We start from the raw sequence: 56890 nt of genomic DNA, 5'->3' as shown, positions 1-56890 counted from the left end.
GAGTCGACCGACCACCCCGGCGGCTACCGCGGGGCTCTCGACGAGTTCTACGAGGCGGCGGCGGCGCGGCTAGCCGCCCATCTCGACGCCGGCCGCACCGTCGCGGTGATCTCCGAGGGCGATCCGTTCTTCTACGGCTCCTACCAGCACATGCACAAGCGGCTGGCGCACCGCTACCCGACCGAGGTCGTGCCCGGCGTCACCTCCGTCAGCGCCGCCGCGGCCCGCCTGGGCACCCCGCTCACCGAGGCCGACGAGGTGCTGACGGTCCTCCCCGGCACCCTGCCCGAGGAGGAGCTGACGGCGCGTCTGAGCGCCGCCGACTCCGCGGTCGTGATGAAGCTGGGTCGCACCTTCCCCAGCGTCCGCCGGGCCCTGGAGCGCTCCGGCCGGATGGCGGAGGCCCGCTATGTCGAGCGCGCCACCATGGCCGGGGAGCGCACCGGCGCGCTGGCCGACGTCGACGCCGACACCGTTCCGTACTTCTCCGTCGCGGTCGTGCCGAGCCGCATCGCCTCCTCCGCCGGGGAGCCGGAGCCGGCCGCCGACGAGCGCGGTGAGGTGGTCGTGGTCGGCACCGGGCCGGCCGGTCCGCGCTGGCTCACCCCGGAGTCCCGCGGCGCCCTGGCCGCCGCCGACGACCTCGTCGGCTATACCACGTACCTGGACCGCGTCCCGGTGCGCCCGGGCCAGCGCCGGCACCCCTCGGACAACAAGGTCGAGTCCGAACGCGCCGAGTTCGCCCTGGAGTTGGCGCGCCGCGGCCGCCGGGTCGCCGTGGTCTCCGGCGGTGACCCCGGCATCTTCGCCATGGCCACCGCGGTCCTCGAAGTGGCGTCGGAGGAGCCCTACCGGGCCGTGCCGGTACGCGTCCTGCCGGGCGTCACGGCCGCCAACGCCGCCGCCGCGCGGGCCGGTGCGCCGCTGGGCCACGACTATGCGGTGATCTCGCTCTCCGACCGGCTCAAGCCCTGGGAGGTGATCGCCGAGCGGCTGCGCGCGGCGGCCTCCGCCGACCTGGCGCTGGCGCTCTACAACCCCGGTTCCCGCAGCCGCACCTGGCAGGTCGGCAAGGCCCGGGACGTCCTCCTGGAGCACCGCGCACCGGACACCCCGGTCATGCTCGCCCGCGACATCGGCGGCCCCGAGGAGTCGCTGCGCACCGTCCCGCTCATCGACCTCGATCCCGCCCAGGTCGACATGCGCACGATCCTGCTCGTCGGCTCGTCGCTGACCCGGCGGGTGCGGCGCGACGACGGCACGGAGACGGTCTGGACACCGCGGAGGTACCCGGAACGCTGACCGCTCGCGCGGCGTCAGCCGAGGAGCGCCCGCACCCAGTCCACGGCCGCGCCCGGCTCGTCGGCCACCGGGACGCCCTCGGGGACCGGCGGCCGCTGGACGACCACCACCGGCACCCCGGCCTCCCGCGCGGCGGCCAGCTTGGGGGCGGTCGCCGCGGCGCCGCTGTCCTTGGTCACCAGGACGTCGATGCGGTGGCGGCGCAGCAGTTCCCGTTCGCCGTCGAGGGTGAACGGGCCGCGGTCCAGGACGGTGGTCATCCGGGGCGGGTGCGGGGGCTCGGGGGCGTCCACCGAGCGGACCAGGAACCACAGGTCCGTGAGGTGGGCGAAGTGGGCCAGGCCCATCCGGCCGGTGGTGAGGAAGACCCGGCTGCCGAGGGCGGGCAGGGCCGCGGCGGCCGCGTCGAGCGAGGGGACCGGGTGCCAGACGTCACCGGGTCGTGCGACCCAGCCGGGCCGGCGGAGGGCCAGCAGGGGAACATGGGCGGTGGCGGCGGCCTGGGCCGCGTGGAAACTGATCGTCCCGGCGAAAGGATGGGTGGCGTCGATGAGCGCGTCCACCGCGTGCTCGCGCAGCCAGCGGGCGAGGCCCCCGGGGCCGCCGAACCCGCCGATGCGCACCTCCCCCGCGGGCAGCCGCGGCGCCGCCACCCGGCCGGCCAGCGAGGACGTCACCCGCACCCCGGGCTCCTCGGCCAGGGCCGCGGCCAGCCGGCGGGCCTCCGTGGTGCCGCCGAGGACCAGTACATGGCGGACGGGGTCGTGGACGGGTGACGACGGCATGAGCGGCGGGTTCCTCCGTGGGTGAAGCGCAACCGAAGGGTACGGGAGGGCGGAGCGCCCAGCTCGCGCACACCGGGCTGCGGCACGGGTGGACGACCGGCGCCTGTGCCACGGCGGCCGGCACCGCCGCGTACACGGCGCTGCTGCGCGGGGAGTTCCCGGACCCGGTGACGATCACGCTGCCGAAGGGGCAGACGCCGTCCTTCGCGCTCGCGGTGGAGGAACTGACCACTGCCGGCGCGGGACCGGCCACCGCCATGGCCGGGGTGGTGAAGGACGCCGGCGACGATCCCGACGTGACACACGGGGCGCTGGTCCGGGCCACGGTACGGGCGCTGCCGACCGGGAGCGGAGTGGTGTTCAGGGCGGGGCCCGGCGTGGGCACGGTCACCCGCCCCGGACTGCCGCTGGACGTCGGCGAGCCGGCCATCAACCCCGTCCCGCGGCAGATGATCCGGGAGCATCTGACGCGCGTCGCGCAGGCACACGGGGGCGACGGGGCGACCGCGGACGTCGAGGTCGAGATCTCGGTCGATCACGGCGAGGAGATCGCGCGCAGCACCTGGAATCCGCGCCTCGGCATCCTGGGCGGACTGTCGATCCTGGGGACGACCGGGATCGTGGTGCCGTACTCCTGCTCGGCGTGGATCGACTCGATCCGGCGCGGGGTGGACGTGGCGCGCGCCGCCGGCCGGCGACATGTCGCGGGATGCACGGGCTCGACGTCGGAGAAGGTCGTCGTCGCGCTGCACCACCTGCCCGAGGACGCACTGCTGGACATGGGGGACTTCGCGGGGGCGGTCCTCAAGTACATCCGCCGCCATCCCGTCGACCGGCTGACGATCTGCGGCGGTTTCGCCAAGCTGTCCAAACTGGCGGCCGGACACCTGGACCTGCACTCGGCACGGTCCCAGGTGGACAAGGGCTTCCTGGCCGAGCTGGCCCGGCAGGGCGGCGCCGGCGAGGCGCTGGCACAGGCGGTGGCCGAGGCGAACACCGGCCTCGCCGCGCTCCAGTTGTGCGCGGCGGCCGGCGTTCCGCTCGGCGACCTGGTGGCGGTCACGGCCCGGGATGCCTCGCTGGCCGTGCTCCGAGGAGCTCCGGTCGCGGTCGACGTCATCTGCATCGACCGGGCGGGACTGGTGGTGGGGCGGGCAGAGCCACGGGGGCCGGCGGGCTAGGGCGCTTCTGACGGATCTCCGTGGAGGAAGGAGCGGCGCCTGGTGCGTGCTCTCGCAAGGCGCCGGAAGGTCTTCATAGCGGAGCTACGGGGACATTTCAGCAACGCCGCGAGAGTGCGTGCCAGGCGCCGCGACGCCGCGGAGATCCGTCAGAAGCGCCCTAGGGCCTGTGTCTGTGGTCTGTGGCCTGTCGTCGGGCTCCCGCCTGGCGTTCGGCGCTCTGCACGCCCTTCCGACGGACGACGGGAGTGTGACGACAGGCCCTGGCGCGACCGGCGTCGGATGTTTCACGTGAAACGCGCCCCGCCGAACAGCCGGGATCCGACGCCCTGCCGTGCCACCCGTCGTCACATCCGCGGCAGATACTCGCCGCGGCTCATCCCCTCCTCGCGCCCCATCTCGTCCTGCCGGCCCATGTCGTCCGCGCGCCCCATCTCCTCCGAGCTGTCCGCACGCTGGTAGGACCTCCGGTGATCGGAAAGGCCCTCGCGCTCCATCGCCTCGCGACGTGCCTCCCTGCGAGCGCGCTCCATCCGCTCGCGCAGGCAGCTGTCGTCCCCGCCGGTCAGCGCGCCCAGCGCGCTGCCCAGGGCACAGGCGGCCATCTTGATGGGGCTGTCCTTCGAGCGGCGCGGGTTGTCCCTGCCGCTGGCGTTGGCGACCGTGCTGCCGGTGAGGGTCAGCACGGTCGCGGCGACCACCGCGGTGGCGGCCATTCTGGTACGCATCCTGGCGTGCTCCTTTGCGTCGGCCCCCCATGTGTGTCGCAGCTTCCTTACCGGCCTCCGAGGTCGGAAAAACGGACTTTCACCCCGATGCGGTCATACAATTCAGCCGGACAGGCCCGGTGCACGCCGACCTTGACGGCCCCTCAGGCAGCGCCGTCGCAGGGCGCGTGCGGCCGCTCGCGCTCCGGCGAGTAGAGGTGGCTGTCGCGGAACTGCTCGGCACCCAGCGTGCGGCCGACCATGATCACCGCGGTCCGCACCACGCCCGCGGCCTTCACCTGGCCGGCGATGTCGCCGAGCGTGCCGCGCAGGACGAGTTCATCGGGGCGGGAGGCCATCGCCACGACCGCGGCCGGGCAGTCGGCGCCGTAGTGGGGCAGCAGTTCGTCCACGATCCGGTCCACGTACATCGCGGCGAGGTGCAGCACCAGCAGCGCGCCGCTGCGGCCCAGGGTGGCCAGGTCCTCGCCCTCGGGCATCGGCGTGGCGCGCTGCGCGACACGGGTGAGGACGACGGTCTGGCCGACGGTGGGCACCGTCAGTTCGCGCTTGAGGGCGGCCGCCGCCGCGGCGAACGCGGGCACGCCGGGCACGACCTCGTACGGCACCCCCGCCGCGTCCAGACGGCGCATCTGCTCGGCCACCGCGCTGAAGACGGACGGGTCGCCGGAGTGCAGCCGGGCGACGTCCTGGCCCTCCTCGTGGGCCCGGACCAGCTCCGCCGTGATCGCGTCGAGGTCCAGCTGCGCGGTGTCGACCAGCCGGGCCCCCGGCGGGCACTCGGCGAGCAGTTCCCGCGGCACCAGGCTGCCCGCGTAGAGGCAGACCCCGCAGGCGGCGAGGGTGCGGGCGCCGCGCAGGGTGATCAGGTCGGCGGCGCCGGGGCCCGCGCCGATGAAGTAGACGGTCATGGCTGTCGGTCTCCTGGGAGGGGTTGCGAGGGGTCCTGGGAGCGGGCCGGCGCGGCGGCCTCCTGCGGGCCGGGGCGTGCGGGCTTCACCGCCGACCACTGGGTGACGGGCATGGCCTGCCGCCAGCCCGTGAAGCCGCCGACCGGCACCGCGTGGGCGACCGCGAGCCGCACCAACTCGCCGCCGTGGCACCGGTACCACTCGGTCAGCAGCGCCTCCGACTCCAGCGTCACGGTGTTCGCGACGAGCCGGCCGCCCGGGGGCAGCGCGTCCCAGCAGGCGTCCAGCAGCCCGGGGGCGGTCAGGCCGCCGCCGATGAACACCGCGTCCGGCGTGGGCAGTCCGGCCAGTGCGGCGGGCGCGGCACCGTGCACCACGCGCAGCGCCGGCACGCCGAGCGCCCGCGCGTTGCGGCCGATCCGGGCCGCCCGCACGGCGTCCCGTTCGACGCTGACCGCCCGGCAACTGCGGTGCGCGCGCAGCCATTCGACGGCGATGGAGCCGGAGCCGCCGCCGATGTCCCAGAGGAGTTCGCCGGGCCCGGGAGCCAGCGCGGCCAGCGTGGCGGCCCGGACATGACGCTTGGTCAGCTGACCGTCGTGTTCGTAGGCGTCGTCGGGGAGGCCGGGCACGAGCGGCAGCCGGGGTGCGTCCGGCGCCCGCACGCAGTCCAGCGCGATCACGTTGAGCGGGTCGCCGGCCGGCACGTCCCAGCCCGCCGCGGTGCCCTCGGCGATCCGCTCGCGTACGCCGCCGAGTTGTTCCAGTACCCGCATCCGGCTCGGCCCGAAGCCGCGGTCCCGCAACAGCCCCGCCACCTCGGCGGGCGTCCCGGCGCCGGCCGACAGCACCAGCACCCGCCCCCCGTCGTACAGCGCCCGCACCAGGTTCTCCGCGGGCCGCCCGACCAGAGTGACGACCTCGGTGTCCTCCACGGCCCAGCCCAGCCGGGCGCAGGCGTACGCCACGGAGGACGGATGCGGCACCACCCGCAGCGGCTGCCGCACCGCGGCGTCCGCCGCCATCACCTCGGTCAGCGTCCGCCCGATCCCGTAGAACATCGGGTCCCCGCTGGCCAGCACACAGACCCGCCGCCCGGCGTGCGCGGCGAGGAGCCCGGGCACGGCCGGCCGCAGCGGCGAGGGCCACGGCACCCGTTCGCCCACGCACTCCGCGGGCAGCAGCGCCAGCTGCCGTGCCCCGCCGATCAGCACCTCGGCCGCGCCCAGCTCCCGCCGCGCGGCCGGCGACAGACCGTCCCAGCCGTCGGCTCCGATACCTACGACGGAGAGCGGAAGCGGGGCAGTCACGGCGGGCACCTCGGGGCGCGAAGGGGAAGAAACGGAGGTCGGGAGCGTCCGGGGGACGGGTGCCGAACTCTACTGACCGGCCGTGCGGCCCCGGCTCCCGGGGAGGGCCGCGCACCCCGGCACGTCCCGGTGCACCCCGCCCCGTTCCTCTTTCACGTGAAACCCGTCGTTTCACGTGAAACGACGGGTGGGCGCCCGGCCGGCCGCGCCGGCCCGGTCCGCACGCGCTTTCCACCCGCACCGCTCTGACCAGGCACGATAGCCCGTTGGACGGTAATGACAACGGTCACCGGTGCAGCCTTTGGATCTTTTGCCGAAGTGCGGTTTGCTTCGCTGCGAGGAGCAAGGTGGAGCCGGAAAGGAGCGCGCCCATGACCGAGCACGCCCACAGTGGGCACAGCCATGCGCACAACCACACCCATGCCGTGTCCCCGGACGCCGACCGGCGCTGGCTGCGGGCCGCGCTCATCCTGCTCACCGCCTACATGGCGGTCGAGGTCGTCATCGGTGTCCTGGCCCAGTCGCTGGCGCTGATCTCGGACGCCGCCCATATGCTCACCGACGCGGTCTCGATCGTGCTGGCCCTGGTCGCGATGCGGCTGGCCGCGAAGCCCGCGCGGGGCGGCTACACCTACGGCCTCAAGCGCGCCGAGATCCTCTCCGCACAGGCCAACGGCATCACGCTGCTCGTGCTCTCCGTCTGGCTGGCCTATGAGGCGGTGCAGCGGCTGATCTCCCCGCCCGCGGTCACCGGCGGGCTGGTGGTGATCACCGCGCTGTCCGGTGTCGTGATCAATCTGATCTGCACCTGGTTCCTGTCGAAGGCGAACCGCTCCAGCCTGAACATCGAGGGCGCCTACCAGCACATCCTCACCGATCTGTTCGGCTTCATCGCCACCGCGATCTCCGGTCTCGTCGTGCTGACCACGGGCTTCGAACGGGCCGACGCGATCGCCTCGCTCGTCGTCGTCGCGCTGATGCTGAAGGCAGGTACGGGGCTGGTGCGGGAATCGGGGCGGATCTTCATGGAGGCCGCCCCGGCCGGGATCGACCCGGACGCGCTGGGCGACCACCTCGTCGCCGCCGACCAGGTCGTCGAGGTGCACGACCTGCACATCTGGCAGATCACCTCGGGGCAGCCCGCGCTGTCCGCGCACATCCTGGTCGCGCCGGGCGGCGACTGCCACAAGGTCCGCCGCAACCTCCAGAAGCTGCTGCGCGGCGAGTACGGCATCACCCATGCCACCCTCCAGGTCGACCACCTCGGCGAACAGGACGAGGACGAGTTGCTGACGCTGGGCCCCGGCCCCGGTCCCGAGCAGCCCTCCGGCGGCCACTGCGACGACTCCCACGGCCCCGTGCACCGTCCGGGCCCGCACCGCCACTGACCGCCCACCGCCGGGCCGCCGGTCACCCATTGGCACCGGCCCCGCTCGCGGCCGGCCGCCGTACCGACTTGCCTGGAGCATGGCAGCCATCGCCGCTTTCAGGAGGGACCGGGACGCATGTCAGCGAGTGCACCCGCACGCGCCGACGGCCGGCCGGCGCCGGCGCGCTGCCCGCCCCGGCGAACGCGCCGCGGCCGCTCGCCGGCCGGTGCGGCACTGCTGGTGCTCGGAACGCTACTGCTGCCGCTGAGTCTGGCCGCCGTCTGGGCCCGCACCGAACTCACCGACACCGACCGCTATGTGACCGCCGTCGCCCCGCTCGCCCGGGACCCCGCCGTCCAGAACGCCATCGTCGACGACGTCACCAACGGCGTGATGCCCCATGTCCGGCTCGACGGCCTGCTCAAGGCGGTTCCCCCCGCCGAACGGCCCGCGCTGCGGCGGAAGTTCACCCGCGGCATCCGCGAGTTCGTCGGCAAACAGGTCCGTGAGGTCGTCACCGGCCGGACCTTCCCCACGGTCTGGACGGGGGTGCACCGCACCGCCCACCGGGCCCTGGACGGCACGCTGGCGGCGTCCGGCAACGCCCCCGTCACCCTCGACCTCTCGCCGGTCATCGAGCGGGTCCGGCAGCAGTTGTCCGGTAACGGGCTGGGCCTCGACATCGTCCGCAAGGTGCCGCCCACCGGCGTCTCGATCGTCCTGCTGAAATCCCCCGAGGTGCCCCGGCTCCGGGCCGGCTTCCGGGCCGCGCGCCGTGGAGCGCTGCTGCTGCCGCCCGCCTCCGCGCTCTGCCTCCTGGGCGGCCTGCTGCTGAGCCGGCGCCGGCGGCCGGCGCTGATCCGCACCGCGGCCGGCTGCGCGGTGGCCTGCGCCCTCCTGGCGGCGGCGCTGGCGTTGCTGCGCGGCCGGCTCCTGGACGCGCTGCCCGCCGCGGTGCCCCGTCCGGCCGCCGACGCCTACACGGCCGCCCTGACCGCCCCCTTGCGCGCCGGTATGTGGACGGCGATCGGCACCGCGGCGGCCACCGCCGCCCTCGCCGCGACGGTTCCGCGCGCCGCCGCCAGCCTGCGCCGCCGGACCCCCTCGGGCCGTCGGTACCGCGCCGCCGACGGCCGGCCGCGCCGGTAGCGGACGGAGCGGACCCGGCGGGCGCGCAGACCGGGTCGGCGGCTCCCATGGCAACGGCCCGCCCGGTGGCCGAGGCGGGCCGTGTTCAGATCGCCAGGACGGTCTTCCCCTGCGCCCGCCCGGTGCGGCTGGCCGCCAGGGCCTCCGGGGCCTCCTCCAGCGGGACTTCGAGGCCCACGAGGACGGTGAGACGGCCCGCGTCGAGGTGCCCCGCGAGGATCTCCAGAAGCTGCGGGGAGGGGCGGTTGACGAAGTTGAAGCCGCGCAGATTGTGCTCGGTGAGCACATCGGCATCGGCCGAGCCGATCAACGAGACCGCCACCCCGCCGTCCCGTACGGTCCGGGTCAGCTCGACGAACGCCTTGGCGTCGCTGACCATGTCGATCAGCACGTCCACCCCGTCCGGGTGGGCGGCCAGCACCTGGTCGGCGATCGGGCCCGCGGTGTGATCGACGGTCTCCGCGGCGCCCAGCGTGCGCATCAACTCCGCCTTGGACGGGCGGGCGGTGGCGATCACCTCGGCACCGCGGCCGGCCGCGAGCTGGGTGACGAAGGTGCCGACCCCGCCGGTCGCGCCGACGATCAGCACCCGCCGGCCCTCGCCGATCCGGGTCTCCTCCACCAGGTTGTACGCGGTCATCCCGGCCGTGGGCACAGCAGCGGAGGTCGCATAGGTGACGCTGCGGGCGGCCAGCGCGATGGCGTCCTCCCGGGCCACGGCGAACTCGGCGTACGAACCACCGCCCCGCTCCGGGAGCTGGAACTGGCCGAACACCGGGTCGCCCACGGTGAACCGCCGGATACCGCTGCCGACCGCGACCACCTCGCCCGCCCCGTCCGTGCCCAGAACCAGGGGGAAGGACGCCCGGACGGCATCCCCGAACGCGCCGTCGGCGAGCTTCCAGTCCACGGGGTTGAGCCCGGCGGCGGCCAGCCGCACCAGGACCTCGCCGGGCCCCGGTTCAGGCTGCGGCAGCTCCATGAGCTGCGGGTCCGCACCGAAGGCGTTGACTGCTACGGCTCTCATGTGGCGTTTCCTTCCACCCTTTCGAGGAGGCGGCCGGGTGGATCGTAAGCACGGCGGTCGGGCCCGGCGCGGCAGGACGGGAGGAGGTGCCCCGGAAGCAACTCGTACGGCCCCCGTAGCCGTTCACTTCGCCCACTCGATTGCCCGCATGACGGGACCGGTGCGGGGCCGCGGGATTCAATGGCGCAATGATCCGGTTCGAGTCGGTCACCAAGCGCTACCCCGACGGGACCACCGCCGTCGACGACCTGTCCTTCGAGGTCGACGAGGGCGAGCTGGTCACCCTCGTCGGACCGTCCGGGTGCGGCAAGACGACGACCATGATGATGGTGAACCGGCTCATCGACCCCACCAGCGGCCGGATCCTCGTCGACGGCGCGGATGTCTCCGGCGTCGACCCGGTCCGGCTCCGCCGCCGGATCGGCTATGTCATCCAGCAGACCGGCCTCTTCCCCCACCGCACCGTCCTCGACAACACCGCGACCGTGCCGTTCCTGACCGGCTGGAAGAAGGCCAGGGCACGCGAGCGGGCCGCCGAACTCCTGGACCTGGTCGGCCTGGACCCCGGCGTCTACGGCTCGCGCTATCCCGACCAGTTGTCCGGCGGGCAACGCCAGCGGGTCGGGGTGGCCCGGGCGCTGGCGGCCGATCCGCCGGTGCTGCTGATGGACGAGCCGTTCGGTGCCGTCGACCCGGTCGTCCGGGACCGCCTCCAGACGGAGTTCCTGCGGCTCCAGGCCACCATGCACAAGACGGTGCTGCTGGTCACCCACGACATCGAGGAGGCCATCCGGCTCGGCGACCGGATCGCGGTCTACGGTGCCGGCCGGATCGAGCAGTTCGACACCCCGGCGCGGGTGCTCGGCGCTCCCGCCACCCCCTATGTCGCCGAATTCGTGGGCGCGGACCGGGCGTTGAAGCAACTCTCGGTCACCCCCATCGACCGCGAGGACCTGGAGCGTCCGCCGTTCGCCCGGCTCGCCGAGCCGGCCGCGGACGCGGTGTCCCGCCTGCGGGCCGAGGGCGCGCGCTGGGCGGTGGTACTGGACGCCGACGGGGCGCTGCACGGCTGGGTTGGCACCGAAAGCCTGGCGGGCGCAGGAGGGACCGTCGCCGACCACGCCCGGCGGATGGAGGCGTGGATCCCGGCGGCCGGGACCCTCAAGGCGGCGTTCAGCGAGATGCTCAAGCACGACGCCGGCTGGATCGCGGTCCTGGACGGCCGGCGGTTTCTGGGCGTGCTGACCCCGACGGCCTTGCACGAGGCGCTGCGTCGCACCATCGCGCCGGAGCAGCGGGGCGTGTCGCGGGGGCGGCCGGAGGTGGATTCGGTCCCGACGGAGTGAGGCGGGGCACGGAGCGGGCGTGGTGTTTCACGTGAAACGACGTCGAGGGAACGGTGTTTCACGTGAAACGTCGCTCGGGCGTCGTCAGCTCTTCTTCAACAGACCTTTGGACACAAGGTAGTTGTGGGCCACGTCCGAGGCGAGTCGGCGCCAGCTGTCGACCTGTTCGTTGAGATGGGCCAGGTCTTCGGTGGTCAGAACGCGGTTGAGACGGTCCAGCGCGGCGGCCGGGCGGACGCCGCCGGCCCTGGCGCGGTTGACGACGGGGACGACGTAGTCGGCGTTCTGAAGTTTCCGGTCGTCAGCGAGGACAACCAGTCCGAACTGGTCGAGCGTGGCGTCCGTGCTGGTGGTCAGCACCATCTGGTCCTGGCCGTTCTGGACGGCCTGTTTCGCGGGCGTGGTGCCGACGCCCTTGGGGTCCACGGCGGTGATGTCGATGCCGTACGTCTTCCGCAGCCCCGGTGCGCAGAACGGCCGCTGGACGCACTCGTCGCCCGCCGCCAGCCGCACCGGGAGCCTGGCGCGGCCGAGGTCGCTGAGGGTGCGCAGCCGGTGTTCGGCGGCGTAGAAGGCGCGCACCGCGAAGGCGTTCTGGTCGACGGCCCGGCCCGCCGGCAGCACGCTCAGGCCGCGCGGAGCGGCGAGCCGGCGCAGTGCTGCCATGGTGGTGGTCAGGTCGGGGGAGGCGACCGGGGCGGCCTCGGGGCCGCGCTCCTTGGCGTTGAGCCAGTCCGCGAAGGTGGCCGCGTATTCCGGGACGACGTCGATCTGGCCGGCCTCCAGCGCGGGTTCGTACAGCTCGCGGTTGCCGACGGTGAGCACACGGGTGCGGTAGCCGGCCTGGCGGAGCAGCGCCGCGTACATCTGGGCGAGCAGCTCGCTCTCGGCGAAGCCGGCCGAGCCGATGGCGAGGTCGCGGCGGTCGCCGGGCGAGGCGGTGACCGCGCCGCGGTGCTCCAGCGACGGCCCGCCGGCACAGGAGACGAGGCCGGCCAGCGCGGCCAGGACGGCGAGTGCGCCCGGCGTGCCACGGACCGCGCGCAGCGGAGCCGTGCGGAGCGCCCTCACCGGTGCCGCCCGCGCGCCCGGGCCGGCGCGAACCGCTGCACCAGCTCGAACAGCGCCTCCATCAGCAGTGCGAACACCGCGACCACCACCGCGCCGGCCACCACCTGCGGGGTGCTGGCGAGGTTGAAGCCGGCGGTGATGATGCGGCCGAGTCCGCCCCCGCCCACCAGTGCGGCCAGTGTGGCGGTGGCGACGAGCTGCACGGCGGCGATCCGCACCCCGGTCAGCACCAGCGGCAGGGCGAGCGGCGCCTCCACCCGCCACACCAGCTGCGCCCCGGTCATCCCCATGCCCCGCGCGGCCCGGACCACGTCCTGGTCCACCTCGCGCATGCCGACGTAGGCGTTGGTCAGCAGTGGCGGCACGGCGAACAGCACCAGCGCGATGACCGTCGGCCACTGGCCGTGCCGCCCGATCGGGGTCAGCAGGAGCAGGACGAGGACCGCGAAGGTCGGCACCGCGCGGCCGACGTTGGCCAGGTTGACCGCGAGCGCGCCACCGCGGCCCAGGTGTCCCAGGGTGAGCGCGATCGGCAGGGCGATGAGGGCGCTGAGGACCAGGCAGGCGAAGGTGAGCGTGGCGTGCTGGGCGAGCCGGTGCCAGATGCCGTTCTCGCCGGACCAGTTGGCGGCGGTGGTCAGCCAGGCCCAGACCGCGGTGAGGGTGCTCATGTCCGCCGTCCGGAGGCGGCGAGCGGTCTGCTCCGGCGGGCCCGCCGAGGGCTCCGCCCCGCCCGCCGCCAGGGGGTGAGCAGCCGTTCCACGCCGAGCAGCAGCAGGTCGAACGCGACCGCGATGAGCACGCAGAGCACGGACGCGGTCAGTACCTGCGCCTTGAAGTAGGCGTTCATGCCCGCGTAGATGAGGTTGCCCAGTCCGCCGTACCCGACGATCGCGCCGACGGTGGTCAGGGCGACCGCGGAGACCGTGGCGATGCGCAGGCCGGCCATGGCGGCGGGCACCGCCAGCGGCAGTTCCACGGTCAGCAGTTGCCGCATCGGGCCGTAGCCCATGCCGCGGGCGGCCTCCTTGGCGCCGGCCGGGACGCCGTCCAGTCCGGCGAGGATGTTCCGGACCAGCAGGGTGAGGGAGTAGAGGGCGAGGCCGACCACGACGAGGGTGGCGGAGAGCCCGTAGACCGGCAGCAGCAGCGAGAACATCGCCAGCGACGGAATCGTGTAGACGACGGTGGTGAGGCCGAGCACCGGCCCGCGCGTCCAGCGCCGGCGGCGGGCCAGCAGGGCCAGCGGGAAGGCGATCAGCAGCCCGAGCCCGACTGAGACCACCGTCAGCTGCACGTGCTGGCCGACCGCGTCGAGCAGGATCTGGCGGCGGGTGCTGAGGTAGTCGCCGCAGATCCAGTCGTTGCGGGCCAGGCAGTCGTCCGGCGGGGCGGTCACAGCAGCAGTCCACCGCGGGCGCGGCGGGGTGTCGCGCCGGGTGCACCCGATCGGGCTGTCGCCGCCCCACGGCATACCCACCCCCGTCTATACACACAGTGTGTACGCAATATGTATAGTCTCTGGAGTCCGTTCGTCAGCCGGTCGGCGCGCCGGCCATGAGCTGGTCCGCGTCCGCCTCGCCATGCCCGGAATCCCGGCCGCGGACGCTCCCAGGCGGCACCCCGAGCGAAGGGGTCCGAGGAAGAACCACCGAGAACGCCACAGCAGCCAGCCCCCAGCGACAGGAAAGACCTCAGATGCCGAAGCAGATCTCCGCGGCCCGCCGCTCGTCCCTCGCCGGGCTGCTGACGGCCGCCTCCCTGGCCCTGGCGCTCAGCGGCTGCGCCTCGTACGACGTCACCGCTCCGGCCGACGCGCGGGCCGACGCACCGGCGGCCGCCGTCAAGGCCAAGGACGCCGAGACCAAGGAGGCCAAGGCCGGCAGCGGTGCCGTCGACTGCCGCAAGGCCAAGTGCGTGGCGCTGACCTTCGACGCGGGCCCGAGCGAGAACACCAACCGGCTGCTGGACATCCTCAAGGAGAACAAGGCCCATGCCACGTTCTTCATGCTCGGCAAGAACCACATCGCCGAGCGGCCCGCCGAGGTGAAGCGGATCGACGCCGAGGGCCATGAGCTGGCCAACCACACCTGGTCCCACCAGATCCTCACGGACATCAAGCCGGACGAGGTCAAGCGCGAGCTGTCCCGCGTCCAGGACGAGGTCCGCAGGATCACCGGCAAGACGCCCACCCTGATGCGGCCGCCGCAGGGCCGGACCGACCGCGAGGTCTCCCGGATCAGCAAGGAGCTCGGCCTGGCCCAGGTCCTGTGGAGCGTGACCGCCAAGGACTACCAGACCACCGACTCGGCACTGATCACCAAGCGGGTGCTCGACCAGACCGAGCGCGACGGCATCATCCTGCTGCACGACATCTACAAGGGCACCGTGCCGGCCGTCCCCGGCATCCTCAAGGAGCTCAGGAAGCGCGGATACACGGTCGTCACCGTGTCCCAGCTGCTCTCCCCGGCGAAGCCGGAACCGGGGATGGTCTACCGGCCGTGAGCCGGGCCCGTCGGACGCGGGCGAAGCCGGCCGGCGACAGGAACGGCGTCCCCACCGAGGGGTCGTACGACGAAGGGGGCACCGGATCGATCCGGCGCCCCCTTCCCCGCGCTTCCGCCCCTACGGCGCTCGTCTCACCCCTGAGGGCGCTCGGCCTCCACCCGCTTGTGGGACCGCTCGCCGGCGGGCGCCTGCCCCTTGGACGCGCCCTTCGCCGGCCCCGGCGCCGGCTTGTTCGGCTCGGTGTCCTGCGGGAAGGTCAGCTGCTGGCTCTGCCACTCCAGAGCCGGTACGACCTCCCGCCGCCAGGTCCCGAACTGGTGGCTGCCGCGGGGCAGGATGATCGAGTCGACCCGCATCGGCGACTTCGCCGCGTGGAGGAACTTCATGGTGTCGCCGTAGTCCGACTCGCCCTGGCGGCTGCTGGCCACCAGCGCGGAGACCTGCGGCGCGGGCAGGTTCTCCATCCGCCACAGCAGATCGTGCTCGCGCTGGCGCTGGGCACCGGCCGGACCGGGGCCGAAGAGGCTGCCGGTGGTGAGGTCGTCCTTGATCGAGTAGTCGCCGGAGAGCGAGACCGCCGAGGTGTACGCGTTCGGGTTGCGCATCGCCAGCTGGAGCGCGCAGGTGCCGCCGGACGAGTATCCGAACGCGCCCCAGGCGCTGGGGTCATGGCCCACCCGGTAGGCCGACTTCATGGCGTCCGGCAGGTCCTTGGTGAAGAACGTCTCGGCCTGCGGGCCGCCCGGCACGTCCACGCACTCGGTGTCGCGCGGCGGCGCGATCGTCGGCCGCACCATCACGAGCACGGTCGGCTGCATCGTGCCCTGCGAGATCAACCGGCCCGCGTTCTGCGGGATCTGGAGATGCTGTGCGAGGTTCATGATGCCGCCCGGGTAGCCGCTGATGACGACCATGACGGGGAACCGCTGCCGGTGGAACTGCTGCTGGAAGTACTGCGGCGGCAGATACACGAAGCCCGGGTTGATGGCCCGGGTACGGCGGCCGATGATCCGTACGGATTCGACCTTGCCCACCTTGTCGGCCGGGCCCTTCGGCAGTCCGGTCACCCGGTCGAGCCCCTGGGGGCCGGCGGGCTGGATCAGTCCGCCCTTGATGTTGCCGACCGTGGCGTACTGCCCGTCACCCTGGCTCACCGAGGCCGGGGCCTGGTCGTTGTTGCCCAGCAACTCGTCCCAGTTGCCGTAGAACTCGAAGTTCGCGTTCACGGCGAGCGCCAGCGCGGACACGATCGACACCTGGGTGACCATGATGGCCACCAGCCTCCCCAGCACGTGGCGCCACCCGTTGCGCGCCAGCCGGGGCCAGAGCCAGACCGTCGCGGCGACGCAGACCACCGCCAGCACGATCACCGTGATTTCGAGCGACTGACTGGTCAGCCCCATGCGCCCACATCTCCCGTCACCCTCGAAAGGGTTCTTGCCTTCTCACCGGCCGCCCCCCGAGGCACAACGGGCGGCTCAGGACAATGGTCACCGGAGAAGACGGGCACATCCGTGAATCGGATACCTGCGCGACGTGCTTCTTACCGAGCTCTTGCCTGTTCGTTTCCTGCACGTGATGTGCAGGGGAGGGCCGGGAGATCCGTAACAACCGACGGAACCACGCGGGTGTTTCACGTGAAACGAAGCGCCGATGAACAACTGGCGACAAGACGCCCTCGTCAGCTCGGGGGCTGCCCCCAGCGCACTGCCGCCACCTGCGCGCCGATCCGAACTTGCCACTGTGTCTCACCAGTTGACACAGAAGCGACCCCGGACCGCATCCCCGCAGCGACATCCCCGACAATTTCGCAATCGGCCACTTCGGTCACCCCATACGCAACTTCCCCACCCTGTATGGGGTCAAGATCCGCCACACAAACGGTCGCGCCGCCCTCTTTGTCGGCGATCAATCGGGCTTTTCCGTAAAGGCCGCGTGCACTATTTCCGCCGGCCGGCCGCCCCTTTCCGGTCCGGCGACGCGCCACCCGAAACCAGATCCCCGCCCAACACCCCCGTATGGCCCACCATGCGAGGCGCGGGTTCCCACGATCAAGCCGGTGCCGACCGCTACTCTTACGTATCCGTCCTGGTCAGGGACATGTCCGCGCTTCACGGACATTCGCCGCACCCACCACACGCAAGAGAGGTCAGCCGATGGGCATTCGGAGTCTGCTGCGCAACGCTTTCGGTCGCTCCAAGGCGGCCCGGAAGAGCGCCGACAAGCCGGAATCGGCAACCATCCCGGAGGCTCGCGAGGAAGCCACCCCGGCACCGGCCACCGCGGCCCCCGAAGCCGAGGTCCCGGCCGCCCGCACGGCACCCGTCGAGCCCGCCGAGCCGACACCCGCGCCGGCTCCGGCCACGGCCTCGGTGCCCGCACAGGGCGGCCCGGTTGAGCGCTCACCGGAGCCCGCGGCGAAGGAGGAGGCGCCCGCAGGGGTCGAGACCCCGGTACGGGACGAGCCCGCGCCCGCCCCCAAGGCGACGGGCCCGACGACCGACGCCGACATGGCTCGTCCCGAGGACGCCGCCGAGAGCGCCGGCACGAAGCCCGCCGACGAGGGCGCGGAGACCACCAAGGACCAGGGCGCGGGGGCCCACGAGGACACGCGCAAGGAAGAGAAGGACGAGCCGGCCGCCTCCCAGGGACTCGCCGACCGGCCCGCGGCCAAGGACGAGACCGCGGCGGAGCCCGACGCCGAGGCCCCCGCCGGCACCCAACCGGCCACCTCCTCCAGCGCCGCCGACCTCGTCAGCCAGGCATTCGACAACCCGGCCTCCGACACGGCTCCGGTCGCCGAGGCCACGGAGACGGCCGAGGCGCCCGCTCCCCCCGCGACCAACCCGGTCGCAGCCGCGGCCCCGGCCCTCCTCCCCCTCTACGAGGCCGCACGGGCCACGCTGGAGAAGCACCAGCTGACCGAGCAGCGCGCCACCGTCTACCTCGTTCTCGACCGCTCCGGCTCGATGCGCAACTACTACAAGGACGGCACGGTCCAGCACCTCGCCGAGCAGGCCCTGGCCCTCTCCGCGCACCTCGACGACAAGGCCACCGTCCCGGTCGTGTTCTTCTCCACCGATGTGGACGGCACCGCCGACCTGGACCTCGCCCACCACGAGGGCCGCATCGAGGAGCTGCACTCCAGCCTCGGTCACATGGGCCGCACCAACTACCACTGGGCCATCGAAGCCGTCGTCAAGCACTACAAGGAGTCGGGCTCCGCCCACCCCGCCTTCGTCATCTTCCAGACCGACGGCGCTCCGACATCCAAGCCGGCCGCCGAGCGGGCCCTGTGCGAGGCGGCCGGCCTGCCGATCTTCTGGCAGTTCATCGGCTTCGGTGACCCCGAGGCCAAGGGCTTCGACTTCCTCCGCAAGCTCGACAACCTGACCGTCCCCGAGAAGCGCGCCGTCGACAACGCCGGCTTCTTCCACGCCGGCCGCGACCCCCGTGGCCTCTCCCACGACGAGCTCTACCAGCAGTTGATGGTCGAGTTCCCCGAGTGGCTCGCCGAGGCCCGCGCCGCCAAGGTCCTCAAGGACAGCTGAGCCACCTCGCCTCTCCCCCCTCCAGGCCGCGGCCGGACCGATCGGGTCCGGCCGCGGCCTGCTTCCCGCACGCCTTCCCGCAGTGACGGTTTCACGTGAAACAGGGCGGAAGCGCAGGCCAGGCGCAGGGTGAGGGACGAGCAGGGGCAGGGCGTGTTTCACGTGAAACGAGCGGGGCGAGCCGCCGCTCGCAGGCCGTCCCGGGGCCCGAAAATACTCGGGTGGGGTGACCCACCCCGTCCAGTACGATATTGACGTTGCGTAAAGCAAATCATCACTCACCGTAGCGACTTGGGAGCAGCCGGCAATGGCTCGACACCTCATCACCAGCGCCCTTCCGTACATCAACGGGATCAAGCACCTGGGCAACATGGTGGGGTCCATGCTCCCGGCCGATGTGTACGCCCGGTACCTGCGGCAGCGCGGTCACGACGTCCTCTACATCTGCGCGACCGACGAGCACGGCACGCCCGCCGAGCTGGCGGCGAAGGACGCGGGACAGTCGGTCGCCACGTTCTGCGCCGAGCAGCACGACAAGCAGAAGGCGATCTACGACGGCTTCGGTTTGCAGTTCGACCACTTCGGCCGGAGCTCGTCGCGGGAGAACGTCGAGCTGACCCAGCACTTCGCGCGCAAGCTGCACGAGAACGGCTTCATCGAAGAGCGCGCCGTCCGCCAGGTCTACTCCAACGCCGACGGCCGCTTCCTGCCCGACCGCTACATCGTCGGCACCTGCCCGCACTGCGGCTACGACAAGGCCCGCGGCGACCAGTGCGAGAACTGCACCCGCGTCCTGGACCCGACGGACCTGATCGACGCCCGCTCGGCGATCAGCGGCAGTGGTGATCTGGAGGTGCGCGAGACCAAGCACCTCTTCCTGCTCCAGGCGAAGCTCCAGCACGAGGTCGAGGGCTGGCTGGAGGGCAACGGCAGCAAGGAGTGGCCGACCCTGGCGTCGTCCATCGCGCACAAGTGGCTGACCGAGGGCCTCCAGGACCGGGCGATCACCCGCGACCTGGACTGGGGCGTACCGGTGCCGGCCGATGTGTGGCCGGAGCTGGCCGCCGAGGGCAAGGTCTTCTATGTGTGGTTCGACGCCCCGATCGAGTACATCGGCTCGACGAAGGAGTGGGCGGACCAGGCGCCGGAGGAGCGCGACTGGAAGTCCTGGTGGTACGAGGCCGATGACGTCCGCTACACGGAGTTCATGGCCAAGGACAACGTCCCGTTCCACAGCGTGATGTTCCCGGCGACCCAGCTGGGCACCCGCGAGCCGTGGAAGAAGGTCGACTTCCTCAAGGCGTTCAACTGGCTCAACTACTACGGCGGGAAGTTCTCCACGTCGCAGCGGCGCGGCATCTTCACCGATGCGGCGCTGGAGCTGCTGCCGGCCGACTACTGGCGCTACTTCCTGATGGCGCACGCCCCGGAGTCCGACGACACCTCCTTCACCTGGGAGCTGTTCTCGTCCTCGGTCAACAAGGACCTGGCCGACACTCTCGGCAACTTCGTCAACCGTGTGCTCTCGTTCTCGCGGAAGCGGTTCGGCGACGAGGTGCCGGCCGGCGCCGAGGCCGGGGCCGCCGAGCAGAAGCTGGGCGAGGAGATCGCCGGGCTGCTCGCGGAGTACGAGGGCCACATGGAGGCACTGCAGTTCCGCAAGGCGGCGGCCTCGCTGCGCGCCCTGTGGAGCGCGGGCAACTCCTACCTGGAGGAGAAGGCCCCCTGGCTGGAGATCAAGACGGACAAGGACGCGGCGGCGCTGACGCTGCGGACCGCGATGAACCTCATCCACCTCTACGCGGTGGTCTCCGAGCCGTTCATCCCGGCGTCGGCGAAGGCCATGCGGGGCGCGTTCGCGCTGGCGGGCGACACCGCCACGTGGGTCTCGCAGGAGGAGGCCAGGGCGCTGGCGTCCGTGCCCGCCGGGACGTCGTTCACGGTGCCGCCGGTGCTCTTCGCCAAGATCACCGAGGACGACCTGGCAGCGTACCGGGAGCGGTTCGGCGGCGACGAGGGCTGAGGCCCACCGCGCACACCTGGAACAGCACGAGGGCGCCCCTGGACCGGCCGGTCCGGGGGCGCCCTCGTCGTGGGGGCTGCTGGGCGGAGTCCCCAAGGCACTGAGGGCCAGGGAGGTGCCGCTCGCGGAACGCGCGAGGGCCCGGGACCGCGACGGCGATCCCGGGCCCCTGTCTGCCGCGCTACTTGGTCGGCTTGTACGGCGTCGGCTTCGCCGGGCCGGTGCGGATGCTCAGGTGCAGCTCCTTCAGGCGGGCCTCGTCGACCTCGGACGGGGCGCCCATCAGCAGGTCCTGGGCGTTGCCGTTGAGCGGGAAGGCGATGGTCTCGCGGATGTTGGGCTCGTCGGCCAGCAGCATCACGATCCGGTCGACGCCCGGGGCGATGCCGCCGTGCGGCGGAGCACCGAACTTGAAGGCGCGGAGCATGCCGCCAAACTCGGCCTCGACGGTCTCCTTGTCGTAACCGGCGATCTCGAACGCCTTGTACATGACGTCCGGCTCGTGGTTGCGGATCGCGCCGGAGGACAGCTCGGTGCCGTTGCAGACGATGTCGTACTGCCAGGCGAGGATGTCCAGCGGGTCCTTGGTCTGCAGCGCCTCCAGGCCGCCCTGCGGCATGGAGAACGGGTTGTGGGAGAACTCGATCTTGCCGGTGTCCGCGTTGCGCTCGAACATCGGGAAGTCGACGATCCAGCAGAAGCGGAACTCGTTCTCGACGAAGTGGCCGGCGCGCTTGGCGGCCTCGACGCGCACCGCGCCCATGATCTTGGAGACCTCGTCGAAGTCGCCGGCGCCGAAGAAGACGGCGTGCCCGGGCTTGAGGTCGAGGGCCGTGACCAGCGCCTTGACGTCGTCGTCGGTGAGGAACTTGGCGATCGGGCCGGCGAGCGCGTTCTCCTCGCCGACGCGGATCCAGGCGAGGCCCTTGGCGCCCTGCGCGACGGCGAACTCGCCCAGCTGGTCGAAGAACTTCCGCGGCTGGTCGGCGGTGTCCGGCACGGCCAGCGCGCGGACGTGCTTGCCGGCGAACGCCTTGAAGCCGGACTGCGCGAAGACGTCGGAGACGTCGACCAGTTCCAGCTCGGCGCGCAGGTCCGGCTTGTCGGAGCCGTACTTGAGCATCGCCTCGCGGAACGGGATGCGCGGGAAGGGGGAGGTGACCGTGCGGCCGTCGCCGAACTCGGTGAAGAGCTCGGTCATCAGCTTCTCGACGGGCCGGAAGACGTCCTCCTGCTCGACGAAGCTCATCTCGATGTCGAGCTGGTAGAACTCGCCCGGCGAGCGGTCCGCGCGGGCGTCCTCGTCGCGGAAGCAGGGCGCGATCTGGAAGTAGCGGTCGAAGCCGGCGATCATCAGCAGCTGCTTGAACTGCTGCGGGGCCTGCGGCAGCGCGTAGAACTTGCCGGCGTGCAGACGGGACGGGACCAGGAAGTCGCGGGCGCCCTCGGGGGAGGTCGCGGACAGGATCGGGGTCGCCATCTCGTTGAAGCCGAGGGCCACCATCTTGTGCCGGATCGCGGAGATCACGGCCGTGCGCAGCATGATGTTGCGGTGCATGCGCTCGCGGCGCAGGTCGAGGAAGCGGTACTCCAGGCGCTTCTCCTCGTTGACCCCGTCCTCGGCGTTGATCGTGAACGGGATCTGCTCGGCGGCGCCGAGCACCTCGACCTCGGTGACCTCGATCTCGATCTCGCCGGTCGGCAGGTCGGGGTTGACGTTGTCCGCGCCACGGGCGCTGACCTTGCCGTCGACGCGGACGACGGTCTCCTTGGTCAGCGAGCCGAGGACCTCGTTGGCCGGCGTGCCGGGACGGGCGACGAGCTGCACGAGGCCGTAGTGGTCGCGCAGATCGATGAAGAGGATGCCGCCCAGGTCACGTCGATTGTGCAGCCAGCCGCTGAGACGGACGTCGGTGTCGACGTCCGCGGCTCGGAGCTCGCCGCAGTTATGGGACCGGTACCGATGCATCGCTCATCCAAGTCGTCGCGAGTCGAGGTGGGGAGCTGACGGGCGGGAAGGGGAGACAACAGGCTCGCGCGCCCGATCGATCGCCTTGTGGATCACCCGAAAGACCACCCCAGGAGTGGCATAACCGCTCCAGGTTACCGCCCGGGCCCGGCGAGCTGGTTGACATATACCCATCAGCGCCCGCCCGGCGTGGAAGCGGGCCCCAGGGCTGCGACGATGGTCACGCCCGGCATGCTGGTCGGGCCACGTCAAACCCGCCTAAAGTGAGCCAATGCGTACCGAGGACCTCCTGGCCGCCGTCGCGACCGGCCTGTGGCGCTGGGACAACGCATCCGGCCGGGTGAGCGTCGACGCCGAAGCGGCCCGGCTGCTGGGCCTTCCCGCCGAGCCGGCCGTCCTCACCGAGGCCGCGGTGCGCTCCCGTTTTCATCCCGTCGACTTCGCCGAGATCAACGGCGTCGTGCAGCTCGCGGTCTCCGAGGGGACGCTCGCCGAGGCCCGGCTGCGCATCGTGGACGAACGCGGGCAGGTGCTGCGCACCGTCCGCTCCCGCTCCCGGCCGCGGATCGTCAACGGCGACTTCGAGCTGGTCGGCACGGTCCAGGAGGTGGCCGCGCCCCAGCCCGGCACCTCGGCGGCACGGACCCCGGTCACCGGCGACTGGCGGCGCTCACGCGAGGCGTTCCTGCTGGACGCGGGACGGGCGCTGGCCGAGGCGCGGTCCACGGCCGAGGTGCTGCGGGTCACGGCCGGGCTCTCCATGCCGGGCTTCATGCCGGACGGACTGGCGGTCTTCGGCATTCAGGGCGACCGGCTCACGGTGATCGGCCACCACGGCCACCTCCCGGACGACGGGCCGCCGTACTCCGAGATGCTGCTGGAGACCGACTACCCGGCCGCCGAGGTGGTGCGCACCGGACGGGCCGTCTACCTGCCCACCCGGGAGGACTACCAGCGGCGCTACCCGGCCACCTGGCCCCTGGCCGCGCGCTTCGCGCGCACGTCCTGGGCGTATCTGCCGCTGGTGAACGCGGGCCGGACGATCGGCGCCTGGATGGCCGGGTTCGCCGAACCGGTCGCCTTCACCCCGGACGAGCGCTCGGTGCTGACCACCGTCGCCCGGATGCTGGCCCAGGCGCTGGCCAGGGCCGGGGTGCAGGAGTCGCAGCACGAGCTGGCCGTGGGGCTCCAGCGGAGCATGATGCCGACGGTGCAGCCGGACATCCCCGGGATGGCGGTCGCGGCCCGCTATGTGCCGACCGGCGGCGGGCTGGAGGTCGGCGGGGACTGGTACGACATGATCCCGCTGCCGTCCGGGCGGATCGCGCTGGTCATCGGCGACGTCCAGGGGCACGACGTACGGGCCGCGGGCCTGATGGGGCAGCTGCGGATCGCGCTGCGCGCCTATGCCTCCGAGGGCCACCACCCCGATGCGGTGCTCTCCCGCGCCTCCCGCTTCCTGGCCGGCATCAACGAGACCGAGTTCCGCGGCGACGGCGAGGACCAGCGCTTCGCGACCTGCCTGTACGTCGAGGTGGACCCGGCCACCGGGCTGCTGGACGTGGCACGGGCCGGCCACCCCGATCCGGCGATCCGGATGGCCGACGGCGCGGTGATCGTCCGGCCCACGTCGGGCGGGCTGCCGCTGGGCATCGACCCGGACAGCGACTACCCCACCACCCGGATCGTGCTGGAGCCCGGCGAGACGATGCTGGTGTGTACCGACGGGCTGATCGAGACCGGCGGGCACGACCTGGAGACCGGCTGGGGACGGCTGCGCGAGGTCTTCGAGACGCACACCGCCGGCACGGCCGAGGGAGCCGGGGAAATCCTGGAGCAGCTGGCCGACGCCCTGGTCCAGGCGGTGCACGGCCCGTCGTCGCACCACACCACCGGCCCGCTGGTGGATCGCCGCGAGGACGACATCGCGCTGCTGCTGCTCTCCCGCGAGAGTGCCGGCCGCGGCGTGGACGCCGGCGACCGGCCGGCACCGCGGCCCGGGCGGCGCACCGTGTTCTCCGTCGCCCAGGCGGAGCCCGAGCGGATCGCCGCGGCCCGCCGCCAGATCCGCGATGTGCTGCACGACTGGCGCGACCCGGACCAGGTGGACTCCGCGGCGCTGCTGGTCTCCGAGATCGTCACCAATGTGCTGACGCACACCGACGGGGACGCGCTGCTGGTGGCCGAGGTCGCCGGTGCGCACGGTTCCCGGCGGCTCCGGGTCGAGGTCGCCGACGGCAGCGACGAACTGCCGCACCGCCGCCGGCCCGGTGAGCTGGCGTCCTCCGGGCGTGGGCTGGTGCTGCTGGAACTGCTGGCCGGGGCGTGGGGCGTGGACCCGCGCGGGGACGGCAAGTCGACGTGGTTCGAGCTCTACGAGGATGCCGGGGCGGCGGGGGAGTCGCCCGGCGCGGCGTCGCCGGGCCCCGAGGAGTCCGTACCCGAGCCGGCCGCGTAGTGCTTGCGCAGTTCGTGCAGGACGCCGGAGACGGCGGCGGTCAGCGGGACGGACAGCAGCATGCCGAGGATCCCGGCGACGCTCGCGCCGGCGGTGATCGCCAGCATGACGACGGCCGGGTGCATCTGCACCGTACGGCTCTGGATCACCGGCTGGAGGACATGGCCCTCCAGCACCTGGACGGCGAGGACCACCCCGAGCGCCCAGAGCGCGATCACCAGGCCCCGGTCCGCGAACGCCACCAGGATCGCCACCGCGCCCGAGATGAACGCGCCGAGGTAGGGGATGTAGGCGCCGACGAAGACCAGCGCGCCCAGGCCGAGCGCCCCGGGGACCTTCAGGACGAGCAGGCCGACGGTGATGAAGACGGCGTCGATCAACGCGATGACGGTGGTGCCGCGCATGAAGCCCTCGATGGACTGGAAGCCGCGGCGGGCCATCCGTTCCAGCTGCGGGGCCGAGTTGCGCGGCGCCCAGTCGTGCAGCGCGCGGACCGCCTTGTCCGAGTCGCGCAGGAAGAAGAACGTCAGCAGCAGGGCCAGCACCGCCGCGGCGATGAACTGCCCCACGATGCTCACCCCGGCCAGCAGCCCGGACGCCGCGGTGCTGCCGAACTTGGCGACCAGCGTCTTGGCGTTGGTGGCGAGATCGCTGAGCGAGTTCCCGGCCACGCCGAAGTGCCGGGTCAGGTCGTGCGCCGCGGTCTTGAGTGAGTTGACGATCTGGTCCCCGGTTTCGACCAGGGCGCTGACCACGACGTAGCCGGCGCCACCGACCACGATCACCAGCAGGGCGCAGGTCAGCCCGGCCGCCAGTGAGCGGTTGAGCCGCATCTTCACCAGCCGCCGGTACACCGGACCGAGCAGCCCGCTGCCGAGCAGCGCCAGCAGGACGGGCGTGACCGCGGCGCTCAACTCGACGCAGAGCCACACCCCGAGAGCCACCACCGCCGCGACCAGCAGCCCTGCCGCGCACCACGCCGCGGCACGGCGGGCCTCGATCGGGAGCAGCGGGGAATGCGGCGGCCGGCCGGTCTCGGCGCCGCTCCGGTCTTGATCCGAGTCGTTTCGCACCCGGACAGTCCACCACGGCAGAGGGGCTGTTGAGGCGTATTGGAGGCCCTCCGCACGGTTCGGGGCTCGGCACCCGCCGCGGCGTTTCACGTGAAACACGGGTGCGGGGGCGGTGTTTCACGTGAAACACCGCCCCCGCGATCCCGCCTTCGGCGGCCGCTCACAGCGCGTCGGCGGGAACCGTTCCCAGTCGGCCGGCCTGGAAGTCCTCGAAGGCTTGGGCCAGTTCGGCGTGGGTGTTCATCACGAACGGGCCGTAGTGCATCATCGGCTCGCGGATCGGCAGCCCGCCCAGCAGCACCACCTCGAAGTTCGGGCTGCGCGACTCCTTGCTCCGGTCGGCCCGGATCGTGAGCGCGTCTCCCTCGCCGAAGACCACCGCCTGCCCCATGTGGAACGGGCGGCCCTCCGCGCCGGCGGTACCGCTTCCGGCCAGGGCGTAGGCAAGGCCGTTGAAGTCAGCGCGCCAGGGCAGCGTCACCTCGGCCCCCGGGTTCACCGTCACATGCATCATCGTGATGGGCGTGTGGGTGATGCCCGGCCCCTGGTGGCCGTCGAGGTCGCCGGCGATCAGCCGCAGCAGCGCACCGCCGTCGGCGGAGGTCAGCAGCTTGACCCTGCCGCCGCCGATGTCCTGGTAGCGCGGCGCCATCATCTTGTCGCTCTTCGGGAGGTTCACCCACAGCTGGAGGCCATGGAAGAGGCCGCCCGACATGACCAGCGACTCCGGCGGCGCCTCGATGTGCAGCAGGCCGGAGCCCGCCGTCATCCACTGGGTGTCGCCGTCGTTGATGACCCCGCCGCCACCGTGGGAGTCACGGTGCACGAACGTGCCGTCGATCAGATACGTCACGGTCTCGAAGCCGCGGTGCGGGTGCCAGGGCGTGCCCTTGGGCTCTCCGGGCGCGTACTCCACCTCGCCCATCTGGTCCATCATGATGAACGGGTCGAGGTACGTGTAGGCGATCCCGGCGAAGGCGCGGCGCACCGGGAAGCCCTCGCCCTCGAAGCCGCTCGGGGCAGTGGTGACGGCCAGTACGGGCCGAGTGCGCGCCCCGGCGGGTGCGGCCACCCTCGGCAGGGTCAGCGGATTCTCCACGGTCACGGCGGGCATGACGGCCTCCTCGGTCGTTCGCGCTTCAATCAAGTTAGTTGAAGTCTGAACAACTGGCAAGGCGTGCGGCATTCCCGTTTCGGCTCCACGGACATTTCCGCAGATCAGCGAGGGAGAAGAAGGGAGCCGGCAAGGAGAAGGGGCGGGCGCGACCCACCCCGAGGTCACCATCGACCGGCGCGGCGCGAGGGCTGCTAGCCGTACATCCGGCGCATCGCGAAGTCGACCATCTGCTCCACGGCCTTGGCGTCGAAGACCATCCGGTGGTCGCCCTCCATGTCGAGGACGAAGCCGTAGCCGGTCGGCAGCAGGTCGAGCACCTCGGCGCCGGTGATCACGAAGTACTTGGACTCCTTGCCCGCGTAGCGGCGCAGCTCCTTGAGCGAGGTGAACATCGGGATCACCGGCTGCTGGGTGTTGTGCAGCGCCAGGAAGCCGGGGTTGTCACCGCGCGGGCAGTAGACCTTGGAGGTCGAGAAGATGCCCTGGAAGTCCTCGGCCGACATCGAGCCGGTCGTGAAGGCCCGCACCGCGTCGGCGAGCGAGGGCGGGGACGGCTCGGGATACAGCGGCTGCTCGCCATAGCCCCCGGGGGCCGGTTGCTGCGGCGGGGGCGGCGCTCCGTACTGCTGCCCGGCACCCGCGTTCTGGTCGTAGCCGTACATGTGCCACAGCGTACTGAGTCGGGCCGGTGCGGGGGACGCTCGTCACAGATCGGCCGTAAGGGGTTGCTTCTTATTACCCGTGGGTAGCATCATCGTAGCTACTTGCTGGTATTGCGTATCGAGGTCCCTTCCTCGCGTCGAGGTCTTCCCTCGTACAGAGGCCCTCCCGAACCCTTACGGAGCCGTACCCATGGGGCACTACAAGTCGAATCTCCGCGACATCGAGTTCAACCTCTTCGAGGTGTTCGGCCGTGACAGCGTGTACGGCACCGGACCGTTCGCGGAGATGGACGTCGACACCGCCAAGAGCGTGCTCTCCGAGATCGCCCGCCTCTCGGAGAACGAGCTGGCCGATTCGTACGCCGACGCCGACCGGAACCCCCCGGTCTTCGACCCGGACACCAACACCGCGCCGGTGCCGGACACCTTCAAGAAGAGCTACCAGGCGTACATGGACGCCGAGTGGTGGCGGCTGGGCATCCCGGAGGAGATCGGCGGCACCACGACGCCGCGTTCCCTGCTGTGGGCCTTCGCCGAGTCGATCCTGGGCTCGAACCCCGCCGTGTGGATGTACGCCTCCGGCCCCGCCTTCGCGGGCGTGCTCTTCGAGGAGGGCACGGAGCAGCAGAAGCACATCGCCAAGGTCGCCACGGAGAAGGGCTGGGGCTCCACCATGGTGCTGACCGAGCCCGACGCCGGCTCGGACGTGGGCGCCGGCCGCACCAAGGCGGTCAAGCAGGAGGACGGCTCCTGGCACATCGAGGGTGTGAAGCGGTTCATCACCTCCGGTGAGCACGACATGGCGGAGAACATCCTCCACTACGTCCTCGCCCGCCCCGAGGGCCACGGCCCCGGCACCAAGGGCCTGTCCCTCTTCCTCGTGCCGAAGTACGAGTTCGACTTCGAGACCGGTGAGCTGGGCGAGCGCAACGGCGTCTACGCCACCAACGTCGAGCACAAGATGGGCCTGAAGGCGTCCAACACCTGCGAGATGACCTTCGGCGACCGCCACCCCGCCAAGGGCTGGCTCATCGGCGAGAAGCACGACGGCATCCGCCAGATGTTCCGGATCATCGAGTTCGCGCGGATGATGGTCGGCACCAAGGCCATAGCCACCCTCTCGACCGGCTACCTCAACGCCCTGGAGTACGCCAAGGAGCGCGTGCAGGGCGCGGACCTGGCGGCGTTCACCGACAAGGCCGCCCCGCGCGTCACCATCACCCACCACCCCGACGTGCGCCGCTCCCTGATGACGCAGAAGGCGTACGCCGAGGGCATGCGCGCCCTGGTGCTCTACACCGCCACCGTCCAGGACGAGATCATCGTCAAGGAGGCCGCGGGCGAGGACGCCTCCGCCGCGCACGCGCTGAACGACCTCCTGCTGCCGATCGTCAAGGGCTACGGCTCGGAGCGGTCCTACGAGCAGCTGGCCCAGTCGCTGCAGACCTTCGGCGGCTCCGGCTACCTCCAGGAGTACCCGATCGAGCAGTACATCCGGGACTCCAAGATCGACACCCTCTACGAGGGCACCACCGCCATCCAGGGCCAGGACTTCTTCTTCCGGAAGATCGTCCGCAACCAGGGCGCCGCGCTGACCGAGCTGGCCGGGACCATCAAGACGTTCCTGGCCGACGGCGAGGGCGGTGCCGAGCTGGAGCAGGCCCGCGGTGAACTGGCCAAGGCCGCCGAGGCGCTGGAGGCGATCGTCGGCGCCATGCTGACCGACCTCGCCGCCACGGAGCAGGACGTCAAGTCCATCTACAAGGTCGGTCTGAACACCACCCGCCTCCTGATGGCCTCCGGTGACGTCGTTGTCGGCTACCTCCTCCTGAAGGGCGCGGCGGTGGCCGCCGCGAAGCTGGCCGACGCGTCGTCGAAGGACAAGCCGTTCTACGAGGGCAAGATCGCCGCCGCGAAGTTCTTCGCGCACAACGTCCTGCCGGGCGTCGCGCTCCAGCGCACGCTGGCCGAGTCCATCGACCAGTCCCTGATGGAGCTCGACGAGGCCGCGTTCTGAGCCTCCGCTGAGTTCTGACGGTCCGGGATCTGTTCCCGGACCGTCACAGCTTTCTCACAAACCTCTCAGAATCACTACTCACACTGAAGGGGCCCGCCTCTCTTCCCCCGGGGGGCGGGCACCGTCGTGCCGGGACGGCCGAGGCGGACGAGCCCGGCGAGGCGCGTGCGGCCGAACGGTACGGGGAATCGCGCGCTCCGGCGGCACCACCGCTCCGCGTTGGGGAAATCGTGGCCGGAAGGCAATGGAGTCGCCCCCCATGGGCACGCGGAAGAGCGGAGTCGGCTCCTTATGCTGAATCCATGACCAACTCCGCCCGCTTCGACCGCGGCCACACCGACGACCTGATGTCCTTCCTCGCCGCCAGCCCGTCGCCGTACCACGCGGTGGCGAACGCGGCGGAGCGGCTGGAGAAGGCCGGCTTCCGGCAGGTGGCGGAGACCGACGCCTGGGACGGCGGGAGCGGCGGACGCTATGTGCTGCGCGGCGGCGCGATCATCGCCTGGTACGTGCCCGAGGGCGCGACCCCCGCGACCCCGTACCGCATCGTCGGGGCACACACCGACTCCCCCAACCTCCGTGTCAAACCGATCCCGGACACCGGTTCCCGCGGCTGGCGGCAGATCGCGGTCGAGATCTACGGCGGGACGCTCCTCAACACCTGGCTCGACCGCGACCTGGGGCTCAGCGGCCGGGTGACGCTGAGCGAGGGCGGCAACCGGCTGGTCAACGTGGACCGGCCGCTGCTGCGGGTGCCGCAGTTGGCCGTGCACCTGGACCGGTCGGTGAACGCCGACGGCCTCAAGCTCGACAAGCAGCGCCATATGACACCGATCTGGGGGCTGGGCGAGGTCGCCGAGGGCGATCTGATCGCGTTCATCGCGGAGGAGATCGGCGTCCCGGCCGCGGAGATCAAGGGCTGGGACCTGATGGTGCACAGCGTGGAACCGCCCGCCTATCTCGGACGTGACCGCGAACTTGTCGCCGGGCCGCGGATGGACAACCTGCTGTCCGTGCACGCCGGTACGGCCGCACTCGCCGCCGCGGCCGCCGTCGGCAGCCGGCTCACCAGCATCCCGGTCCTGGCCGCCTTCGACCACGAGGAGAACGGCAGCCAGTCGGACACCGGCGCGGACGGCCCGCTGCTCGGCACGGTGCTGGAACGTTCGGTCTTCGCCCGCGGCGGCAGCTACGAGGACCGGGCGCGGTCCTTCGCCGGCACCATCTGCCTGTCGTCGGACACCGGGCACGCCGTGCACCCCAACTACAGCGACCGGCACGAACCGGGACACCACCCGATGCCCAACGGCGGGCCGATCCTCAAGGTCAACGTCAACCAGCGGTACGCCACCGACGGCAGCGGCCGGGCGGTGTTCGCCGCGGCCTGCGAACGGGCCGGTGTGCCGTGGCAGTCCTTCGTGTCGCACAACTCGATGCCGTGCGGCACCACGATCGGCCCGATCACCGCCGCCCGGCACGGCATCCAGACCGTGGACATCGGCGTCGCGATCCTGTCCATGCACTCGGCCCGCGAACTGTGCGGCGCCCAGGACCCGTACCTGCTGGCGAACGCCCTGACGGCCTTCCTGGAGAGCTGAGTTGGAATTCTCGCTGCTCGGCCCGATCTCCGTGACGAGCGGTTCCGGGGAGCTGTCGCTCGGGCCCGCCAAACGGCGCAGTGTGCTGGCACTGCTGCTTCTGCAGCCCAACACCACCGTTCCACTGGAGCAGTTGATCGACTCCTTGTGGGAGGACGAACCACCCGAGCACGCCCGCACGGTCGTGCAGGGACATGTCTCGCGGCTGCGCGCCACGCTGGCCGCGGGCGGCGCCGAGGCGTACGGCATCGAGCTGGCCACCCACGGCTCGGCCTATCTGCTGCGGCTTCCGGAGGAGCTGATCGACGCCCACCGGTTCGGCGAGCTGGTCGCGTTGGCCCGCCCGGAGGCCGCACCCGGCGATGCGGTGCCGCTGCTGCGCGAGGCGCTGGGACTGTGGCGCGGGCCCGCGTTGACCGGCACGGTCACCAGCCCGCCCTTCGCGGCCGCCGCACACGCTCTGGAGGAGCGCAGGCTCTCCGCGGTCGAGGCACTGGCCCGGGCCTACGGCGCGCTCGGCGAGCAGGAGCAGGCCGCGGCGCTGCTGTACTCCGCGGCCGTCAACCACCCGCTGCGGGAGGGGCTGATCGCCGCGCTGATGCGGGCGCTGTTCCGGACGGGACGGCAGTCCGACGCGCTGGAGTGGTACCACCGCACCCGGCGGCTGCTCAGCGAGGAGCTGGGCGTCGATCCGGGTGAGCGGCTGCGTGCGGCGTACGAGGAGATCCTGCGGGCCGAGGCCACGGACGGGGGCCGGAAGGCGGCGGAGCCGGCACGCGGCGGCCAGGGCGCTGCGGCCGGCGAGCCCGCGTTTCACGTGAAACATCGCAGCGACGCGCCGTCCACCGAGGGCGGACGGCCGGGCACGGCGGCGGGGGCGGAGCCCGTCCGCGGCAAGACCGGTACGGCGCCGCGGCTGCTGCCCCGGCCGCCCGCCCGCTTCCTGGGGCGCGAGGGCCAACTGAGCGCCCTGACCGAGGCGTTGGCGGACCGTACCACGGGGGAGAGCCCGCTGGCGGTGGTCGCGGGCCCGGCCGGGGTCGGCAAGACCGCCTGCGCCGTGCAGTGGGCGCATCTGCACGCCGGCGCCTTCCCCGACGGGCAGCTCTTCGCCGATCTGCGCGGCTTCGGCGAGGGCGACGAGGCGGCACCGGCCGAGATCCTGCGCGACTTCCTGCAGGCACTCGGGATGCCCCCGGAGCGGGTGCCCACCTCCGCCCAGGCCGCCTCGGCGCTGTTCCGCTCGCTGGTCGCCGACCGGCGGCTGCTGGTCGTGCTGGACAACGCGCGGAGTTCGGCGCAGGTGCGGCCGCTGCTGCCCGGGGGCCCGCACTGCGCCACCGTCGTCACCAGCCGCAGCCGGCTCGACGGGCTGGTGGCCACGGACTGCGCCCGGCCGGTGGGCCTCCAGGCCCTCGGCCACGAGGAGGGCGCGGCGCTGCTCGGGGCCATGCTCGGGTCGGAGCGGGTCGCGGAGGACCCGGCCGCGGCCCGGGAACTGGTCGACCTGTGCGACGGGTTGCCGCTGGCGCTGCGGGCCGCGGCCGCGCAGCTGACCGCCCGGCCACGGTGGCGGCTGGCCAGGCTGGCCTCGGCACTGCGCGACGAGCGGCGGCGGCTGACACTGCTGTCGGCGGAGGACACCGGGATCGCGGCGGCGCTGCGGATGTCCGTCGCCCGGCTGTCCGCGGACGACGCGCGGCTGCTCCGGGCGCTGGCGAACAGTCCCGACGGCCATCTCAACGCCTCGGCGGCCGCGGCGCTCGCCGGGTACGACCAGGAACGCACCCAGGACGCGCTCGAACGGCTCGCGGATATGCACCTGGTGGACGAGGAGGCCACCGATGTCTACACCATCAGCACCCTGACCCAGCTGTTCGCCCGGGACGAGGGCGGGGACGGCGCACGACGGGGGGAGCGCGACGACGGCACGGAGCCCGGTGGCCGGGGCGGGCGCCCGGACGGCGGGGCCGGCTGAGCAGCGCCACCGAACGAGGCGGGCGTTAGGCAGGCGTTAGCCGGACGGCAGCGGCGCTCGGCAGTCTTGTGACGGACCACAGGACAGACCGGCCCGGGCCGACCACCCGGGCCGGACCACGGGGCGCACCTCAGCCTCTGCCGACCGGGGGAGACCGGATATGCCACGCACCGACGCCACCGCAGCCGCCCGTCCCGCCCGCACGGCCCGCCGTCGTACGCTGCGGCTCGCCGCGGCCGGGCTGAGCGTCCTCGCCGCGTTCACCCTCACCGCCTGCGGCCAGGACAACCCGCTCAGGACCAGCGACGCCAAGCCGTTCAATCCGGCTCCGCAGGACTCCGAGGACCCGGCGGCCAACGGTGCGCACGCCGGGCAGGAAGGCAGCGCCTCGGCCGGCGAGGGCGACGGCGGCTCGGCGGGCAAGAGCGGCACCACCGTCACCGAGAGCGCGGCCGGCGGCGCAAAGCACGCTTCCACGGGCGGTGCGGGCCGGTCCGCCGTCGGTGGAGGCCAGGGCTCCGGTGCCCGGCGGACCGCCTGTGACGCGGCCAGGATCCGCATCGTGGCGAAGCCGCTGACCCGCCCGATCAACCATCTGCTGCTGCAGGCCACCAACACCTCCGGCGTCACCTGCGACCTCTACGCCTACCCCTACCTGCGGTTCGACGACGCCCAGGCGCCGCTGGCCGACATGCCGGACAGCAAGCCACAGGCGGTGGTCACCCTGGCGCCGGGGCAGTCCGGCTACGCCGGAGTGCTGCTGTCCGGCGCCGACGGCGGTGCGCACGGCCGCAAGGCGACCTCGCTGTCCGTCTACCTCGCCGGCCGCGATGGTCAGGGGAGCGTCGGCGGCTCGGCGCGGGTGGCGCTGCCCGGCGGCTCGGCGTACCTCGACGACAACGCACGGGTCTCGTACTGGCAGACGGATCCGAACACCGCCGCCTCCTGGTAGCCGGACCGCCGCCCGAAGGCGGTCCCCCGAAGCAGGGCGTCCGCACCTCCCCCGCGGGCGCCCCTTCTCCTGTCGACGCTGTCCCGTCATGTCCCACGCGGCCCCCGCCGGTGTCCCGAGAACACCCGCCCTACGCCACGTTTCCGCAGGTCAAAGCCTCACTGGAGGCGAAGCACATCCCACGGTACGGGGATCGGCGGCCGCCCGGCCGCCTACCGCCCCACCATGGTCTCCATCGCCGCGAGCCGACCACACGGGCGGCACAGGGACCGAGGACGCGGAGGGGCACCGGGCATGGACGAACACGGCACCAGGCAAGCGGGGGAGGCCACCCACTCCGTGGAGCCCGGTCGGGCCACGGCCCGTCGGACCCTGCTGCGCCGGGTGGTTCCGGCGGTCGCCGCGGCCGGTCTCGCCGCGGGCGGGGCCGCCGGGGTCGCACACGGCGCGGCACCCGGGGCCCGGAAGGCCGCGGCCGCCGACTTCCCGACCTGGGGCACCCGTTGGGTGGTGCACACCACCGCCGACACACACTCCCCCACCGTCGGGATGATCGACACCGCCGGGCCGGGACGGGACCGGATCACCGCCGACTACCAGGTCGACACCGGCCGCCGGATATGCGAGGGCAGCGCCTGCTCGACCTTCGTGGCCCACCTCACCCGACCGGTCAGCGGCTACCTCACCGTGGTCGCCGTGGACATACCGCAGGACCGGCTGCCGGGGATACCCGTCCAGGGCGGTCCGCCACCGCAGCAGGGCACCTCGCGCCAGGAGACGCTGGCGCGCGCCGCCACCTGGCTGACCGCCGACAACGGCACGCAGGTCCCGTACAGCCAGGCCAAGGTCTGGAAGGACGGCTACCGGCAGGACTGCTCCGGATATGTGTCGATGGCCCTCAAGCTGCCGACGCCGGGCACCAACACCGTGGGGCTGGCCACCGACCGCAGCCTCACCCGGCCCCTGTCGCCGGGCGAACTGCGGGGCGGGGACCTGCTGATCGACGCCACGGGCGACAACAACAACCGGCATGTCGTCATCTTCGAGAAATGGAACAACGCCGCGCACTCCTCGTACACCGCCTTCGAGCAGCGCGGCGGCCATGGCACCGACCACCGGAGCCTGACCTACGGACTGCCGGGCGGCGACAGCGAGTTCAAGCCCTACCGGCCCGTGGCGTTCGGCGACTGAACGGCGCGGACGGCGGCCGGTCCGTCCGGCGGGTCCGAGCCACGGAATCCGCGGAGCGGGCGGCGCACTGTTTCACGTGAAACGTCACCGAACGGTCCGCGTTCGTTCCGGATCGGGTAACGAGGGGCACTTCCGTCACAGGGGAGCGGAAGTGCCCCTCGCACGCGCAGGGCCACTGTGCTGGAATGCGAGACGTGCCTGGCCATGAGAACCACGCCACGAACGTCCGCCGCAAACCACTGGCCCCGCTCCCCGCCGAACTCTCCGGCCCCGTACGCGACTTTGTCTCCGCACTCCGCCGGATGCACGGCGAACTGGGCCACAGCCTCCAGGAGTTGGCGGGACGGCTGCCGGCCAGCCGCTCGTCCCTCTCGCGGTATCTGCGCGGGCAGAGCCTGCCCGACGAGCGGCTGCTGGTGCAGTGGTGCAAGCTCTCCTTCACCGGCGAGGACCGGCTGCCCGCGCTGGTGGAGCTGCTGCACCGGGCCCAGGAGGCGGCGGACGACGCGCCGGCACCCGCCGCGGCACCGCGCACCGGGGCGGGAGCGGACACCGAAAAGCCGGTGGAACAGGCGGGACCGGCCGGCGCGGAACCCGGGGACCTCCCGCCCCGGCGGCGCCGGCTGCGCCTGGCGCTCGCCGGACTCGGGACCGCCGCCGTCCTCGCCGGGGCCGCGTTCGCCGTCCTCGCGCTGACCGGCTCCGGTCCCGCGGGCCGGGCGGACGGGGGCGGCAACGGCCGGGGCCCGTCCGCGGCGAGCCCGGGCCCGGCGACCGGGCCCGCCCAGGTCACCGTGAACAACGTCGAACAGGTCTGCCGGCAGAGCCGTACCGACTACTGCGCGCTCGGGCTGGCGCGCGACCCCTATGCGCCGTACCGGCGGCCCAACGTCGTGGGCCACGTCTGGCACGGTGACCTGCTGCGCGCCGACTGCAAGATCGCCGACGGGATCACCGTCACCGACGAAGTGGGCGGGCACAGCAGCATCTGGTTCCGGGTCGAGCACGGCGGCGGTCCGGCCTGGCTGCCGGGCATCCGCGTCCGGCCGGAGCAGCTCGACGACGCGCTGCCGCGCTGCGGAAACCGCTGAGGGCCGGGTTTGGCGGGCGGCATCGGGGAAAGACGAGCGCTGGGCCGTGCGGAACGGACCCGCCCCGGCCCTCCCGGCGGCGATCGCTATCGTGGCCGTGCCATGGCGCAGCCGCCCCGCTGTCCGCAGTACTTCTCTGGGGGAACCTTCCATGACCGCACGACGCACCCGTCGCCGCTCCGCCGCGTACGCCGCGCTCGCGCTCGGCCTGGCCGGCTCACTCGCCCTGACCGGCTGCAACAGCAGCACGTCGAAGTCGAAGAAGAGCTCGTCGTCGTCCTCCAAGAGCAAGAAGCGGAAGATCATCGGTGGTGGCGCCGCGGCGGCGGGAGCGGGTGCGGGTGCGGCGGCGTCCCGGCCGGCGCGGCCCTGCCGCCCCAGCACCTACAAGCTCCGGTTCTCCCAGAAGTCGGGCCCCAAGGGCCAGGTGACCATCGAGTTCAAGAACACCGACACCCGCGCCTGCTACCTCGACAACGCTCCGCTGCTGTACTTCAACAACGCGAAGAACCCGCTGCCGACGGTGAAGGGCACCAGCTCCACGAGCACGGTCACCGTCCGTCCGCGCAGCTCCGCCTACGCGGTCGTGCCCACCAACACCCCGGCCGCCAAGGGCACGGAGCAGAAGTCCGTGCTCGTCAACTTCATGGGCGCCCACGCGGACTCCAGCCCCTACGGGCCGGCGGTCACCTTCGACTTCGCGGAGAAGCGCGCCCACATCTCGGTCGGCACGAGCAAGGTGACCAACTGGAACCGCAGCCTCGCCGGCGCCAGGCTCGAAGCCGGCGTCGGCGACTGACCCGACGCCGGTCCCCGAACGCTGCGGGCGGTCCCGGCGGGACCGCGGCTACTCCGCGTCCAGCCCCGCCAGCACCAGCCCCATCCGGGCCGCACCGTCCGGGGTGATCCGGACCGGGACGCCCCAGTCCTGCTGGTGCACATGGCAGGCCGGGTACTCGATGTCGGCAGCGTCGTCACAGGACGCGGCCATCGCCGAGACATGCAGCACGCCCTCGGTCACACCGTCCGAGAGGACCAGGTCCCGCGCCAGATCGGTGCCCGCGCCCGCCCCCTCGGCGAGGAGTTCCGGCGGTGTGGCGCTGACCAGGAGCCGCGTCGAGGGCCCGTAGCGGGTGTCGAGCTTCTGGCCGGCCGGGGCCTGGAAAACCACGTCCAGCCGGAGCGTGCCGGGGGCGATGTCGGTGGCGGCGCGCTGGGTGCGGTGGGCCACCGACTCGACGCGGACCGCCTCCTCGGGGAGCCGGAGCCGGGTCAGCCGGTGCCGCGCGGACTCCACCACCACGATGTCGCCGTCGACGAGGACCGCCGCGGAGGGCTCTCGCAGATCGGTCGCGAGCGTGGTCACCTCGCCGCTCGCCGGGTCGTAGCGGCGCAGCGCGTGGTTGTAGGTGTCGGCGACGGCGACCGAGCCGTCGGGCAGCGCGGTGACACCCAACGGGTGCTGGAGCAGGGCCTGTTCGGCGGCGCCGTCGCGGTGCCCGAAGTCGAAGAGTCCGGTGCCGACGGCCGTGCGGACGATATAGCCGTCGGCCGGGGCGTCCGGGTCGCCGGTCGCCGCCCGCTCGATCCAGCGGACCGCGCTGGTCTCGGAGTCGGCGATCCACAGCCGGTCGCCGCCCGCCGCGAGCCCGGAGGGCTGGGCGAACCACGCCTCGGCGGCGTCGCCGTCGACCAGGCCCTCGTTGGTGGTGCCGGCGGCCACCGCCACCGTGCCGTCGGCCGGGTCGTAGGTCCAGATCTGGTGGACGCCGGCCATCGCGATCCACAGCCGGTCCTGCCACCAGGCGACGTCCCACGGCGAGGAGAGGTCCACTTCACGCGCCGGGCCGGAGGTCGGCGAGCCCTGCCACCACTGCCTGCCGGTGCCGGCCACCGTCTCCAGGGTGCCGGTCGCGGGGTCGAGGACCCGGATGGCGTGGTTGACGGTGTCCGCGACGGCGACCCTGCCGTCGGGCAGCAGCGCCAGCCCCTGCGGCTCGTTGAAGGAGTCCGGTCCCAGCCCGCGCTCGCCGGTGCCGATCCGGCGCAGCACCTGCTCGCCGTCGGCCGCCAGCTCCACCAGCTGGTGCCGGGTGGTGTCGGAGACCAGGAAGGTGCCGCCGGGCAGCCGTACCGCCTTGCCGGGGAAGCGGAGGTCGGTGGCGACCGGCTCCGGCGCTACGTAGGGGCCGTCGCCGCGCCGCAGCGTGCCCTTCGCGCCGTGCTCGGCGATCAGCTCCTCGATGAGGCTCTCGATGGCGTGCGCATGGCCCTCGCCCGCGTGCTGGGCCACGACATAGCCCTCGGGGTCGATCACCACCAGCGTCGGCCAGGCCCGCACCGCGTACTGCTTCCACGTGGCCAGCTCGGGGTCGTCCAGGACGGGGTGCTCGACGCCGTACCGCTCGACGGCGTCGACGACGGCCTGGTGCTCGGCCTCGTGGACGAACTTCGGGGAGTGCACGCCGATGATCACGACCGAGTCGCGGTGGCGCTCCTCCAGCTCCCGCAGCTCGTCCAGGACGTGCAGGCAGTTCACACAGCAGAACGTCCAGAAATCTACAATGACGCACTTACCTCGCAGGTCAGCGAGGGTCAGATTCTTGCCACCCGTGTTGAGCCACCCGCCCTTGCCGATCAGCTCAGGGGCACGGACGCGGGGACGGGGTGAAGCGGGGGAGGCAGCGTTCATGGCCTCAAGGGTGCCATCCGAGCATGAACGCAGGATCACAGGCTGACGGCACCGTCGGAAGCCCCGCCCATGCGCCACGGGGGCAGCGCACAAACGGGGGTGAATGACGGGGCATTGCCCGCGCTTCTCGTGTCTAGCGGAGCAGGGCCTCTGACGACGGGGGATCACCCATCGTTGCGGGCACGGCGCCCTCATTCGGCGGGCCGGCAGTGTTGCAGTGCGGGCACCACCAGTGGCCGCCTTGAACGTTCATCCGGCCACCGCAATCACTGCACGTCACGCTTGCCTCCCTGATGCTCTTGATAGGCCATCGCGGCTTTGTACGCCTCGGCATTGAGCTTGTGGGTGCACTTGTCTGCCTCGGCTTCGGTGTCGAAGAACGCGCCATACATCCGGCCGTCCTCCCCTTCGACGTGTGCGAGGTGACCGTCAGGGCTGCTGACGACGTACCACCGGTTCTCGCGCTCGTCATGCCGTGTTTCGAACATGCTTATTTCTCCGCCGAGTTGAGGGCTTCGTCACCTGTGACGGTAGTGGTTGTTCGCCCTCCGTCCACATATGCGTCAAAGCCCCTCTACCACCCCCTTCTCAGGGGGATGAGCAGGGGTCGCCCGACCGCGCCGGGTTTCCGTGACCCGGCGCCGCTGATCGCCGTCGCGGTGTCCGTGATCCGGATGGCCGAGCGGGAACGGGGGGATGACTGAGGAAGGACGCGACCTACCGGTCAACCAGCCTGAACGGGCGGGAATTGACCGATATCGCCAGCTCAGTGCCCATCGGGAGCGGCAAATCGCGCACAGTACCACCGGCAGTGCTTTCGAGCGGCCCCGTCGTCGAACATCCACCTACGATGGTCACCCGAAAGCGCTGCCGGGGTGCCCGTGCGCAGCGTAACTTAACTGCCAGACAGCAGCCCGCGTACGAACCGTTCGAGGGGTCCCGTGACCGTCCATCCCAGCCTTCAGTCCTCCATCGATGCCTGGACTCACTCCATAGAAGCGATAACCGAGCTGGTGACGCCGCTCGTCGAGGGCGAGTGGAACAGGGCGACGGACCTCCCAGGTTGGTCCGTGCGCGACATCGTCTCCCATGTCATCGGCCTGGAATGCGAGATGCTGGGCGACCCCCGGCCGATCCACACGCTGCCACGCGATCTCTACCACGTGCGCACCGAATCGGCCCGCCGGATGGAGGTCCAGGTCGACGTCCGCCGGCACCACACCGCGCCGGAGATGCTCAGCGAGCTCGAATACACCGTCATCCGGCGGTCCCGGCAGCTGCGGAACGAGACCCGCCGGCCGGACAGCGTGGTGCGCAGCCCGCTCGGCGAGGAGCGTCCCCTCGAATTCGTCCTGGAACAGCGGGCGTTCGACGTCTGGGCACATGAGCAGGACCTGCGCCGTGCGCTCGGCAAGCCCGGCAACCTCGACTCGCCCGGCGCGCTGGTGACCCGTGATCTGCTGGTGCGGGTCCTGCCCGGCATCGTCACCAACCGGGCCAAGGCACCGGCCCGTTCGGCGGTGGTCTTCGACATCAGCGGTCCGATGGAGTTCATGCGCACCGTGCGGGTCGACGACGAGGGCAAGGCCACCGTCGACGGCAGCGTCTCGCTGGGGCCGACGGTGACGCTGGCGACGGACTGGGACACCTTCCATCAGCTGGCCTGCGGCCGGGTCCGTCCGGCTGCCGTCGCCGAGCAGGTCAAGATCGATGGTGACCAGGAGCTGGCCCGGGCCATCCTCGACAACTTCGCGGTGACGCCGTGACGCCATGACGCCGGATCGCTGTTTCACGTGAAACATGCGGCCTTCGCCGCTGTCGACGCCGATGCCGCTGTGCCGCCCCGAGGCGTGTGCTCCGGAGGCGGCACCGGCACCGGTCGCTCTCAGGCCGGGACGTGCACGGCCTCGACCCTGCTGACGACCAGCCGTTCCCGCTCCCGCCGGGCCGCCCGGCCGCGCAGTCGCAGGATCTGGGTGACGCCGAGCGCCTCCAGCACGAAGACCGAGGCGAAGGCGATCCGGTAGTTGTCGCCGGTGGCGTCGAGGAGGACGCCGACAGCGAGCAGGGTGGTCATCGAGGCGGTGAAGCCACCCATGTTGACGATGCCGGACGCGGTGCCCTGGCGCTCCGGCGGGTTGGCCGGCCGGGCGAAGTCGAAGCCGATCATCGAAGCGGGGCCGCAGGCGCCCAGCACCGCACAGAGCACGATCAGCAGCGCCATGGGCGCATGCGCGGCGGGCCAGCTCAGGGTGAGCGCCCACAGCAGGGCGGTGGTCACGACGGTGCCCAGCGCCAGCGGCATACGGGCCGCGTGGTGGCGGGCGATGACCTGCCCGTAGACCAGGCCCACGGCCATGTTGGAGAGCACGACGAGGGTCAGCAGCTCACCGGCCGTGCCACGGGAGAGGCCCTGCGCCTCCACGAGGAACGGCAGGCCCCACAGCAGCAGGAAGACCATCGCCGGGAACTGCGTGGTGAAGTGCACCCACATGCCCAGCCGGGTGCCGGGCTCGCGCCAGGCGTCGGCGATCTGCCGGCGGACGAACGCCACGCCGCCGTGCTCGCGGGCCACGGGCGGCGGGGCGAACCCCTCGGGGTGGTCCTTGAGGAAGAGCAGCAGCAGGACCAGCACGGCGATCCCGCCGACGGCGCTGCCGGCGAAGGTCGTCGTCCAGCCGAAGGTGTGCAGCAGCCGGGCCAGGACGAGCGTGGAGATCAGGTTGCCCGCCATCCCGACCAGGGCGGCGACCTGCGCGATCATCGGGCCACGGCGGGCCGGGAACCACCGGGAGCCCAGCCGCAGCACGCTGATGAACGTCATCGCGTCGCCGCAGCCCAGCAGCGCCCGTGAGCCGAGCGCCATGGCATACGAGTCCGAGAACGCGAAGCCGAACTGCCCGGCGGTGTAAAGGATCACGCCCAGCGCCAGGACCTTCTTCGCGCCCAGCCGGTCGACCAGCAGACCGACGGGTATCTGCATCCCCGCGTAGACCAGCAGCTGGAGGATGGAGAAGGTCGAGAGCGCGGAGGCGTTGATGTGGAAGCGCTGCGCGGCGTCCAGGCCGGCCACGCCGAGGCTGGTGCGGTAGGTGATCGCCACGAAGTAGACCGCGACGCCGATGCTCCAGACGGCCACCGCCTTCCGGCCGCCGGGCGGATCCGAGGGCAGCAGCCGGGCGCCGCCCGCGCCTATGCCACCGCCGGTGGAACTGCTGCTTCCGGCGGCGCCGTCGGCACTGCCACTCATCGCTCGTCCCCCCGCGCGAGATTGCGGACCCAGCTGACGTGCCGCTGCACGGCGTCGGTGGCGGCCTCGGCGTCACCGGCCCGCAGCGCCTCCAGGATTTCGGTGTGCTCGGCGATGTTCTTGGCGATCCGGTCGGGGTGGGCGTGCATCACCGCAACGCCCATCCGCAGCTGCCGGTCGCGCAGTTGCTCGTAGAGCCGGTCGAGGATCTGGTTGCCGGCGCTGCGCACGATGGCGGCGTGGAAGGCGCGGTCGGTGACCGACACGGCGGCCAGGTCGCCCGCCGCGGCCTGCTCGCGCATGGTCTCCACCAGCTCGGTCAGCTCGCTGATCAGCGCCTCGGCGGCGGGCACGGCCTTGGCCGCCGCGTGCTTCTCCACCAGCAGCCGGGTCTCGACGACGTCGGCGATCTCCTGTGCGGAGACCGGCAGGACCAGCGCGCCCTTCTTGGGGTAGAGCTTGATCAGCCCTTCGGCCTCCAGCCGCAGCAGCGCCTCGCGCACGGGGGTGCGGGAGACCCCCACGGCCTCGGCGAGCTCCCCTTCGGTGAGCAGCATCCCGCCCTCGTAGCGGCGCTCCAGGACGGCGTCCTTGATGTGGGTGTAGACCCGCTCGGCGGCGGGGGGCTGTTTGGCGGAAACGGGACCGGTCTCCCTTGTGGGGACGGCGGAGGTGGACGCTGACGGCATGCACACAGGATAGATACAACAGCTCCGCGGCCGGTACTCCGTTCCGCGATGCGGACGATCTAGGGGCGGTTTGCCCTGGTAGTGGCGTTATGGAGGGGCGGCCGGGGCCCTCATCGAGCCACCGGCCAGCCCCTGTTCAGGCTGCCATCCGCACCTGATTCAAGCCGTCATCCGCCCCTGCGCGACCAGGCGGTCCACGACCTGGCGATGGGCGGGCGCGCAGCGCGCGAAGGACTCCGCACGGTCGAACCACGCGTACTCGGCGATCTCCCGGCCGGGAGCCGGCTCGATGTCCTGGGGACCACCGGTGAAACAGGTCATGTGGAGCCGGCGGCCGTTCTTGCCGTGCGCGACGTCGTGGACGACGAACGCCTCCGACAGTTCTTCGGCGGCGATCCGCAGGCCGAGTTCCTCGGAGAGCTCCCGGGCGAGCGCCTGGCGCGCGGTCTCCCCCGGCTCGTACTTGCCGCCGGGGAGGTAGAAGGTGTCGTTGCCCCGCGTCCGCACGCTCAGCAGCCGCCCGTCGCGCACATGCAGCCAGGACACCGACCGCAGCGGCGCCTCGCGGACCATGGTGATCAGTGGGTGGCCGGTCCGGTCGTCGATCCGCCGCCCGCTCTCGGTGAAGCCCAGGTGCGCGGAGAACCGCCGGGCATGGGCGTTCTCCTCGAAGACCTCAAGGGTCAGCGCGCCGTACCGCGCGGCCGCGTGCTCCACCAGCTCCCGGCCGGTGCCGCCGCCCTGCGCCTCGGGCGCCACGAACAGCCCGCCGATCTCGACGCCGTCGTCTCCGCCGCCCAGCAGCCCGAGCAGTCCGATGACCGCCCCGTCGCGCTCGGCGACCCAGTTCTCCGCGCGGACGAGATACACCTCACGGAGGACCCGGGCCCGCTCCCCCTCGCCCTCCCCCTCGATGAACGGATGCGCCTGCCGCGACGCCCTGGACCACAGAGCGCAGACCGCGTCCTGATCTGCGTCGCGGTAGCGCCGGATGTTCGTGTGACTGCTCATTGAGCCGACCGTAAACAGCCGGGCCCACGGCGGCAAACCCATTCCTCTCCGGCGCCCGCCCCGGTCGGCAGGGGGACCCCAGGGGGATCCCGGGTCCGACTCAAGGTGTACGCGAGTCCGTACCTGACGCGTACGGAACGGGCCGGAATCCGTGGGTGAATGGAGGCACGGAGCCGATACGGCCTACCGCACAAGGGGAGTTGACCATGCAGTCCAGGACGCACACCGGCCGCCGCGCCCGCAACGCCGCCGTGCTGGCCCTGATCGTCGCCGCCGTCTGGGCGGGCGCCGCACTGACCCGTGGCGCCGCCGCACAGGCCGACCCGTCCGCCCCGACCGGCCCGCTGGCGCACTTCAGCCGCGCGGTCGAGCTCGTCCGGGGCTGAGCAACGCCGAGGGGCGGTGTTTCACGTGAAACGCACCGACCGTTTCACGTGAAACACCGCCCCCGCTGCCGTGACGGGCCCGGCCGGTCAGTCCCGGTGGCTCACGCCCAGGTGATCAGCCGCTTGGGCCGCTCCAGGATCGCCGCGATGTCCGCGAGCAGCTTGGAGCCCAGCTCACCGTCGATCAGACGATGGTCGAAGGAGAGCGCGAGGGTGGTGACCTGGCGCGGCTTGACCTTGCCCTTGTGGACCCACGGCTGGAGCTTGATCGCGCCGAAGGCGAGGATCGCCGACTCCCCCGGGTTGAGGATCGGCGTACCGGTGTCGACGCCGAAGACGCCGACGTTGGTGATGGTGACCGTGCCACCGGCCATCGCCGCCGGAGAGGTCTTGCCCTCTCGGGCCGTCGCCACCAAATCAGCCAGCTCCGTGGCGAGTTGCGGAAGCGTCTTGACGCCCGCGTCCTTGATGTTCGGGACGATCAGCCCGCGCGGGGTGGCCGCGGCGATGCCGAGGTTGATGTAGTCCTTGTAGACGATCTCCTGATTCGCCTCGTCCCAGGCGGCGTTGACCTCCGGGTGACGCTTGATGGCGACCAGGAACGCCTTGGCGACCAGCAGCAGCGGGTTGATCCGCAGCCCGGCCAGGTCCGGGTCCTGCTTCAGCTCCTGGACGAGCTTCATCGTGCGGGTCACGTCGACGGTGATGAACTCCGTGACGTGCGGCGCGGTGAAGGCGCTGGCGACCATCGCCTGGGCGGTGGCCTTGCGTACGCCCTTGACCGGTACCCGGCGCTCGCGGGCGGTGTCGAAGGCGACGACGGGTGCCGCCGCCGGGGCGCCCGCCTCGGGCGCGGCGGGCGCGACGGCCGGCGCCTCGGCCGATGCGGCGGCCGCGTGGACGTCGTCACGGGTGATGACGCCGCCCGGCCCGGTCGGGGCGACCGTCGCCAGGTCGATGCCCAGATCCTTGGCGAGCTTGCGGACCGGCGGCTTGGCCAGCGGACGCTCGCCGACCGGGGCCGAGGCGGCGGGCACCACGGGCGGCGCCGGAACGGCGACCGGGGTGGCGGCCGGAGCCGGCGCGGTCCGCCCGTTCAGCTCCGCCTGGAGCCCGGCGGTCACCGGCTCCTGCTGCGCCGGCACCGGCTGCGGCCTGCGCGCCCGGCGCTTGGTCGAGGACGGCGCGGCACCATAGCCGACCAGCACCGCCTGCCGGCCCTGCGGCTCGGCGTCCTCCCCGGCCTCCGCGGCGGGCGCCGCGGCCTGCGCGGGCTGCTCCTGGACGGGCCCGGCGCCGGGGTCGGTGTCGACGGAAATGATCACGGTGCCGACGTCGACGGTGGTGCCCTCGTCGAAGTTCAGCGTGTGCACCACCCCGTCGTAGGGGATGGGCAGTTCGACGGCGGCCTTGGCGGTCTCCACCTCGCACACGACCTGGCCGTCGGTGACGGTGTCACCGGGCTGGACGTACCACTTGAGGATCTCGGCCTCGGTGAGCCCCTCGCCCACGTCGGGCATCTTGAACTCGCGGATGCGCTGCGTGTTCGCGGCGCCGGCGGTCCCTGCAGTCATGGTCACGACTCTCCTCACAGCCCTCAGTACGCCAGCGCGCGGTCAACGGCGTCGAGCACCCGGTCCAGCCCCGGAAGGTACTCGTCCTCCAGCCTGGACGGCGGATAGGGGGCGTGGAAGCCGCCGACCCGCAGCACCGGTGCCTCCAGGTGGTAGAAGCAGCGCTCGGTGATCCGGGCCGCGATCTCCGCACCGGAGCCGAAGAAGACCGGCGCCTCGTGGACCACCACCAGCCGGCCGGTCTTCTCGACCGAGGACTGCACGGTGTCGAAGTCGATCGGGGAGATCGAGCGCAGGTCGACGACCTCGACCGACTTGCCCTCCTCGGCGGCGACCTTGGCGACGTCCTCGCAGACCTTCACCATCGGGCCGTAGCCGGCCAGCGTGAGATCGGAACCGGTCCGGGTGACCCGGGCCCTGTGCAGCGGGTCCGGGATCGACTCGGTGTCCAGACGCGACTTGTCGTGGTAGCGGCGCTTGGGCTCGAAGTAGATGACCGGGTCGTCACCGGCGATGGCCTGCTGGAGCATCCAGTAGGCGTCGGAGGAGTTCGAGGGCGTGACGATCTTGAGGCCCGCGACGTGCGCGAACAGCGACTCCGGGGACTCGGAGTGGTGCTCGACGGCGCCGATGCCGCCCCCGTACGGGATGCGGATGACGACCGGCATCTTGACCTTGCCCAGCGCCCGCGCGTGCATCTTCGCGAGCTGGGTGACGATCTGGTCGTAGGCGGGGAAGACGAAACCGTCGAACTGGATCTCCACGACCGGGCGGTAGCCGCGCAGGGCCAGACCGATCGCGGTGCCGACGATGCCGGACTCGGCGAGCGGGGTGTCGATCACCCGGTCCTCGCCGAAGTCCTTCTGGAGCCCGTCGGTGACCCGGAAGACGCCGCCGAGCTTGCCGACGTCCTCGCCCATGACGAGGACCTTGGGGTCGGCCTCCATGGAGGCCCGCAGCGAGGCGTTGATCGCCTTGGCGATGGTGATCTTCTCGTGGACGGCCATGGTCAGTTCCCCTCCGCGGCGGCGTCGGCGTCGGCGAAGGACGCCTGGTAGGCGGCGAACTGCGCGCGCTCCTCGTCGACGAGCGCGTGCCCGTCGGCGTAGACGTTCTCGAAGATCGCCATGTGGTCCGGGTCGGGCATCGCCCGTACCGCGTCGCGGACCCGCTTGCCCAGGGTCTCGCTCTCCTCGTCGATCGCCGTGAGGAACGCGTCGTCGACGATCCCCTCGGCCTCCAGGTACTTCCGCAGCCGCAGGATCGGGTCCTTGGCCTCCCAGGCTAGCCGCTCCTCGTCGGCGCGGTAGCGCGTCGGGTCGTCGGAGGTGGTGTGGGCGCCCATGCGGTAGGTGAACGCCTCGACGAGCGTGGGGCCTTGGCCCGTGCGCGCCCGCTCCAGCGCCGCCCTGGTCACCGCCAGGCAGGCCAGGACGTCGTTGCCGTCGACCCGTACACCCGGGAAGCCGAAGCCCTGGGCGCGCTGGTAGAGGGGCACGCGGGTCTGCTTCTCGGTGGGCTCGGAGATCGCCCACTGGTTGTTCTGGCAGAAGAAGACGACCGGGGCGTTGTAGACCGCGGAAAAGGTGAAGGACTCGGCGACATCTCCCTGGCTGGAGGCGCCGTCGCCGAAATACGCGATGACCGCGGAATCCGCGCCGTCCTTCTGCACGCCCATCGCGTAACCGGTCGCGTGCAGCGTCTGCGAACCGATGACGATGGTGTAGAGGTGGAAGTTGTTGCTGTTGGGGTCCCAACCGCCGTTGTTGACACCGCGGAACATCCCCAGCAGGTTCGTCGGGTCGACGCCGCGGCACCAGGCCACGCCGTGCTCCCGGTAGGTGGGGAAGACGTAGTCGTCGTCGCGCAGCGCACGGCCCGAGCCGATCTGGGCGGCCTCCTGGCCGAGCAGCGAGGCCCACAGGCCCAGTTCCCCCTGGCGCTGCAGAGTGGTGGCCTCGGCGTCGAATCGCCGGGTCAGCACCATGTCGCGGTAAAGCCCCCGCAGTTCCTCGGGAGAGAGGTCGATCGCGTATTCCGGGTGCTCGACCCGCTTCCCTTCCGGGGTCAGCAGTTGTACGAGCTCGTTCTGCTCCGCCTGGTCCGGCCGGGCGCTGTTCCCGGCCCTGGACTGCGTCTCCTTTTTCGCCGGGGACGCCTTTTTGGCGGTGGTGCGCTTGCTGCCGCCGCGGGCGGTTTTCCGCTCGGCAGTGCCTTCCACGGTCACGTGCTGCTCCTCCGTCTGTCCGGCCCCCGGGGTCCGCCGGTGGCCGTTTGCGGCTCACCCGGTATCCGATACGGCGCACGGGGTGTGTGCGAACGCGGCCGGATCCGGGTGGAACAAAGCGCCCCGGAGTGGCCTGCTCATTGCACGTTACCCATTGTCAAAGCCGAAGTGGAAATGGCGCTGACCTGCGATTTTGCTTGGATTTCCAAGTAAAACGCGAAGGCTGGGAACAACTCCTGGTCACAGCGTTGCAGGCCGCCGGGACAACGGCACGTTATATCGGTGACCCGGAGCACGGGAAGAGTTGATGTGTGAGACTGGAGAGGTGCGCGAAGACGGAAAAATCACTGTTTTCCTGCTCGATGACCACGAAGTGGTACGGCGGGGCGTCCACGAAATGCTGTCGGTCGAGGAGGACATCGAGGTGGTCGGCGAGGCCGGCACCGCGGCCGATGCCCTGGTCAGGATCCCTGCGACGCGTCCGGACGTGGCCGTGCTGGACGTCCGGCTCCCGGACGGCAGCGGCGTCGAGGTGTGCCGCGAGATCCGCGCGCAGAACGAGGACATCAAATGCCTGATGCTCACCTCGTTCGCCGATGACGAGGCCCTGTTCGACGCGATCATGGCCGGTGCGTCCGGTTATGTCCTCAAGGCGATCCGGGGCAGCGAACTGCTCTCCGCGGTCCGCGACGTGGCGGCCGGGAAGTCGCTGCTCGACCCGGTGGCCACCGCCCGGGTCCTGGAACGGCTCCGCGACGGCAGCGCCGCGAAGGGCGACGACCGGCTGGCCAACCTCACCGAGCAGGAACGCAAGATCCTCGATCTGATCGGCGAGGGGCTGACCAACCGCGCCATCGGCGAGCGGCTCCATCTCGCCGAAAAGACGATCAAGAATTACGTCTCCAGCCTGCTCTCCAAGCTCGGCATGGAACGCCGCTCGCAGGCCGCCGCCTATGTCGCCCGGATGCAGGCCGAAAGGCGCTGACCTGGCGGAAAATCCCTGGTCCCGGCCGTGGAGGCGGTTGTTCCGCGGCGGGAAAGGGACCAACGTCCCGCCCACCGGGGGCGGCCGTCCCTATCCGCCGCCGCGCCGGACGGGCAGGGTGTTTCCATGCCCACCGACGTCTTCCGCGCCATCGAGCTGCTGAGCAGGACCCCTTACGGCCGGGTGTCGGCCAGCCGGCGGGCGCTCCCCTTCACCACCGTCACCCGGCACCTCGTCGCCGACGACCGCGTCATCCTGCGGCTGCACCGCGGCTACGACTACCACCGAGCGCTGGACGGCAGCGTCGTCGCGTACGAGGCGGACAACGTCAACTGCGGTGCCCAGGACACCTGGTCCGTGCAGTTCACCGGCACCGCCCGGGTCATCGAGCCCACCCCGGCCGAGCGGGCGCTGTTCGGCCGCACCCCGCGGCTGGCCGACGGGGAGCCGTACGACCCGGTCTTCCTGCGGATCGAGCCGGAGTTCGTGACGCTGCATCACCTCACGGATGTCCCGGTCTTCGGATATGCACACCCTCTGTAAGGCTTTCCGGGACACCCACTCCGCTGGGCGACGTTGATCTAACATCTGGCGCGTGCTGCGCTCATCTGTAGTCCGGTCGGCGACGACGCCCGACCGCGACACCCTCGGATCCCTGCTGCGCCACTACGACAGCGCCGGGGCACCGCTGTCCTGCGAGCCGGTCGCCGAGGGGCTGCTCAACCACGGCTACTTCCTCGCCACCACACGCGGCCGCTACTTCCTCAAACACCACCTCGACGGCGACCGCGCCGCCCTCGCCCGCCAGCACCGCGCCACCCGCCGCCTCGCCGGCCGCGGCCTGCCGGTCGTCCCGCCCGTCACCGGGGCGGACGGGCGGACCTTCACCGTGCTGGACGGCCGCTGCTACGCCCTGCATCCCTGGATCGAGGGGCGGCACCTGAGCGGCGGGGAGCTGACCACCGGTCAGTCCCGGCGGCTGGGCGCCCTGCTCGGGCGCGTCCACACCACGCTGGAGCAGGTCATGGCCGATGAGCCGGTGCCGCCGCGGCCGCCCGGCACGGACGCCGCCGCCGACCCCGAGCGGACCTTCGAGACGATCGACGAACTGCTGGCGCTGGCCCGCGGCGCCCGGCCGCGCACCAGCTTCGACGAGCTCGCCGAGCACCGCCTCCTGGAGCGCCGGGCCCTGCTGGAGCGGCAGGCGCACCGCCGCCCGGCCCCCGGCGCGGAGCCCGCGGCGGGCTGGGTACACGGCGACTTCCACCCGCTGAACGTGCTCTACCGCCGCGCCGAACCGGCCGCGATCGTCGACTGGGACCGGCTGGGCGTCCAGCCCCGCGCCGAGGAGGCGGTACGGGCCGCAGCGATCTTCTTCGTCCGCCCCTGCGGGACGCTGGACCTGGCGAAGGTCGCCGCGTACGCGAGCGCCTACCGCGGGGTATGTGGAGCCGGTGCCGAGGAGCTGGCCGCGGCCGTGCACCGGGTCTGGTGGGAGCGGCTGAACGACTTCTGGATGCTCGCCTGGCGCTACCGGCTCGGCGACCGGCGCACCGATCCGCAGTTCCCCGCGGCGGCCGCGCTGGCGGTGTGGTGGACCCGCGCCTACCCCACCGTGCGGAGGGCGTTCACGGGCTGACGCGGGCTGGATGAGTGAGTCCGAAGTCCCGCCCGCGGGCTTCCGGTCAGCCTCCGGTCGCGCCGCCCAGCGGCGTGGAGCCGCCGGTGTTGGAGCCGCTGGACGTGCCGCCGTTGTTCGTTCCGCCCGTGTTCGTGCCGCCGGTGTTCGTCCCGCCGTTGGTGGTACCACCGTTGGTGGTGCCGCCGTCGGTGGTGCCCCCGCTGGTCGTCCCGCCGTCCGTCGTCCCGCCGTCGGTGGTGCCGCCGTTGGTCGTGCCACCGGTGGAGCTGGTCGGCGGCTGGGAGGTCGGCGGCTGCGAGCTGGGCGGCTCGGACGACGGCGGTGTGCTGGGCTCGCGGCTCGGGCGGTGGCTGTAGGTGTTCCCGCCGCCGCTGGTGCCGCCCGGGTACGTCTCCGGGGTGCTCGGCTCGTCCGTCGGCGGCTCGGTGGTCTCGTCGGACTTCGACGGCGAGGGGGAGTGCGTGACCTTCTGCCTGGTGTTGTGCTCGGGGCCGCTCTTGTGCTGCAGCGCGAAGGCAACGCCCACGCCGATCGCGATCAGCGCCAGCACGGCGATCAGCCAGACCTTGCCGCGGCCACCCTTGGCCTGGCGGTACCCGCCCTCGAAACCGCCGTCGTCGTCCCGCATACCGGGCGTCAGCATCGGCTGTGCCGTGGTCTGCCCGGCGTCGGGGTGGGACAGCGCGGTCGTCTCGGCGACCCCGCCGCGCAGGGCCATGGTGTGCCCGCCCTCGGGCAGCGCGACCGGGCCGGTGTTCCAGGTGCCGGTGTGGCCGCCCTGCTCGTGCAGCATCTGCAGGGAGTACTGGACCAGGCCGCGCATCTCCTCGGCGGTCTGGAAACGGTCGTCGGGGTCCTTGGCCAGCGACCGCATGACCAGACCGTCCAGCTCCGGCGGCACCGCGTCGGCGACCTGGGAGGGCGGCACCGGCATGTCCTGGACGTGCTGGTAGACGACCGAGAGCGGGGTCTCGCCGGTGAACGGCGGCCGCTGCGCGAGGAGTTCGTAGAGCAGGCAGCCGGTGGCGTAGAGGTCGGAGCGGGTGTCGACGGTCTTGCCGAGCGCCTGCTCCGGGGAGAGGTACTGCGGGGTGCCCATGACCATGCCGGTCTGCGTCATGGTCGACTGCGCGCCGTGCAGGGCGCGGGCGATGCCGAAGTCCATCACCTTCACGGCGCCGCTGTTGGTGATGATCACGTTCGCGGGCTTGATGTCGCGGTGCACGATGCCGTGCTGGTGGCTGTAGGCCAGCGCCTCCAACACCCCGGAGACGATGATCAGCGCCTGGTCCGGCGGCGGGGCCTCGGCGTTCAGCAGCAGATCGCGGATGGTGTGGCCCTCGACCAGCTCCATCACGATGTACGGCACGGTGTTGCCGCCGACGAAGTCCTCGCCCGAGTCGTACACGGCGACCACCGCGTGGTGGTTCAGGCCGGCCACGGACTGTGCCTCGCGGGTGAAGCGGGCCTTGGACACCGGGTCCTCGGCGAGGTCGGCGCGGAGCAGCTTCACGGCGACGGTGCGGCCCAGGCGCACGTCCTCGGCGGCGAACACCTCCGCCATGCCGCCGCGGCCCAGCCGGCGCGTCAGCCGGTAGCGGCCGTCGCCGACCAGCCCGCCGTTGCCCCACATCTCCGGTGCGTCCGGGACGTTGGAGCCGTTGGCGTCAGGATCGGACGGCCCCTGGGGGCGCTGCGTCGGTGCCATCGGTCCTCGCCGTCGAATCGATCCGCGTTACAGCGGTAAGGTCTCGGTCTTCGCTAGAGCACGCTACAGGTTCTGCGGCACCCACCGGTCCGTGGTGGACCGGCCATCAAACCTTCCTCTTCCCAAGAGCCGCAAGTTCACCCGGGGTGACCGGGGGTGCGGAAGCCCTGACGACCGTGACCGGATCTTGCACATCTGGTCACGGAACGGGCACACGGCTTGACGTGTCCGTGGCCTGGGGCAGACTTGGCTGCGGAAATCCGGATTTTGATCGCTGGACATACGGGCTGTACGCCCAGGGGGACGCGGAACGATGAGCCAGGACGGCGCTCAGGGCCAATTCGAGGGCCGTTCGGTCGGCGGTGGACGTTACCAGCTTCGTGATCTTCTCGGTGCCGGCGGCATGGCGTCGGTGCACCTCGCCTACGACTCGGTGCTGGACCGCGAGGTCGCGATCAAGACGCTGCACACCGAGCTCGGCCGCGAGCAGGCGTTCCGCGAGCGCTTCCGGCGCGAGGCGCAGTCAGTGGCGAAGCTCACGCACACCAACATCGTCTCGGTCTTCGACTCCGGCGAGGACGAGCTCGACGGCGGCATGGTGCCGTACATCATCATGGAGTACGTCTCCGGCCAGCCGCTGCGTTCCGTGCTCGACGGCGACATCGCCCAGCACGGCGCGATGCCGACGGAAAAGGCGCTGAAAATCACCGCCGACGTGCTCGCCGCCCTGGAGGCGAGCCACGAGATGGGCCTGGTCCACCGGGACATCAAGCCGGGCAACGTCATGATGACCAAGCGCAACGTCGTCAAGGTCATGGACTTCGGCATCGCCCGCGCCATGCAGTCCGGCGTGACCTCGATGACGCAGACCGGCATGGTCGTCGGCACCCCGCAGTACCTCTCGCCCGAGCAGGCGCTGGGCCGCGGCGTGGACGCCCGCTCCGACCTGTACTCGGTCGGCATCATGCTCTTCGAGCTGCTGACCGGTCAGCTGCCCTTCGACGCTGACTCCCCGCTGGCCATCGCCTACGCCCACGTCCAGGAAGAGCCGCCGGTCCCGTCGAGCATCAACCGCTCGCTGCCGCCGGCGGTGGACGCGCTGGTGGCCCGCGCGCTGAAGAAGAACCCCAACGAACGGTTCCCCACCGCCGAGGCGATGCGGGACGAGTGCCTGCGGATCGCCGGGTCCGGGCAGTCCGGGGCGACACCGCTGATCATCAGCGAGGGGCCGCGGGCCCGCACCAGCGGCGCCTCGGTCTCCTCCGGGGTGTTCCCCACCGCCTCCGGCAATCCGCAGACCCCGGCGCCGCCGAACGTCCAGCAGCCGTACCAGCCGACGCAGGCGGCCTTCGGCCCCTCGACGCCGCCGCCGGTGAACAACGCCTACCCGACGCCCGCCCCGGGCCCGGTGCCCACGCCCGCGCCGTTCGCCGGCGGCGGCTTCCAGGCCCCGCCGCCGCCCTTCCCCGGGCCGCCCGCGCCGGTGACGGCGTCCATGCCGCCGGCCCGGCCGCGGAAGAACAACGGCCCGGTGATCATCGTCTCGGCGGTGGTGGGCGTGATCGTGGTGACCGCGATCGCGATCGGCATCGGGCTGAGCGCCGGGAGCGACGACGGTGGCGGCAGCGACGGCCCGACGTCCGCGTACTCCTCCTCCCCGTCGTCCACCGCCAGCGTGCGGCCCGAGGACAAGACGGCGACGATCCAGAGCACCGAGTGCACCAACCCGACGCCGAGCTATTCCCAGAAGGGCAAGGTCCTCTTCCCCAACTTCAAGTTCAAGAACCTGGAGTCGGTCGAGGCGTGCATCAGGGCCGCCGGCTGGCGGTACAAGGTGGTCCGGGAGGAGAACAACGCGCTCTGGGCCAAGAACACCGTGACGGACCAGACCCCGGCGGCCGTCAGCTGGTGGGATCCCCGCAGCAACGACACCATCGAGCTGACCATCTCGTCGGGCCACGGCAACTGACGGCTGCGGCGCCCTGACAGCGGAGGGGCCGGCACGCGCACTGCGTGCCGGCCCCTCCGGCCGTTACGGGCGTTGCGTCACGATCAGAGGTACGGGCCCGAGCGGGCGCCGCCCTGACCGGGCTGCTCCTGATGACCCTCCAGGGGGGCGCCGGGCGGCAGTGCGCGGCGCATCTGCTCCAGCTGGGCGCGGGCGGCCATCTGCTGGGCGAAGAGGGCGGTCTGGATGCCGTGGAAAAGCCCCTCGAGCCAGCCGACCAGCTGCGCCTGGGCGATCCGCAGCTCGGCCTCGGTCGGCACCGACTCGTCGGTGAAGGGCAGCGAGAGCCGCTCCAGCTCCTCGACCAGTTCGGGCGCCAGCCCGTCCTCCAGCTCCTTGACCGAGCTGGCGTGGATCTCCTTGAGGCGCACCCGGCTCGCCTCGTCGAGGGGGGCGGCCTTCACCTCTTCCAGCAGCTGCTTGATCATGCTGCCGATGCGCATGACCTTCGCAGGCTGCTCGACCATGTCCGTCACCGGAACCTCACGGGGCTCCTCGCCCTCGTCCCCGCCACCGGAGCCGGCGCTGCCGAGCGCCATGCCGTCCGGGCCGACAACCAGGACGTGCTGGTTCTCCTGCGACCGTTCGTTCATCGGCATATCCATGCCGCCATTCTCTCGTACGACAACTCCAGAACGGTGGTGCCCCTGTCAGAAGGTGATCCACCCTTTCAGGAGCAGCCCAGGAGCAGCGGGTCATCGCGGCGCTTCCGAAGGGGGCTGCCTGCCCGGCCCCCGGTCCTCACAGCGTGCTGTTTCACGTGAAACCGCGCCCTTCTCTCGTTCCGCGGAGAACGTGAGGTCAGGCCGTTTCACGTGAAACACCGGCTCTTCGTTTCACGTGAAACGGGCCTCAGCGGCGCCGCAGCCGAAGGCCGAGGAAGGCGAGCCCCAGACCCGTGAGCGCCATCCCGGCACCCATCGGAAGCACCCGCTCGACCCGGGCCCCCGGAGCGTCGAGAGCGTAGGGGCCGGCCGCCGGATCCGGACCGGCCACGGTGCTGTCGGGTTTCGGCCGGGGGACGGGCGCCGGCGCCTGCCGATGCGGACTCGGAGCGGGGCCCTCCGCGAGGTCACGGGGACGCGAGGGGGACGGCGGCGCCGTGTCGGGCGGAGCCCGGTGGTGCTTCGGCGCGGCCGAGGGAGCGCTGTGGTGCGGCCTCGGCGCGGGACGGCGGGGCGGCAGCTGCATGGGGTCGGCGGCCGGGGTGCTCGGCGGCTCGGACGGATCGGAAGTGTCCGCGTAGTCGTCCAGCATGCTGTCATCAGGGTCCGGGACGGGGTCCGCGCGCCAGAAGAAGGAGGGGCCGAACGGGTGATGCCGGTGAGGGTGCCGTGGGACGTGGCGGAACGCGCCGACGTGGCGGTGCGCGAAGCCGGGCAGGGCACCGGTGAGGCGGAGGAGGCGGTCCGGCAGGTCCCGCAGGCCGTCGATGCCGGGAACGTCCGGCAGCCGGTCGGGCACGCCGGGAAGGTCCGGGTACAGCCGCGCCAGACGCTCCGCGGGCAGAGGGACGTCCACCGCGTAGGCGTCGGGGAACTCGTCGGGGCGGGCGGCCGGGGTGGCCTTGTGATCCACGGCCAGCGCAGGTCCGGCGATCATGGAGACGGGCAGGGCGGCGGCGACCACCAGCAGACTTGCGGCGATGCGCGTACGGAATCCTGGAGCGACCACGGTGCCCCTCCCGTGCCGAGCCGTCGAGTGACGTGCCCAGCGTCACACGGCGGGTGAACCGCGGCATCTCGGGCCGGTCCGCCGGGGGACCGGCCGACACGGGGAGGGGCGAGGGCCCCGGAGGCGACGGGCGGCGGCCGCTCAGACCGTCAGGATGACCTTGCCGAAGTGGCTGCTCGCGTCGAGGACGCGGTGTGCCTCGGCGGCCTCCGCCATCGGCAGGGTGCGGTCCACGATCGGGCGGACCTGTCCGTTGCCGATCAGCGGCCAGACGTGCTCCCGGACGGCGGCGACGATGGCCGACTTCTCGCTGACCGGGCGGGCCCGCAGTCCGGTGCCGGTGATCGCGGCGCGCTTGGAGATCAGCGCGGCGAGGTTGAGCTCGGCCTTCACGCCACCCTGCAGCCCGATGATCGCCAGCCGGCCGGCGACCGCCAGGGCCTTGACGTTCCGCTGGAGGTACTTGGCGCCGATGATGTCGAGGATGACGTCCGCGCCCCTGCCCTCGGTGGCCTTGCGGATCTCCTGGACGAAGTCCTGCTCGCGGTAGTCGATGAGGATGTCGGCGCCCAACTCCGCACAGCGGGCCAGCTTTTCGGGACCGCCCGCGGTCACCGCGACCCGCGCGCCGACCGCCTTGGCGAGCTGGATCGCCATGGTGCCGATGCCGCTGGCG

General features: G+C 71.9%; 47 protein-coding genes (2 of these 47 cut by a window edge). 22 read left to right on the top strand and 25 right to left on the bottom strand.

Going from position 1 to position 56890, the window contains the following annotated elements; translation table 11 throughout:
- Nucleotides 1-1302 carry the 3' portion of a precorrin-2 C(20)-methyltransferase gene (locus tag ACRAS8_RS18575; RefSeq protein ID WP_438487166.1) on the top strand. 270 nt of this gene lie to the left of the window's left edge, so 1302 of the gene's 1572 nt are visible here — the last part of the coding sequence; the start codon falls outside the window, past its left edge; its stop codon occupies nt 1300-1302.
- A 14-nt stretch (nt 1303-1316) separates the two neighbouring features.
- Here ACRAS8_RS18575 and ACRAS8_RS18570 read toward each other — a convergent pair whose 3' ends face one another.
- Nucleotides 1317-2087, bottom strand: coding sequence for a cobalt-precorrin-6A reductase (locus ACRAS8_RS18570; RefSeq protein ID WP_438487165.1), 771 nt, complete (start codon nt 2085-2087; stop codon nt 1317-1319).
- 17 nt (nt 2088-2104) lie between these two features.
- Between ACRAS8_RS18570 and ACRAS8_RS18565 the strand changes: the two genes are divergently transcribed.
- Entirely contained in the window at nt 2105-3268 is a 1164-nt protein-coding gene (locus ACRAS8_RS18565; RefSeq protein ID WP_438487164.1) for a cobalt-precorrin-5B (C(1))-methyltransferase, read from the top strand.
- 347 nt (nt 3269-3615) lie between these two features.
- Here ACRAS8_RS18565 and ACRAS8_RS18560 read toward each other — a convergent pair whose 3' ends face one another.
- The 3 genes from ACRAS8_RS18560 to cbiE all read right to left on the bottom strand — a co-directional run bounded on the left by ACRAS8_RS18560 (nt 3616) and on the right by cbiE (nt 6217).
- The gene (locus ACRAS8_RS18560) at nt 3616-3996 is read right to left on the bottom strand and encodes a hypothetical protein (RefSeq protein WP_438487163.1); all 381 of its coding nucleotides are present in this window, start codon (nt 3994-3996) and stop codon (nt 3616-3618) included.
- Nucleotides 3997-4139: 143 nt separating this feature from the next.
- Nucleotides 4140-4907 (bottom strand): precorrin-4 C(11)-methyltransferase, encoded by a 768-nt coding sequence (gene cobM, locus ACRAS8_RS18555; protein ID WP_438487162.1) that lies wholly within the window; start codon nt 4905-4907, stop codon nt 4140-4142.
- The gene (gene cbiE / locus ACRAS8_RS18550) at nt 4904-6217 is read right to left on the bottom strand and encodes a precorrin-6y C5,15-methyltransferase (decarboxylating) subunit CbiE (protein WP_438487161.1); all 1314 of its coding nucleotides are present in this window, start codon (nt 6215-6217) and stop codon (nt 4904-4906) included. Before cbiE ends, cobM begins: the two co-directional genes overlap by 4 nt.
- A 371-nt stretch (nt 6218-6588) precedes the next feature.
- On the opposite strand from cbiE, the gene ACRAS8_RS18545 reads away from it, so the two are divergent.
- Together ACRAS8_RS18545 and ACRAS8_RS18540 are read left to right on the top strand one after the other, a co-directional pair.
- On the top strand, nt 6589-7605 hold the full coding sequence (locus ACRAS8_RS18545; protein WP_438487160.1) for a cation diffusion facilitator family transporter: 1017 nt from the start codon (nt 6589-6591) through the stop codon (nt 7603-7605).
- Between the two features lie 117 nt (nt 7606-7722).
- The gene (locus ACRAS8_RS18540) at nt 7723-8736 is read left to right on the top strand and encodes a hypothetical protein (protein WP_438487159.1); all 1014 of its coding nucleotides are present in this window, start codon (nt 7723-7725) and stop codon (nt 8734-8736) included.
- A gap of 85 nt (nt 8737-8821) precedes the next feature.
- On the opposite strand, the gene ACRAS8_RS18535 is transcribed toward ACRAS8_RS18540, so the two are convergent.
- Nucleotides 8822-9763, bottom strand: a complete 942-nt coding sequence (locus tag ACRAS8_RS18535; RefSeq protein WP_438487158.1) for an NADP-dependent oxidoreductase — start codon at nt 9761-9763, stop codon at nt 8822-8824.
- 188 nt (nt 9764-9951) lie between these two features.
- Between ACRAS8_RS18535 and ACRAS8_RS18530 the strand changes: the two genes are divergently transcribed.
- Nucleotides 9952-11109: an ABC transporter ATP-binding protein gene (locus ACRAS8_RS18530; protein WP_438487157.1), complete on the top strand. Its 1158-nt coding sequence runs from the start codon at nt 9952-9954 to the stop codon at nt 11107-11109.
- An 84-nt stretch (nt 11110-11193) separates the two neighbouring features.
- On the opposite strand, the gene ACRAS8_RS18525 is transcribed toward ACRAS8_RS18530, so the two are convergent.
- The 3 genes from ACRAS8_RS18525 to ACRAS8_RS18515 are packed head-to-tail and all read right to left on the bottom strand — an operon-like array spanning nt 11194 to nt 13579.
- Complete coding sequence (locus ACRAS8_RS18525) at nt 11194-12180, bottom strand: ABC transporter substrate-binding protein (protein ID WP_438487156.1); 987 nt, start codon at nt 12178-12180, stop codon at nt 11194-11196.
- A complete protein-coding gene (locus ACRAS8_RS18520; protein WP_438487155.1) occupies nt 12177-12851 on the bottom strand; it encodes an ABC transporter permease in 675 nt (224 codons plus the stop codon). The genes ACRAS8_RS18525 and ACRAS8_RS18520 overlap by 4 nt, the downstream gene beginning before the upstream one ends.
- Nucleotides 12848-13579 carry an ABC transporter permease gene (locus ACRAS8_RS18515; RefSeq protein WP_438487153.1) on the bottom strand — a complete coding sequence of 244 codons (732 nt, stop codon included), beginning with the start codon at nt 13577-13579 and terminating at the stop codon, nt 12848-12850. Before ACRAS8_RS18515 ends, ACRAS8_RS18520 begins: the two co-directional genes overlap by 4 nt.
- A 299-nt stretch (nt 13580-13878) precedes the next feature.
- On the opposite strand from ACRAS8_RS18515, the gene ACRAS8_RS18510 reads away from it, so the two are divergent.
- On the top strand, nt 13879-14685 hold the full coding sequence (locus ACRAS8_RS18510; protein ID WP_438487152.1) for a polysaccharide deacetylase family protein: 807 nt from the start codon (nt 13879-13881) through the stop codon (nt 14683-14685).
- Nucleotides 14686-14819: 134 nt separating this feature from the next.
- Here ACRAS8_RS18510 and ACRAS8_RS18505 read toward each other — a convergent pair whose 3' ends face one another.
- The gene (locus ACRAS8_RS18505; protein ID WP_438487151.1) at nt 14820-16091 is read right to left on the bottom strand and encodes an alpha/beta hydrolase; all 1272 of its coding nucleotides are present in this window, start codon (nt 16089-16091) and stop codon (nt 14820-14822) included.
- Between the two features lie 753 nt (nt 16092-16844).
- Here ACRAS8_RS18505 and ACRAS8_RS18500 point away from each other — a divergent pair.
- Nucleotides 16845-18239 (top strand): VWA domain-containing protein, encoded by a 1395-nt coding sequence (locus tag ACRAS8_RS18500; RefSeq protein WP_438487150.1) that lies wholly within the window; start codon nt 16845-16847, stop codon nt 18237-18239.
- Between the two features lie 307 nt (nt 18240-18546).
- On the top strand, nt 18547-20262 hold the full coding sequence (gene metG, locus ACRAS8_RS18495) for a methionine--tRNA ligase (RefSeq protein WP_438487149.1): 1716 nt from the start codon (nt 18547-18549) through the stop codon (nt 20260-20262).
- 181 nt (nt 20263-20443) lie between these two features.
- On the opposite strand, the gene aspS is transcribed toward metG, so the two are convergent.
- Nucleotides 20444-22231, bottom strand: coding sequence for an aspartate--tRNA ligase (gene aspS / locus ACRAS8_RS18490; protein ID WP_438487148.1), 1788 nt, complete (start codon nt 22229-22231; stop codon nt 20444-20446).
- 271 nt (nt 22232-22502) lie between these two features.
- Here aspS and ACRAS8_RS18485 point away from each other — a divergent pair, with 271 nt between their 5' ends.
- On the top strand, nt 22503-24689 hold the full coding sequence (locus tag ACRAS8_RS18485) for an ATP-binding SpoIIE family protein phosphatase (protein WP_438487147.1): 2187 nt from the start codon (nt 22503-22505) through the stop codon (nt 24687-24689).
- On the opposite strand, the gene ACRAS8_RS18480 is transcribed toward ACRAS8_RS18485, so the two are convergent.
- From ACRAS8_RS18480 to ACRAS8_RS18470, 3 genes are all read right to left on the bottom strand, one after another.
- Nucleotides 24605-25762, bottom strand: coding sequence for an AI-2E family transporter (locus tag ACRAS8_RS18480; RefSeq protein ID WP_438487146.1), 1158 nt, complete (start codon nt 25760-25762; stop codon nt 24605-24607). The genes ACRAS8_RS18485 and ACRAS8_RS18480 overlap by 85 nt on opposite strands.
- A 160-nt stretch (nt 25763-25922) precedes the next feature.
- Entirely contained in the window at nt 25923-26876 is a 954-nt protein-coding gene (locus ACRAS8_RS18475) for a pirin family protein (protein WP_438487145.1), read from the bottom strand.
- Nucleotides 26877-27070: 194 nt separating this feature from the next.
- Entirely contained in the window at nt 27071-27541 is a 471-nt protein-coding gene (locus ACRAS8_RS18470; RefSeq protein WP_016571781.1) for an SseB family protein, read from the bottom strand.
- A 190-nt stretch (nt 27542-27731) separates the two neighbouring features.
- Between ACRAS8_RS18470 and ACRAS8_RS18465 the strand changes: the two genes are divergently transcribed.
- The 7 genes from ACRAS8_RS18465 to ACRAS8_RS18435 all read left to right on the top strand — a co-directional run bounded on the left by ACRAS8_RS18465 (nt 27732) and on the right by ACRAS8_RS18435 (nt 37167).
- Complete coding sequence (locus tag ACRAS8_RS18465) at nt 27732-29558, top strand: acyl-CoA dehydrogenase (RefSeq protein WP_438487144.1); 1827 nt, start codon at nt 27732-27734, stop codon at nt 29556-29558.
- Nucleotides 29559-29860: 302 nt separating this feature from the next.
- Nucleotides 29861-31156, top strand: a complete 1296-nt coding sequence (locus ACRAS8_RS18460) for a M18 family aminopeptidase (RefSeq protein ID WP_438487143.1) — start codon at nt 29861-29863, stop codon at nt 31154-31156.
- A gap of 1 nt (nt 31157) precedes the next feature.
- On the top strand, nt 31158-33134 hold the full coding sequence (locus ACRAS8_RS18455; RefSeq protein ID WP_438487142.1) for a BTAD domain-containing putative transcriptional regulator: 1977 nt from the start codon (nt 31158-31160) through the stop codon (nt 33132-33134).
- 160 nt (nt 33135-33294) lie between these two features.
- Nucleotides 33295-34086 (top strand): DUF4232 domain-containing protein, encoded by a 792-nt coding sequence (locus ACRAS8_RS18450; protein WP_438487141.1) that lies wholly within the window; start codon nt 33295-33297, stop codon nt 34084-34086.
- Between the two features lie 294 nt (nt 34087-34380).
- Complete coding sequence (locus ACRAS8_RS18445; protein ID WP_438487140.1) at nt 34381-35277, top strand: hypothetical protein; 897 nt, start codon at nt 34381-34383, stop codon at nt 35275-35277.
- Nucleotides 35278-35462: 185 nt separating this feature from the next.
- Nucleotides 35463-36368 (top strand): helix-turn-helix domain-containing protein, encoded by a 906-nt coding sequence (locus tag ACRAS8_RS18440; protein ID WP_438487139.1) that lies wholly within the window; start codon nt 35463-35465, stop codon nt 36366-36368.
- A gap of 151 nt (nt 36369-36519) precedes the next feature.
- Nucleotides 36520-37167 (top strand): DUF4232 domain-containing protein, encoded by a 648-nt coding sequence (locus ACRAS8_RS18435; RefSeq protein WP_438487138.1) that lies wholly within the window; start codon nt 36520-36522, stop codon nt 37165-37167.
- Between the two features lie 48 nt (nt 37168-37215).
- Here ACRAS8_RS18435 and ACRAS8_RS18430 read toward each other — a convergent pair whose 3' ends face one another.
- Both ACRAS8_RS18430 and ACRAS8_RS18425 read right to left on the bottom strand, forming a co-directional pair.
- Nucleotides 37216-39060, bottom strand: a complete 1845-nt coding sequence (locus ACRAS8_RS18430) for an NHL domain-containing thioredoxin family protein (RefSeq protein ID WP_438487137.1) — start codon at nt 39058-39060, stop codon at nt 37216-37218.
- A gap of 266 nt (nt 39061-39326) precedes the next feature.
- Entirely contained in the window at nt 39327-39548 is a 222-nt protein-coding gene (locus ACRAS8_RS18425) for a hypothetical protein (protein ID WP_438487136.1), read from the bottom strand.
- A 453-nt stretch (nt 39549-40001) separates the two neighbouring features.
- Here ACRAS8_RS18425 and ACRAS8_RS18420 point away from each other — a divergent pair, with 453 nt between their 5' ends.
- Nucleotides 40002-40826, top strand: coding sequence for a maleylpyruvate isomerase family mycothiol-dependent enzyme (locus tag ACRAS8_RS18420; RefSeq protein ID WP_438487135.1), 825 nt, complete (start codon nt 40002-40004; stop codon nt 40824-40826).
- A 119-nt stretch (nt 40827-40945) separates the two neighbouring features.
- Here the strand turns inward: ACRAS8_RS18420 and ACRAS8_RS18415 are convergent, their stop codons facing one another.
- The 3 genes from ACRAS8_RS18415 to ACRAS8_RS18405 all read right to left on the bottom strand — a co-directional run bounded on the left by ACRAS8_RS18415 (nt 40946) and on the right by ACRAS8_RS18405 (nt 44010).
- Nucleotides 40946-42199 carry an MFS transporter gene (locus ACRAS8_RS18415; RefSeq protein ID WP_438490523.1) on the bottom strand — a complete coding sequence of 418 codons (1254 nt, stop codon included), beginning with the start codon at nt 42197-42199 and terminating at the stop codon, nt 40946-40948.
- Nucleotides 42200-42306: 107 nt separating this feature from the next.
- On the bottom strand, nt 42307-42999 hold the full coding sequence (locus ACRAS8_RS18410; protein ID WP_438487134.1) for a GntR family transcriptional regulator: 693 nt from the start codon (nt 42997-42999) through the stop codon (nt 42307-42309).
- 159 nt (nt 43000-43158) lie between these two features.
- Nucleotides 43159-44010 carry a GNAT family N-acetyltransferase gene (locus ACRAS8_RS18405; protein WP_438487133.1) on the bottom strand — a complete coding sequence of 284 codons (852 nt, stop codon included), beginning with the start codon at nt 44008-44010 and terminating at the stop codon, nt 43159-43161.
- 206 nt (nt 44011-44216) lie between these two features.
- Here ACRAS8_RS18405 and ACRAS8_RS18400 point away from each other — a divergent pair, with 206 nt between their 5' ends.
- A complete protein-coding gene (locus ACRAS8_RS18400; RefSeq protein WP_398197657.1) occupies nt 44217-44396 on the top strand; it encodes a hypothetical protein in 180 nt (59 codons plus the stop codon).
- 101 nt (nt 44397-44497) lie between these two features.
- Here the strand turns inward: ACRAS8_RS18400 and ACRAS8_RS18395 are convergent, their stop codons facing one another.
- The 3 genes from ACRAS8_RS18395 to pdhA are packed head-to-tail and all read right to left on the bottom strand — an operon-like array spanning nt 44498 to nt 48197.
- Nucleotides 44498-45970 carry a dihydrolipoamide acetyltransferase family protein gene (locus ACRAS8_RS18395; RefSeq protein WP_438487131.1) on the bottom strand — a complete coding sequence of 491 codons (1473 nt, stop codon included), beginning with the start codon at nt 45968-45970 and terminating at the stop codon, nt 44498-44500.
- A 23-nt stretch (nt 45971-45993) separates the two neighbouring features.
- A complete protein-coding gene (locus ACRAS8_RS18390) occupies nt 45994-46977 on the bottom strand; it encodes an alpha-ketoacid dehydrogenase subunit beta (RefSeq protein WP_438487129.1) in 984 nt (327 codons plus the stop codon).
- Nucleotides 46978-46979: 2 nt separating this feature from the next.
- Nucleotides 46980-48197 (bottom strand): pyruvate dehydrogenase (acetyl-transferring) E1 component subunit alpha, encoded by a 1218-nt coding sequence (pdhA, locus tag ACRAS8_RS18385; protein WP_438487128.1) that lies wholly within the window; start codon nt 48195-48197, stop codon nt 46980-46982.
- Between the two features lie 325 nt (nt 48198-48522).
- Between pdhA and ACRAS8_RS18380 the strand changes: the two genes are divergently transcribed.
- The 3 genes from ACRAS8_RS18380 (at nt 48523) to ACRAS8_RS18370 (ending at nt 50821) form a co-directional block, all read left to right on the top strand.
- Nucleotides 48523-49182 carry a response regulator gene (locus tag ACRAS8_RS18380; protein WP_438487127.1) on the top strand — a complete coding sequence of 220 codons (660 nt, stop codon included), beginning with the start codon at nt 48523-48525 and terminating at the stop codon, nt 49180-49182.
- 126 nt (nt 49183-49308) lie between these two features.
- Nucleotides 49309-49725 carry a pyridoxamine 5'-phosphate oxidase family protein gene (locus ACRAS8_RS18375; protein ID WP_438487126.1) on the top strand — a complete coding sequence of 139 codons (417 nt, stop codon included), beginning with the start codon at nt 49309-49311 and terminating at the stop codon, nt 49723-49725.
- Between the two features lie 52 nt (nt 49726-49777).
- The gene (locus tag ACRAS8_RS18370) at nt 49778-50821 is read left to right on the top strand and encodes a phosphotransferase (protein ID WP_438487125.1); all 1044 of its coding nucleotides are present in this window, start codon (nt 49778-49780) and stop codon (nt 50819-50821) included.
- Between the two features lie 46 nt (nt 50822-50867).
- Here the strand turns inward: ACRAS8_RS18370 and ACRAS8_RS18365 are convergent, their stop codons facing one another.
- Nucleotides 50868-52532: a protein kinase domain-containing protein gene (locus tag ACRAS8_RS18365; RefSeq protein ID WP_438487124.1), complete on the bottom strand. Its 1665-nt coding sequence runs from the start codon at nt 52530-52532 to the stop codon at nt 50868-50870.
- 313 nt (nt 52533-52845) lie between these two features.
- On the opposite strand from ACRAS8_RS18365, the gene ACRAS8_RS18360 reads away from it, so the two are divergent.
- Entirely contained in the window at nt 52846-54501 is a 1656-nt protein-coding gene (locus ACRAS8_RS18360; RefSeq protein WP_438487123.1) for a protein kinase domain-containing protein, read from the top strand.
- A gap of 83 nt (nt 54502-54584) precedes the next feature.
- Here ACRAS8_RS18360 and ACRAS8_RS18355 read toward each other — a convergent pair whose 3' ends face one another.
- The 3 genes from ACRAS8_RS18355 to ACRAS8_RS18345 all read right to left on the bottom strand — a co-directional run.
- On the bottom strand, nt 54585-55145 hold the full coding sequence (locus ACRAS8_RS18355; RefSeq protein WP_438487122.1) for a bacterial proteasome activator family protein: 561 nt from the start codon (nt 55143-55145) through the stop codon (nt 54585-54587).
- A gap of 247 nt (nt 55146-55392) precedes the next feature.
- A complete protein-coding gene (locus ACRAS8_RS18350; protein ID WP_438487121.1) occupies nt 55393-56214 on the bottom strand; it encodes a hypothetical protein in 822 nt (273 codons plus the stop codon).
- Nucleotides 56215-56355: 141 nt separating this feature from the next.
- Nucleotides 56356-56890 carry the 3' portion of an NAD(P)H-quinone oxidoreductase gene (locus tag ACRAS8_RS18345; RefSeq protein WP_438487120.1) on the bottom strand. It continues 443 nt past the right edge of the window, so the window shows 535 of its 978 coding nt (coding positions 444-978); its start codon lies off the right edge, out of view; the stop codon is at nt 56356-56358.

Source organism: Streptomyces sp. S186 (genome assembly GCF_051603415.1).
In the GTDB taxonomy this organism is placed as follows: Bacteria; Actinomycetota; Actinomycetes; order Streptomycetales; family Streptomycetaceae; genus Streptomyces.
Note: the sequence above shows the minus strand (reverse complement) of the source record. Positions and strands in the feature narration are given on the sequence as shown.

What these genes read in the sequence shown, in the direction of transcription:
- cobM (WP_438487162.1), bottom strand. Translation starts at nt 4,907, where the DNA reads ATGACCGTCTACTTCATCGGCGCGGGCCCCGGCGCCGCCGACCTGATC.
- aspS (WP_438487148.1), bottom strand. Translation starts at nt 22,231, where the DNA reads ATGCATCGGTACCGGTCCCATAACTGCGGCGAGCTCCGAGCCGCGGAC.
- metG (WP_438487149.1), top strand. Translation starts at nt 18,547, where the DNA reads ATGGCTCGACACCTCATCACCAGCGCCCTTCCGTACATCAACGGGATC.
- ACRAS8_RS18410 (WP_438487134.1), bottom strand. Translation starts at nt 42,999, where the DNA reads ATGCCGTCAGCGTCCACCTCCGCCGTCCCCACAAGGGAGACCGGTCCC.
- ACRAS8_RS18360 (WP_438487123.1), top strand. Translation starts at nt 52,846, where the DNA reads ATGAGCCAGGACGGCGCTCAGGGCCAATTCGAGGGCCGTTCGGTCGGC.
- ACRAS8_RS18570 (WP_438487165.1), bottom strand. Translation starts at nt 2,087, where the DNA reads ATGCCGTCGTCACCCGTCCACGACCCCGTCCGCCATGTACTGGTCCTC.
- ACRAS8_RS18405 (WP_438487133.1), bottom strand. Translation starts at nt 44,010, where the DNA reads ATGAGCAGTCACACGAACATCCGGCGCTACCGCGACGCAGATCAGGAC.
- ACRAS8_RS18510 (WP_438487152.1), top strand. Translation starts at nt 13,879, where the DNA reads ATGCCGAAGCAGATCTCCGCGGCCCGCCGCTCGTCCCTCGCCGGGCTG.
- ACRAS8_RS18395 (WP_438487131.1), bottom strand. Translation starts at nt 45,970, where the DNA reads ATGACTGCAGGGACCGCCGGCGCCGCGAACACGCAGCGCATCCGCGAG.
- ACRAS8_RS18545 (WP_438487160.1), top strand. Translation starts at nt 6,589, where the DNA reads ATGACCGAGCACGCCCACAGTGGGCACAGCCATGCGCACAACCACACC.
- ACRAS8_RS18430 (WP_438487137.1), bottom strand. Translation starts at nt 39,060, where the DNA reads ATGAACGCTGCCTCCCCCGCTTCACCCCGTCCCCGCGTCCGTGCCCCT.
- ACRAS8_RS18540 (WP_438487159.1), top strand. Translation starts at nt 7,723, where the DNA reads ATGTCAGCGAGTGCACCCGCACGCGCCGACGGCCGGCCGGCGCCGGCG.
- ACRAS8_RS18390 (WP_438487129.1), bottom strand. Translation starts at nt 46,977, where the DNA reads ATGGCCGTCCACGAGAAGATCACCATCGCCAAGGCGATCAACGCCTCG.
- ACRAS8_RS18530 (WP_438487157.1), top strand. Translation starts at nt 9,952, where the DNA reads ATGATCCGGTTCGAGTCGGTCACCAAGCGCTACCCCGACGGGACCACC.
- ACRAS8_RS18560 (WP_438487163.1), bottom strand. Translation starts at nt 3,996, where the DNA reads ATGCGTACCAGAATGGCCGCCACCGCGGTGGTCGCCGCGACCGTGCTG.
- ACRAS8_RS18445 (WP_438487140.1), top strand. Translation starts at nt 34,381, where the DNA reads ATGGACGAACACGGCACCAGGCAAGCGGGGGAGGCCACCCACTCCGTG.
- ACRAS8_RS18440 (WP_438487139.1), top strand. Translation starts at nt 35,463, where the DNA reads ATGCGAGACGTGCCTGGCCATGAGAACCACGCCACGAACGTCCGCCGC.
- ACRAS8_RS18355 (WP_438487122.1), bottom strand. Translation starts at nt 55,145, where the DNA reads ATGGATATGCCGATGAACGAACGGTCGCAGGAGAACCAGCACGTCCTG.
- ACRAS8_RS18450 (WP_438487141.1), top strand. Translation starts at nt 33,295, where the DNA reads ATGCCACGCACCGACGCCACCGCAGCCGCCCGTCCCGCCCGCACGGCC.
- ACRAS8_RS18375 (WP_438487126.1), top strand. Translation starts at nt 49,309, where the DNA reads ATGCCCACCGACGTCTTCCGCGCCATCGAGCTGCTGAGCAGGACCCCT.
- ACRAS8_RS18485 (WP_438487147.1), top strand. Translation starts at nt 22,503, where the DNA reads ATGCGTACCGAGGACCTCCTGGCCGCCGTCGCGACCGGCCTGTGGCGC.
- ACRAS8_RS18505 (WP_438487151.1), bottom strand. Translation starts at nt 16,091, where the DNA reads ATGGGGCTGACCAGTCAGTCGCTCGAAATCACGGTGATCGTGCTGGCG.
- ACRAS8_RS18520 (WP_438487155.1), bottom strand. Translation starts at nt 12,851, where the DNA reads ATGAGCACCCTCACCGCGGTCTGGGCCTGGCTGACCACCGCCGCCAAC.
- ACRAS8_RS18435 (WP_438487138.1), top strand. Translation starts at nt 36,520, where the DNA reads ATGACCGCACGACGCACCCGTCGCCGCTCCGCCGCGTACGCCGCGCTC.
- ACRAS8_RS18460 (WP_438487143.1), top strand. Translation starts at nt 29,861, where the DNA reads ATGACCAACTCCGCCCGCTTCGACCGCGGCCACACCGACGACCTGATG.
- ACRAS8_RS18470 (WP_016571781.1), bottom strand. Translation starts at nt 27,541, where the DNA reads ATGTACGGCTACGACCAGAACGCGGGTGCCGGGCAGCAGTACGGAGCG.
- ACRAS8_RS18475 (WP_438487145.1), bottom strand. Translation starts at nt 26,876, where the DNA reads ATGCCCGCCGTGACCGTGGAGAATCCGCTGACCCTGCCGAGGGTGGCC.
- ACRAS8_RS18500 (WP_438487150.1), top strand. Translation starts at nt 16,845, where the DNA reads ATGGGCATTCGGAGTCTGCTGCGCAACGCTTTCGGTCGCTCCAAGGCG.
- ACRAS8_RS18535 (WP_438487158.1), bottom strand. Translation starts at nt 9,763, where the DNA reads ATGAGAGCCGTAGCAGTCAACGCCTTCGGTGCGGACCCGCAGCTCATG.
- ACRAS8_RS18365 (WP_438487124.1), bottom strand. Translation starts at nt 52,532, where the DNA reads ATGGCACCGACGCAGCGCCCCCAGGGGCCGTCCGATCCTGACGCCAAC.
- ACRAS8_RS18400 (WP_398197657.1), top strand. Translation starts at nt 44,217, where the DNA reads ATGCAGTCCAGGACGCACACCGGCCGCCGCGCCCGCAACGCCGCCGTG.
- ACRAS8_RS18465 (WP_438487144.1), top strand. Translation starts at nt 27,732, where the DNA reads ATGGGGCACTACAAGTCGAATCTCCGCGACATCGAGTTCAACCTCTTC.
- ACRAS8_RS18425 (WP_438487136.1), bottom strand. Translation starts at nt 39,548, where the DNA reads ATGTTCGAAACACGGCATGACGAGCGCGAGAACCGGTGGTACGTCGTC.